The organism is Streptomyces sp. NPDC048417, assembly GCF_040651615.1.
Taxonomy (GTDB): domain Bacteria; phylum Actinomycetota; class Actinomycetes; order Streptomycetales; family Streptomycetaceae; genus Streptomyces.
In genome coordinates, this window is the sequence record NZ_JBEZKI010000016.1 from 1 (window position 1) to 56,871 (window position 56,871).

General features: G+C 71.3%; 49 protein-coding genes and 1 pseudogene (1 of these 50 only partly in view). 26 read left to right on the forward strand and 24 right to left on the reverse strand.

Annotated elements, in window-relative coordinates; genetic code table 11:
- Positions 1–259: 259 nt before the first annotated feature.
- The 3 genes from AB0D59_RS24750 to AB0D59_RS24760 form a co-directional block, all read right to left on the reverse strand.
- Positions 260–2,350 (reverse strand): SpoIIE family protein phosphatase, encoded by a 2,091-nt coding sequence (locus AB0D59_RS24750; RefSeq protein WP_362569167.1) that lies wholly within the window; start codon positions 2,348–2,350, stop codon positions 260–262.
- Between the two features lie 305 nt (positions 2,351–2,655).
- Complete coding sequence (locus AB0D59_RS24755; RefSeq protein ID WP_362569764.1) at positions 2,656–3,339, reverse strand: DUF402 domain-containing protein; 684 nt, start codon at positions 3,337–3,339, stop codon at positions 2,656–2,658.
- A gap of 114 nt (positions 3,340–3,453) precedes the next feature.
- Positions 3,454–4,839, reverse strand: a complete 1,386-nt coding sequence (locus AB0D59_RS24760; protein ID WP_362569170.1) for a class II fumarate hydratase — start codon at positions 4,837–4,839, stop codon at positions 3,454–3,456.
- Positions 4,840–5,055: 216 nt separating this feature from the next.
- Between AB0D59_RS24760 and AB0D59_RS24765 the strand changes: the two genes are divergently transcribed.
- Positions 5,056–5,430: a hypothetical protein gene (locus AB0D59_RS24765; RefSeq protein WP_362569173.1), complete on the forward strand. Its 375-nt coding sequence runs from the start codon at positions 5,056–5,058 to the stop codon at positions 5,428–5,430.
- A gap of 209 nt (positions 5,431–5,639) precedes the next feature.
- On the opposite strand, the gene AB0D59_RS24770 is transcribed toward AB0D59_RS24765, so the two are convergent.
- A complete protein-coding gene (locus AB0D59_RS24770; protein WP_362569176.1) occupies positions 5,640–7,310 on the reverse strand; it encodes a fumarate hydratase in 1,671 nt (556 codons plus the stop codon).
- 169 nt (positions 7,311–7,479) lie between these two features.
- Between AB0D59_RS24770 and AB0D59_RS24775 the strand changes: the two genes are divergently transcribed.
- Positions 7,480–8,181 (forward strand): DUF1707 domain-containing protein, encoded by a 702-nt coding sequence (locus AB0D59_RS24775; protein ID WP_362569179.1) that lies wholly within the window; start codon positions 7,480–7,482, stop codon positions 8,179–8,181.
- Positions 8,182–8,334: 153 nt separating this feature from the next.
- The gene (locus tag AB0D59_RS24780) at positions 8,335–8,718 is read left to right on the forward strand and encodes a WhiB family transcriptional regulator (protein WP_362569182.1); all 384 of its coding nucleotides are present in this window, start codon (positions 8,335–8,337) and stop codon (positions 8,716–8,718) included.
- A gap of 185 nt (positions 8,719–8,903) precedes the next feature.
- On the opposite strand, the gene glpX is transcribed toward AB0D59_RS24780, so the two are convergent.
- Positions 8,904–9,938, reverse strand: a complete 1,035-nt coding sequence (glpX, locus tag AB0D59_RS24785; protein WP_362569185.1) for a class II fructose-bisphosphatase — start codon at positions 9,936–9,938, stop codon at positions 8,904–8,906.
- Positions 9,939–10,063: 125 nt separating this feature from the next.
- Between glpX and AB0D59_RS24790 the strand changes: the two genes are divergently transcribed.
- On the forward strand, positions 10,064–10,591 hold the full coding sequence (locus tag AB0D59_RS24790; RefSeq protein ID WP_362569188.1) for a DUF4245 domain-containing protein: 528 nt from the start codon (positions 10,064–10,066) through the stop codon (positions 10,589–10,591).
- Between the two features lie 3 nt (positions 10,592–10,594).
- Here the strand turns inward: AB0D59_RS24790 and AB0D59_RS24795 are convergent, their stop codons facing one another.
- From AB0D59_RS24795 to xseA, 5 genes are all read right to left on the reverse strand, one after another.
- Positions 10,595–12,286: a hypothetical protein gene (locus tag AB0D59_RS24795; protein WP_362569191.1), complete on the reverse strand. Its 1,692-nt coding sequence runs from the start codon at positions 12,284–12,286 to the stop codon at positions 10,595–10,597.
- Between the two features lie 54 nt (positions 12,287–12,340).
- Complete coding sequence (locus AB0D59_RS24800) at positions 12,341–13,000, reverse strand: IS607 family transposase (protein WP_362569194.1); 660 nt, start codon at positions 12,998–13,000, stop codon at positions 12,341–12,343.
- A gap of 139 nt (positions 13,001–13,139) precedes the next feature.
- Positions 13,140–13,730 (reverse strand): malonic semialdehyde reductase, encoded by a 591-nt coding sequence (locus tag AB0D59_RS24805; RefSeq protein WP_362569197.1) that lies wholly within the window; start codon positions 13,728–13,730, stop codon positions 13,140–13,142.
- Between the two features lie 168 nt (positions 13,731–13,898).
- Complete coding sequence (locus AB0D59_RS24810) at positions 13,899–14,135, reverse strand: exodeoxyribonuclease VII small subunit (protein WP_362569200.1); 237 nt, start codon at positions 14,133–14,135, stop codon at positions 13,899–13,901.
- Between the two features lie 54 nt (positions 14,136–14,189).
- Positions 14,190–15,398, reverse strand: a complete 1,209-nt coding sequence (gene xseA, locus AB0D59_RS24815) for an exodeoxyribonuclease VII large subunit (RefSeq protein ID WP_362569203.1) — start codon at positions 15,396–15,398, stop codon at positions 14,190–14,192.
- Positions 15,399–15,695: 297 nt separating this feature from the next.
- Here xseA and AB0D59_RS24820 point away from each other — a divergent pair, with 297 nt between their 5' ends.
- Together AB0D59_RS24820 and ppgK are read left to right on the forward strand one after the other, a co-directional pair.
- Positions 15,696–16,709, forward strand: a complete 1,014-nt coding sequence (locus AB0D59_RS24820) for a 4-hydroxy-3-methylbut-2-enyl diphosphate reductase (protein ID WP_362569206.1) — start codon at positions 15,696–15,698, stop codon at positions 16,707–16,709.
- 75 nt (positions 16,710–16,784) lie between these two features.
- Positions 16,785–17,534, forward strand: coding sequence for a polyphosphate--glucose phosphotransferase (gene ppgK / locus AB0D59_RS24825; protein WP_362569209.1), 750 nt, complete (start codon positions 16,785–16,787; stop codon positions 17,532–17,534).
- A 188-nt stretch (positions 17,535–17,722) separates the two neighbouring features.
- Here ppgK and AB0D59_RS24830 read toward each other — a convergent pair whose 3' ends face one another.
- Entirely contained in the window at positions 17,723–18,256 is a 534-nt protein-coding gene (locus AB0D59_RS24830; RefSeq protein ID WP_362569212.1) for a DUF6542 domain-containing protein, read from the reverse strand.
- A gap of 196 nt (positions 18,257–18,452) precedes the next feature.
- Between AB0D59_RS24830 and ychF the strand changes: the two genes are divergently transcribed.
- Positions 18,453–19,541, forward strand: a complete 1,089-nt coding sequence (gene ychF, locus AB0D59_RS24835; protein WP_362569215.1) for a redox-regulated ATPase YchF — start codon at positions 18,453–18,455, stop codon at positions 19,539–19,541.
- Positions 19,542–19,716: 175 nt separating this feature from the next.
- Here ychF and AB0D59_RS24840 read toward each other — a convergent pair whose 3' ends face one another.
- Positions 19,717–20,109: a PIN domain-containing protein gene (locus AB0D59_RS24840; RefSeq protein WP_362569218.1), complete on the reverse strand. Its 393-nt coding sequence runs from the start codon at positions 20,107–20,109 to the stop codon at positions 19,717–19,719.
- A complete protein-coding gene (locus AB0D59_RS24845; RefSeq protein WP_152370712.1) occupies positions 20,106–20,372 on the reverse strand; it encodes a hypothetical protein in 267 nt (88 codons plus the stop codon). Before AB0D59_RS24845 ends, AB0D59_RS24840 begins: the two co-directional genes overlap by 4 nt.
- Before the next feature lie 290 nt (positions 20,373–20,662).
- Between AB0D59_RS24845 and AB0D59_RS24850 the strand changes: the two are divergent.
- Positions 20,663–20,914: pseudogene (locus tag AB0D59_RS24850) on the forward strand (ATP-binding protein); the annotation flags it as partial.
- A 121-nt stretch (positions 20,915–21,035) separates the two neighbouring features.
- On the opposite strand, the gene AB0D59_RS24855 reads toward AB0D59_RS24850, so the two are convergent.
- From AB0D59_RS24855 to AB0D59_RS24865, 3 genes are all read right to left on the reverse strand, one after another.
- On the reverse strand, positions 21,036–22,565 hold the full coding sequence (locus tag AB0D59_RS24855) for a CoA transferase (RefSeq protein WP_362569222.1): 1,530 nt from the start codon (positions 22,563–22,565) through the stop codon (positions 21,036–21,038).
- Positions 22,566–22,621: 56 nt separating this feature from the next.
- Positions 22,622–23,575 (reverse strand): 3-hydroxyacyl-CoA dehydrogenase NAD-binding domain-containing protein, encoded by a 954-nt coding sequence (locus AB0D59_RS24860; protein ID WP_362569225.1) that lies wholly within the window; start codon positions 23,573–23,575, stop codon positions 22,622–22,624.
- A 70-nt stretch (positions 23,576–23,645) separates the two neighbouring features.
- Positions 23,646–24,380, reverse strand: coding sequence for an acetoacetate decarboxylase (locus AB0D59_RS24865; RefSeq protein WP_362569228.1), 735 nt, complete (start codon positions 24,378–24,380; stop codon positions 23,646–23,648).
- 240 nt (positions 24,381–24,620) lie between these two features.
- On the opposite strand from AB0D59_RS24865, the gene AB0D59_RS24870 reads away from it, so the two are divergent.
- The gene (locus AB0D59_RS24870) at positions 24,621–25,073 is read left to right on the forward strand and encodes a MarR family winged helix-turn-helix transcriptional regulator (protein WP_362569231.1); all 453 of its coding nucleotides are present in this window, start codon (positions 24,621–24,623) and stop codon (positions 25,071–25,073) included.
- 316 nt (positions 25,074–25,389) lie between these two features.
- Here AB0D59_RS24870 and AB0D59_RS24875 read toward each other — a convergent pair whose 3' ends face one another.
- Complete coding sequence (locus tag AB0D59_RS24875) at positions 25,390–26,745, reverse strand: M14 family zinc carboxypeptidase (RefSeq protein ID WP_362569767.1); 1,356 nt, start codon at positions 26,743–26,745, stop codon at positions 25,390–25,392.
- A gap of 221 nt (positions 26,746–26,966) precedes the next feature.
- On the opposite strand from AB0D59_RS24875, the gene AB0D59_RS24880 reads away from it, so the two are divergent.
- The 3 genes from AB0D59_RS24880 to AB0D59_RS24890 all read left to right on the forward strand — a co-directional run bounded on the left by AB0D59_RS24880 (position 26,967) and on the right by AB0D59_RS24890 (position 30,315).
- Positions 26,967–28,187, forward strand: coding sequence for a ThiF family adenylyltransferase (locus AB0D59_RS24880; protein WP_362569770.1), 1,221 nt, complete (start codon positions 26,967–26,969; stop codon positions 28,185–28,187).
- Complete coding sequence (locus tag AB0D59_RS24885) at positions 28,184–29,419, forward strand: hypothetical protein (protein WP_362569234.1); 1,236 nt, start codon at positions 28,184–28,186, stop codon at positions 29,417–29,419. The genes AB0D59_RS24880 and AB0D59_RS24885 overlap by 4 nt, the downstream gene beginning before the upstream one ends.
- Before the next feature lie 461 nt (positions 29,420–29,880).
- Positions 29,881–30,315, forward strand: coding sequence for a hypothetical protein (locus AB0D59_RS24890; RefSeq protein ID WP_362569237.1), 435 nt, complete (start codon positions 29,881–29,883; stop codon positions 30,313–30,315).
- Between the two features lie 5 nt (positions 30,316–30,320).
- Here AB0D59_RS24890 and AB0D59_RS24895 read toward each other — a convergent pair whose 3' ends face one another.
- Positions 30,321–31,322 carry a LacI family DNA-binding transcriptional regulator gene (locus AB0D59_RS24895; RefSeq protein ID WP_362569240.1) on the reverse strand — a complete coding sequence of 334 codons (1,002 nt, stop codon included), beginning with the start codon at positions 31,320–31,322 and terminating at the stop codon, positions 30,321–30,323.
- A 248-nt stretch (positions 31,323–31,570) separates the two neighbouring features.
- On the opposite strand from AB0D59_RS24895, the gene AB0D59_RS24900 reads away from it, so the two are divergent.
- From AB0D59_RS24900 to AB0D59_RS24925, 6 genes are all read left to right on the forward strand, one after another.
- The gene (locus AB0D59_RS24900) at positions 31,571–32,905 is read left to right on the forward strand and encodes an ABC transporter substrate-binding protein (RefSeq protein WP_362569242.1); all 1,335 of its coding nucleotides are present in this window, start codon (positions 31,571–31,573) and stop codon (positions 32,903–32,905) included.
- Between the two features lie 7 nt (positions 32,906–32,912).
- Complete coding sequence (locus AB0D59_RS24905) at positions 32,913–33,863, forward strand: sugar ABC transporter permease (RefSeq protein ID WP_362569244.1); 951 nt, start codon at positions 32,913–32,915, stop codon at positions 33,861–33,863.
- A gap of 59 nt (positions 33,864–33,922) precedes the next feature.
- Complete coding sequence (locus tag AB0D59_RS24910) at positions 33,923–34,729, forward strand: carbohydrate ABC transporter permease (protein ID WP_362569773.1); 807 nt, start codon at positions 33,923–33,925, stop codon at positions 34,727–34,729.
- A gap of 26 nt (positions 34,730–34,755) precedes the next feature.
- On the forward strand, positions 34,756–37,479 hold the full coding sequence (locus AB0D59_RS24915; RefSeq protein ID WP_362569246.1) for an alpha-mannosidase: 2,724 nt from the start codon (positions 34,756–34,758) through the stop codon (positions 37,477–37,479).
- A gap of 38 nt (positions 37,480–37,517) precedes the next feature.
- On the forward strand, positions 37,518–40,502 hold the full coding sequence (locus AB0D59_RS24920; RefSeq protein ID WP_362569248.1) for a glycoside hydrolase family 2 TIM barrel-domain containing protein: 2,985 nt from the start codon (positions 37,518–37,520) through the stop codon (positions 40,500–40,502).
- A 92-nt stretch (positions 40,503–40,594) separates the two neighbouring features.
- The gene (locus tag AB0D59_RS24925; protein ID WP_362569250.1) at positions 40,595–41,422 is read left to right on the forward strand and encodes an oxidoreductase; all 828 of its coding nucleotides are present in this window, start codon (positions 40,595–40,597) and stop codon (positions 41,420–41,422) included.
- A 124-nt stretch (positions 41,423–41,546) separates the two neighbouring features.
- On the opposite strand, the gene AB0D59_RS24930 is transcribed toward AB0D59_RS24925, so the two are convergent.
- Both AB0D59_RS24930 and AB0D59_RS24935 read right to left on the reverse strand, forming a co-directional pair.
- Entirely contained in the window at positions 41,547–42,719 is a 1,173-nt protein-coding gene (locus AB0D59_RS24930; RefSeq protein ID WP_362569253.1) for a serpin family protein, read from the reverse strand.
- Positions 42,716–42,850: a hypothetical protein gene (locus AB0D59_RS24935; RefSeq protein ID WP_362569256.1), complete on the reverse strand. Its 135-nt coding sequence runs from the start codon at positions 42,848–42,850 to the stop codon at positions 42,716–42,718. Before AB0D59_RS24935 ends, AB0D59_RS24930 begins: the two co-directional genes overlap by 4 nt.
- A 120-nt stretch (positions 42,851–42,970) precedes the next feature.
- Between AB0D59_RS24935 and AB0D59_RS24940 the strand changes: the two genes are divergently transcribed.
- The 6 genes from AB0D59_RS24940 to AB0D59_RS24965 all read left to right on the forward strand — a co-directional run bounded on the left by AB0D59_RS24940 (position 42,971) and on the right by AB0D59_RS24965 (position 49,539).
- The gene (locus AB0D59_RS24940) at positions 42,971–44,188 is read left to right on the forward strand and encodes a DUF4190 domain-containing protein (RefSeq protein ID WP_362569259.1); all 1,218 of its coding nucleotides are present in this window, start codon (positions 42,971–42,973) and stop codon (positions 44,186–44,188) included.
- A 147-nt stretch (positions 44,189–44,335) separates the two neighbouring features.
- Positions 44,336–45,088 carry a GntR family transcriptional regulator gene (locus AB0D59_RS24945; RefSeq protein ID WP_362569262.1) on the forward strand — a complete coding sequence of 251 codons (753 nt, stop codon included), beginning with the start codon at positions 44,336–44,338 and terminating at the stop codon, positions 45,086–45,088.
- A gap of 302 nt (positions 45,089–45,390) precedes the next feature.
- The gene (locus AB0D59_RS24950) at positions 45,391–45,585 is read left to right on the forward strand and encodes an SPOR domain-containing protein (protein WP_362569265.1); all 195 of its coding nucleotides are present in this window, start codon (positions 45,391–45,393) and stop codon (positions 45,583–45,585) included.
- Between the two features lie 30 nt (positions 45,586–45,615).
- Positions 45,616–46,065 (forward strand): (deoxy)nucleoside triphosphate pyrophosphohydrolase, encoded by a 450-nt coding sequence (locus AB0D59_RS24955; protein ID WP_362569268.1) that lies wholly within the window; start codon positions 45,616–45,618, stop codon positions 46,063–46,065.
- Between the two features lie 218 nt (positions 46,066–46,283).
- Positions 46,284–46,700, forward strand: a complete 417-nt coding sequence (locus AB0D59_RS24960) for an ATP-binding protein (RefSeq protein ID WP_362569272.1) — start codon at positions 46,284–46,286, stop codon at positions 46,698–46,700.
- Positions 46,701–46,950: 250 nt separating this feature from the next.
- Positions 46,951–49,539, forward strand: coding sequence for a SpoIIE family protein phosphatase (locus AB0D59_RS24965; protein ID WP_362569275.1), 2,589 nt, complete (start codon positions 46,951–46,953; stop codon positions 49,537–49,539).
- 231 nt (positions 49,540–49,770) lie between these two features.
- Here AB0D59_RS24965 and AB0D59_RS24970 read toward each other — a convergent pair whose 3' ends face one another.
- Complete coding sequence (locus tag AB0D59_RS24970) at positions 49,771–51,249, reverse strand: hypothetical protein (protein ID WP_362569278.1); 1,479 nt, start codon at positions 51,247–51,249, stop codon at positions 49,771–49,773.
- A gap of 82 nt (positions 51,250–51,331) precedes the next feature.
- Between AB0D59_RS24970 and AB0D59_RS24975 the strand changes: the two genes are divergently transcribed.
- On the forward strand, positions 51,332–52,426 hold the full coding sequence (locus tag AB0D59_RS24975; protein WP_362569281.1) for a glycosyl hydrolase family 18 protein: 1,095 nt from the start codon (positions 51,332–51,334) through the stop codon (positions 52,424–52,426).
- Positions 52,423–53,412, forward strand: coding sequence for an aminoglycoside phosphotransferase family protein (locus AB0D59_RS24980; RefSeq protein WP_362569284.1), 990 nt, complete (start codon positions 52,423–52,425; stop codon positions 53,410–53,412). Before AB0D59_RS24975 ends, AB0D59_RS24980 begins: the two co-directional genes overlap by 4 nt.
- On the opposite strand, the gene AB0D59_RS24985 is transcribed toward AB0D59_RS24980, so the two are convergent.
- The 3 genes in view from AB0D59_RS24985 to AB0D59_RS24995 are tightly spaced (at most 21 nt apart) and all read right to left on the reverse strand, a layout consistent with a single transcriptional unit that may run on beyond the window.
- Entirely contained in the window at positions 53,387–54,163 is a 777-nt protein-coding gene (locus AB0D59_RS24985) for a succinate dehydrogenase/fumarate reductase iron-sulfur subunit (protein ID WP_362569287.1), read from the reverse strand. The two genes, AB0D59_RS24980 and AB0D59_RS24985, sit on opposite strands and share 26 nt — an antisense overlap.
- Positions 54,160–56,091: a fumarate reductase/succinate dehydrogenase flavoprotein subunit gene (locus tag AB0D59_RS24990; protein ID WP_362569290.1), complete on the reverse strand. Its 1,932-nt coding sequence runs from the start codon at positions 56,089–56,091 to the stop codon at positions 54,160–54,162. Before AB0D59_RS24990 ends, AB0D59_RS24985 begins: the two co-directional genes overlap by 4 nt.
- Positions 56,092–56,112: 21 nt before the next feature.
- A protein-coding gene (locus tag AB0D59_RS24995; protein ID WP_362569293.1) for a hypothetical protein crosses the window boundary here: on the reverse strand, positions 56,113–56,871 show its 3' portion. 63 nt of this gene lie beyond the right edge of the window; 759 of the gene's 822 nt are visible here — the last part of the coding sequence; the start codon falls outside the window, past its right edge; its stop codon occupies positions 56,113–56,115.

The following is a 56,871-nucleotide window of genomic DNA, read 5'->3' on the forward strand; positions in this document are numbered from 1 at the left end:
GGCGGCAGTGCCCTGTGAGGGGCGCGGGGCTTTGTCTGACATGGGGCTCCGCCGTGTGGGCGTGACCGGCTCGGGCGGCAGTGCCCTGTGAGGGGCGCGGGGCTTTGTCTGACATGGGGCTCCGCCGTGTGGGCGTGACCGGCTCGGGCGGCAGTGCCCTGTGAGGGGTGTGGGGCGGTGTCTGGCGTGTGGCTCCGCCGGGTGGGCGTGAGCAGCCCCCACCGGCCCGCGGTTCCCCGTCGGCCTTCGGCCTGCGGGGCTATCGGTTGAGCTCGAACCAGACGACCTTTCCGGTGCTCAGCCGGGTCGCTCCCCACCGTCTGGCCAGTCTGTTGACGAGGTACAGACCCCGGCCGCCCTCGTCCGTCGCCCGGGCCTGCCGCAGCCGCGGCAACTGCGGCACGTCGTCGCCGACTTCGCAGCGCAGCACATCGGTCCGCAGCAACCGCAACGTCACCGGCCGCGTCGCGTACCGCACCGCGTTGGTCACGACCTCGCTGACCAGCAGCTCGACGGAGTCGGACAGTTCCTCCAGGCCCCAGCGCGCCAGCGCCCGCCGGGCCAGCCGCCGGGCCCGCCCCGGCGCCGCGTCCTCCGGCTCCAGGAACCAGTACGCCACATCGCTCGGCGCGATCCCGTCGAACCGGGCCGCGAGCAGCGCGATGTCGTCGTCCCGGTCACCGGGGCCGAGCATGTCGAGCACCTCGTCGCACAGCGCTTCGAGGGGCGGCGGATGATCCGGCCCGGTCAGCTGCGCGGTCGCGGCGAGCTTCTCCCGCAGCTGCTCTATCCCGGTCCACACGTCCCGCAGCCGGGACTCCACCAGCCCGTCGGTGTACAGCAGCAGGGTCGCCCCGGCGGGCGCGTCCAGCTCGACCGCCTCGAAGTCGACCCCGCCGACCCCGATCGGCGCCCCCGCCGGCACCCGCAGCACCTCGGCCCGCCCGCCCAGATGCAGCAGCACCGGCGGCGGATGGCCCGCGTTGGCGATGGTGATGCGGTGCGACACCGGGTCGTAGACCGCGTACAGGCAGGTCGCCATCCGGTCGGTGCCCAGCCGCTGGGCCTGCTCGTCGAGATGGTGCAGGACCTCCTGCGGCGGCAGGTCCAGCCCCGCCAGCGTCTGCGCGGTGGTCCGCAGCTGCCCCATGATGGCGGCCGAGGTCATCGAGTGCCCCATGACATCGCCCACGACCAGCGCCACCCGGCTGCCCGGCAGCGGAATCGCGTCGTACCAGTCACCGCCCACCCGCGCGGTCTCCGCGGCCGGCAGATAGCGCGAGGCCAGCCGCACGCCCGTGGCGCTCGGCAGGTGCTCCGGCAGCATGGTCCGCTGCAACTCGTCGGCGATGTAGGCCTCCCGGCCGTACAGCACCGCCTTGTCGATGCCGAGCGCGCTGTGCGTGGCCAACTGGGCGGCGACCAGCAGGTCGTCCGTCTCGAAGGCGAGCCGCTCCGGGCGGCGCAGGAACAGGGCCGCGCCGATCACCCGGCGCCGGCCGCGCAGCGGGGCGAGGATCGCGTGCTGTCCGCCGGGTACGAGGGAATCGGCGCCCTCGCCGAGGAGTTCGGGCAGCGCGGCGCGCGCGGCGGGGGAGTCGGCGAAAACCGGTCGTACGCCCCGCAGCACCTCGTTGAGGGCACCGCCCGGCCGTACCTCGCACAGCTCCGCGGTCAGCGCGGCCAGGCCGATGTCGGCCGGTTCCGGTTCCGGGACGGGCAGCGGCGGGAAACCGTCGGTGTCCCGCTCCTCCGGGATCCGGTCGGTGCGGCGCAGCCGCAGCACCACCGGGCCGACGGGCCGCTCGTCACCGACCGGCAGCGGGTCGCGCAGATAGACCAGGATCGCGTCCGAGAAGGTCGGCACGGTCGCCCGGCACAGCCCCATCACGATCTCGTCCAGGTCGATGCCCCGGGCGATCCGCCGGGTCGCGGCGCCCACGAAGCGCAGCCGGTCGCCGTCCCGCCGCATCGGCATCGGCCGGCCGGGCGGCAGCCCGCGTCCGGTACGGCGCTCCTGGGCGCCCGCGCCCGCCACCCGCTCCTGCTCGGCGCCGGGCTGCGGCGGAATGCCCTCCGGGGTGGGGCGAGGCCGGTGTGGATCGGGCTCAGCGCTGGTGGGCTGGGCGTGCTCGGGGCCGTTGACGGCATGCTCCTTGGACGTGCTGGTACCAGGGCCGGAGGGCGTCTCGCCCGCGCGGGCCTGTGCCGATAAGGCGGTGGCGCCGAGCGGACGGGGCGGTGCCTGCGGCTGCGGCTGCGGTTGCGGGGTACGCAGGAGCGCCCCGCGGGTCTGCGCGGGGTCGGCGCCTGGCTGTGGGCGCTCGTAGGAGGTGGGGTGCTCCGTCACGCGTGTCGAATCCGTCCGTCCGGGGCTGCGCGCCGGGCGCGCAGGTGGTCCCGCCGAAACTCCGATACCCGGATTACGTGTCCCAGGAACGGAATTCCGGCGTGGCTGGAGGCTGTTCCTGTGTCACCGGCGAACGATCTACGGCCCGCGCCCCGTTCGCCGGTGCTGCCCTCGTACCCCTCGCTCACGTCCTGCCGCCCCTCGGTGACGTTCGGTCAAGCCCGGATCGCGCTCCGGGAGTTGTGCTCAGCGCGCCCTTGCGGAGGACGATCCTACGGTTGTGCACCGGGGGCGCATCAAGGGTCTCATGTGGACACGTGCGCGGGCGTACGGTCCCAGTCGTCCGGCAGCGACGGTACCGCCCAGGACGGGTCCGGGCGCCAGTGCTGCCAGCCGTCCGAGAACGGCGCCTCCCAGGCCCGTACGGCGGTCACCGCGGCCAGACCCGCCGCCCGCACCCGTTCGGCCGTCTCCGCGCCCATCAGGCCGTCCCGCTGCGCCTGGGCGAACTCGTCCTCGTCCAGCCAGCGCCAACTCCGGTCCGGATGAACGGAGATGTCCAGGAAGTGATCCTCCGAGTCCACTCCGCCGTCCCAACGGACCAGCGGCTGCTCAAGATTGACGTACCAGTTCTTGAACTGCCAGCCCGGCTCCCAGAACAGCCACACCGACCACGGCTGACCGGGCCGGGCCAGCTTCAGCACCCCGGTGCCGAACCAGTGGCCCCGCCGCACGGTCCGCGGCTTGGTGTACCGGGACTCCAGCGGCTCCTCGCCGACCGACGTGCCGTCGGCGAACACGGGCCTGACGCACTCGGTGCCGGGGGCCAGCCAGACGGCCAGCAACTCCTCGTCGTCCCGGACGACGGTGACGGGACGCGCGATGTGGAAACCGTCCCCGGCGTTCTCCCGGTACCGCCACAGGATCTGGCTCCCCGGAGCCCAGAACCCGGCTTGATGACCGGTCGCACCGCCCGTTTCCCCGCGCATCACGCGTCTCACCGCTCCACCGTCTGCCATGCACAGATATTAGGTGCCATAGGCATACGACGCTGCGGCGGACGTCACGGTTCTGGCCGGGCGGCGCGAAACGTTCGCACGCGGTTACGGTCGTGTCATCCGCAGGACATCCAGCGCCTCGTCCAGCTGCTCGACGGTCAGATCACCCTTCTCGACATACCCGCCCTCGATGACGACCTGGCGGATCGTCTTACGTTCCGCCAGCGCCTTCTTGGCCACCTTGGCGGCCTCCTCGTACCCGATGTACTTGTTGAGCGGCGTCACCACGGAGGGCGACGACTCGGCGTACTCCCGGGCCCGCTCCCGGTGCGCGGTGATCCCGTCCACGGTCCGGTCGGCGAGCAGCCGCGAGACGTTGGCGAGCAGCCGGACGGACTCGAGCACGTTCTTGCCGATGACCGGAAGCATCACGTTCAGCTCGAAGTTCCCGGCCGCACCGGCCACGGCGATCGCCTGGTCGTTCCCGATGACCTGCGCGGACACCATCAGCACGGCCTCCGGGACCACCGGGTTGACCTTCCCCGGCATGATCGAGGACCCCGGCTGCAGATCCGGCAGCGCGATCTCGGCCAGCCCGGTCCGCGGCCCCGAGGCCATCCAGCGCAGATCGTTGGCGATCTTCGTCAGGCCGACCGCGACGGTCCGCAGCTGTCCGCTGGTCTCCACGATCCCGTCCCGCGCGCCCTGCGCCTCGAAGTGGTTGCGCGCCTCGGTGAACGGCAGCCCGGTGACCCGCGCGACCTCCTCGATCACCGCGGCCGAGAACCCGGGCGGGGTGTTGATCCCGGTACCCACCGCCGTCCCCCCGAGCGGCAGTTCGGCCAGCCGGGGCAGCGAGGCCCGCAGCCGCTCCACGCCGTACCGCACCTGCGCCGCGTACCCGCCGAACTCCTGCCCCAGGGTCACCGGAGTGGCGTCCATCAGATGCGTCCGCCCGGACTTCACCACATCGGCGAACTCGTCGGACTTGCGCTCCAGCGACGCCGCGAGATGCTCGAGGGCCGGGATGAGGTCCCGCGTGACGGCGGCGGTGGCGGCGATGTGGATGGACGACGGAAACACGTCGTTCGACGACTGCGAGGCGTTCACGTGGTCGTTCGGATGCACTTCCCGCCCGAGCCGCTCGGTCGCCAGCGTCGCGATGACCTCGTTGGTGTTCATGTTCGACGAGGTCCCCGACCCCGTCTGGAACACGTCCACCGGGAACTGGTCGTCCCACTTCCCGTCGGCGACCTCCCCGGCGGCCTCCTGGATCGCCTGGGCCATGTCCTTGTCGACCACCCCCAGCTCGGCGTTCACCCTGGCCGCCGCGCCCTTGATCCGGGCCAGCGCCTCGATGTGCGCGCGCTCGATCCGCTGCCCGGAGACCGGGAAGTTCTCGACGGCCCGCTGCGTCTGGGCCCGCCACTTGGCGTGGACGGGGACGCGGACCTCGCCCATGGAGTCGTGTTCGATGCGGTAGTCGCTCATGCCGTTATCAGCGATCGGGGCGCCGCGGTTGTTCCGGACCGCGGGCCGCACGGGGCACGGGGAGACCTCGGCCTGCTGCATTGGCACCACCGACGTCACCGGGTCGGGGGACTGCGTCCGCTGCCGCCAGGACGGACATCACGGATAAATGTGACTATCTGCCCAAGGTGACAGGCGATTCCCCGCCCTCACCACGGCTGGCAGGAGGACCGATCGATGAACTTCACTCCCAAGGGTCTGCTCGGCGCCATCGCGGCGGTGTCCATAGGCGCGGCGACCCTGCTGGGCACGGGAGCCGGCACCGCGGACGCGTCCGGCCGCGCCCACCGCGCCCACTGCGACCGCGCCGAACGGCCGGTCTGGAGTGGCGATCCCAGCCGCAACGTGTCCGGCCGCGGCTGCAGCGTGCCGTCCGGCGATCAACGCTGGTACCGCGTCGAGGTCGACACCCTCGTGGAGCCCCACCACAAGACGGAGTATCTGAACGGACCGGTCGAGCGGACCGAGACGGAGCACGACACGACCATCAGGTGCATGGGCTACACCAAGGACGGCGACCGGCTGAACTGGTTCGGCTGCATGCCCCACTGACCCGTCCGGCCGAGGCGCCAGGTCCTGAGAGAAGTCGTTCGACTTGTGCGTCGGGCGGTACCACGCAGCCCGTCCGGCGTCTGAGGACGAGCCCTGCGGGCCGATCGGGTCTGGGGCGGAGCCCCAACGGGGGCGAAGGGGCGGAGCCCCCGGGGAGGGGACGGGCAGGGGCGGCGGGGGTGAGAAGCGCCCCCGCCGCAGTCGAGGAACTACGCCAGGCCGGGTCCCCGCACCGGGATCGACGTGAACGTCAAAGCCGGCGCCGGGTCCTGGAAGAAGTCGTTGCCCTTGTCGTCGACGACGACGAACGCCGGGAAGTCCTCGACCTCGATCTTCCAGACGGCCTCCATGCCGAGCTCCTCGTACTCGACGACCTCGACCTTCTTGATGCAGTCCTGGGCGAGCCGCGCGGCCGGGCCGCCGATGGAGCCGAGGTAGAAGCCGCCGTGCGCGTCGCACGCGTCGGTGACCTGTTTGCTGCGGTTGCCCTTGGCGAGCATCACCTTGGAGCCGCCGGCGGCCTGGAACTGCTCCACGTAGGAGTCCATGCGACCGGCCGTCGTAGGACCGAAGGAACCGGAGGCGTACCCCTCGGGGGTCTTCGCCGGACCGGCGTAGTACACCGGGTGGTCCTTCAGGTACTGCGGCATCTCCTCGCCCGCGTCGAGCCGCTCCTTGATCTTCGCGTGCGCGATGTCACGGGCGACGACCAGCGGACCGGTGAGGGAGAGCCGCGTCTTGACCGGGTACCTGGTCAGCTCGGCGAGGATCGTGTCCATCGGCTGGTTCAGGTCGATCCTCACCACGTCGGACGACTCGTCCAGGTGCTCGTCCGTCGTCTCCGGGAGGAACCGTGCCGGGTCCGTCTCCAGCTGCTCCAGGAAGACGCCCTCGGCGGTGATCTTCGCGACGGCCTGCCGGTCCGCGGAGCAGGAGACCGCGATGGCGACCGGGCAGGAGGCGCCGTGCCGGGGCAGCCGGACCACGCGCACGTCGTGGCAGAAGTACTTGCCGCCGAACTGCGCGCCGATCCCGATCTTCTGCGTCAGCTCGAAGACCTTCTGCTCCAGGTCCTTGTCCCGGAAGCCGTGGCCGAGCTCGGAGCCCTCCGCCGGGATCTCGTCCAGGTAGTGCGCGGAGGCGTACTTCGCGGTCTTCAGCGCGTACTCGGCGCTCGTGCCGCCGACGACGATCGCCAGGTGGTACGGCGGGCAGGCGGCCGTACCGAGCGAGCGGATCTTCTCCTCCAGGAACTTCATCATGGAGGCCTCGTTGAGGACCGCCTTCGTCTCCTGGTAGAGGAACGACTTGTTGGCCGAGCCGCCGCCCTTGGCCATGAAGAGGAACTTGTAGGCGCCGCCGTCGGTCGCGTACAGCTCGACCTGGGCGGGGAGGTTGGAGCCGGTGTTCTTCTCCTCCCACATGGTGAGCGGAGCCATCTGCGAGTACCGCAGGTTCAGGTTCAGGTACGCGTCGTAGATGCCGCGGCTCAGCGCCGCCTCGTCGCCGCCCTCGGTCAGCACGTTCTGTCCGCGCTTGCCCATGACGATCGCCGTGCCGGTGTCCTGGCACATGGGCAGCACGCCGGCCGCCGCGATGTTCGCGTTCTTCAGCAGGTCGAGCGCGACGAACTTGTCGTTGGCCGACGCCTCCGGGTCGTCGATGATCCGCCGGAGCTGGGCGAGGTGGGCGGGCCGCAGGTAGTGCTGGATGTCGTGGATCGCCTCTTCGGCCAGCTTGCGCAGCGCCTCCGGCTCCACCTTGAGGAACGTCCGCCCGTCCGGCCCCTCGACGGTGGACACGCCCTCCGAGGTCACCAGCCGGTACGGGGTGGTGTCCTCGCCCTGGGGGAGCAGATCGGTATACGCGAACTCAGGCATCTCAGCCCATTCCTCACTCTGGCGGACGGCCGCCCGCCGACGCCGGCGAGCGCTCTCCAGCGTAGAACCTGGCTCTGACGCGGGGCTTGTGAGGTAAGGCTCAGTTCGACACGCCCGAGGTTGTCCACACCCCTAGTCGCGATCTATCGCGTTTCGGTACTCTGCTGCCGTGGACCTTCAGAAGCAGACCCCTCAGGAGCGCGCCGGCACGCCGGTCGCCGAGCTGCGCGCCTCGGACGCCGACCGTGACCGCATCGCCGACATCCTGCGGGAGGCCCTCGCGGAGGGGCGCCTGACCGCCGACGAGCACGCCGAGCGCGTGGAAGGCGTGCTGAGCGCCAAGACGGTGGGCGAGCTGGAGGTCTTCATACGGGACCTGCCGGCGGCCCACGCCGGCCCGGCCGCGTCGGCCTACACACCGGTCCCGCCCCGGCCGACGCCCGGCGCGATCCCCGTCGAGCCGGACAGCAACGTCGTGGCCGTCTTCAGCAGTGCCCGCCGCCGGGGCCGCTGGCGGGCGGGCCGCCGACTGCACGCGTACGCGGTCTTCGGCTCCATCGAGCTCGACCTCACCGAGGCGATCTTCGAGTACCAGCAGGTCGTCATCAAGGCGTTCTCGATCTTCGGCGACGTCCAGATCCGTGTCCCGGAGAACGTGTCGCTGCGTGGCACCGGCGGCGGTGTGCTGGGCAACTTCGAGGCGGACACGCTGGATTCGGTCGACTCGGACGCGCCGGTCGTCTACGTCGAGGGGTGGGCCGTGCTCGGCAATGTGGAGGCGCGGCCGAAGCGCGGGAAGTTCATCGAGGACATCCTGGACCGGGTTCAGGACAAGGTCGACAGGAAGTTGCGCAAACACCTGGACCGTTGACGGACGCGAATCACTCCTCGACGAGCGGCGCCCGGAGTCGTGAACAGGCCGCCGTGCCACGGCTGTTGAGGACGCTGTGCATAGGCCCGCGCACAGCGGGTAGGCCTTGCTGCATCGTCTCTCGCTCGCGAAGCCGTCGTCAGGAGTAGACCCGTGCTGCAACCGCCGCATTCGTCCCTGCAGGTAGCTGCCGTTCCGGCCCAGCGGGTGCCAGTGCAGGACAGGGACCAAGACGCACCCTGGCACACCGAGGCGGTGTGCCGGCGCGACGAAGCAGGCCTGTTCTTCGCACCCTCCAAGGAACCAACCGCCGCCCGGCTGTCCCGGGAGGAGGCGGCCAAACGGGTCTGCGCCCGCTGTCCGGTGATGGTCGAGTGCCGCGAACACGCGCTGCTCCAGCCCGAGCCGTACGGCGTCTGGGGCGGTCTCACCGCAGCGGAACGCCGCGTGGTCCTGGCCAGGCGCAGGCGCCGCGACATGGAACTGAAGAAGGCGGCACGAGCGGCGGCGACGAACCGGATAGCACAGGCGGGCTAGAGAAAAGGCGCCCTCTCCGCACAGAGGGCGCCTTTCGAACTGCCCGGGGCGCTTCGCAACGCCCCGGAGGTCAGCACCGGTCAGGGGCGCGGGGCCGTATCGATGCCCGGCTGTCGCCGCGTGGGCGCGACAAGCCACCACGCACCCGCGGCCGCCGACGCACCCACGGCCCCTCCCGGTGGGCGTTACTTGGCCCGGTCGAAATCGACCGCGCTGTACGCCCGCAGCTTGCGCAGCCGATGCTCGGAGTCGATCCGCCGCACCGTCCCCGACTTCGACCGCATCACGATGGACTCGGTCAGCGCGGTCTCCGACCGGTACCGCACGCCGCGCAGCAGCTCACCGTCGGTGATCCCGGTGGCGACGAAGAACACGTTCTCCCCGGTCACCAGGTCCTCGGTCGTCAGCACCCGGTCCAGATCGTGCCCGGCGGCGATGGCCCGCTGCCGCTCCTCGTCGTCCTTGGGCCACAGCTTGCCCTGGATGGTCCCGCCCAGGCACTTCACGGCGCACGCGGAGATGATGCCCTCGGGCGTACCGCCGATGCCGAGCAGCATGTCGACGCCCGTGCCCTCGCGCAGCGCGTAGATCGAGCCGGCGACGTCACCGTCGGAGATCAGCTTGATGCGGGCGCCGGCCTCGCGGATCTCCTTGATGATCCCTTCGTGCCGCGGCCGGTCGAGGATGACGACGGTCACGTCCTCCGGCGTGGCCCGCTTCGCCTTGGCGACCCGCCGGATGTTGACCGCGACCGGCGCGTTGATGTCGACGAAGTCCGCCGCATCCGGGCCGGTGACCAGTTTGTCCATGTAGAAGACGGCGGACGGGTCGAACATGGCGCCGCGCTCGGCCGCGGCCAGCACGGCGATCGCGTTGGGCATGCCCTTCGCGGTCAGTGTGGTCCCGTCGATCGGGTCGACGGCGATGTCGACCTCGGGACCGGTCCCGTCACCGATGCGTTCCCCGTTGAAGAGCATCGGGGCCTCGTCCTTCTCGCCCTCCCCGATGACGACCACGCCGTTCATCGAGACGGTGGAGACGAGGGTGCGCATCGCGCGTACCGCGGCGCCGTCGGCGCCGTTCTTGTCGCCGCGGCCCACCCAGCGACCGGCGGCCATCGCGGCGGCTTCGGTCACCCGGACGAGTTCCAGGGCGAGGTTGCGGTCGGGGGCCTCGGAGGGGACATCGAGTTCGGACGGCAAGTGATGATGCTCGGTCATCGGAGCGCACCTTTCTGATACGACGACGGCCGGATGAGGGTTCCCGTCGACTCTATCGCCAGGCTGACAAAATGAGCAGGGGACCCCACGGATGAGCGCAGCGGGCACCTGCGACGATAGGGGACGTGGCAGGCACGAACGGCAAGCAGAAGACGGTCCGGGACATGATCCTCTCCCTGGCCCTGATCGGCCTCGCGGCGGGCTTCATCTACCTGCTCGTCCCCCACGACGATCACCCTCCCGACATCCAGCGGGTCGACTACCGGGTCGAGCTGCTGACGGCTCGGCGCGCGGCGACCTACCCGGTGGCCGCGCCGGAGGGCCTGCCCAGCGCCTGGAAGGCCACCTCGGTCCGCTTCCAGGGCGAGGCCGGCGACCGCTGGCACCTCGGCTACCAGACCCCCGACGGTCAGTACGTCCAGATCGAGCAGTCGACTCAGAAGCCCGTCGCGGACTTCCTCACCGACGCGAGCCAGGGCGCGACGGCCACGAAGACGACCGAGAAGATCGGCGACCGCACCTGGACGCACTACACCGGCGGCCGCTACGACGCGCTGGTGCTGGAGAACACCCCCGGCTCCACGACGGTGGTGGCCGGCACGGCCTCGTTCACCCGGCTGACGGAGATGGCCGCGGCACTGAAGATGTCCTGACCGTTACTCGCGGAGTTGGCCAGTGTTGGCCGGACTACCGTAAACCGGATCGGTGATCCGGTGACCCTCCAAACGGTCTTGAGGGTCGGGGAACAGCGTGAGCTGGTCACTTCGGTTCCGCCAGGTCTTGTCCCCTCCGTTTGGGGTGCCTGTGGTCCTGGGTGGGCTCGCGGTCCCGCGTGGCCTGGGAATGGATACGGTCTGGCCGGTAGCTCTCCGCGCGCTCATCCTCTGGTGAGCGGTGGTCACACCTGGCCGACGCCGGATCCTGTGTCCCAGGCCTCGCCTGCCGATCGCCACGGCGGCACCGTGATGCCGGGTGACGGAAGTTGTTCTGGTCTGTTGCAGGAGGGGCTTTTGCCAGTGCTGGGCGCCCCAGCGGGAGGTGTAGGCGGGATCGACCGCGATCACGACGAGTCCGGTGTGGAAGGCCATGCCGCGCAGCCGTTCGCGGAAGCGGGCGGTGGGGATGCCGGTGCGCCGGAACGTGTTTCCGCGTTTGCCGCGGCCCATGGTCTCGCGGCCGGTGGCGCGTGCGTCGTCGAAGCCGAGGTTCTCGATCATGATCGCGGCGCAGTTGTGCTGTTTCGCGATGGCGAGGAGTTCGCTGATCGCTGCGCGCAGGCGTCCGTCCCGCCGGGAAGCGGTCCCGGTCAGGTCCAGGGCGATGGTGATCGGCTGCCCGGCCGGGTTGCCGTGCGGGTCCAGGACGTACGCGGCGAGATGATCGGCGTTCAGATCGACGCCGAGCGTCTTCTCACCGAGGGCGCGGATTTCTTCCGGGGTGGGAAGGGCGGCGGTGTCGGTGGACCAGGACGCATCCAGGTACCAGCGGCCGCGGGCCGGATCGTAAGCGATGTCGTAGCGCACGGCCCGGTGCGCGGACACCCGGTCGTGCCATTCCTCACGGCGGTGGGAGAAGGCGACGGCGCAGGCCGGCTTGTACCGGCCGCGGGGAGCGTTGGCCAGATGCCGCAGAGGTTCGGGCAGGACGAGCGTGACCGATCCGTCATCGGGGTCGACGGTGATGGTGTAGTTCCCGCCCGGGGCGCCGCTCTCGCCGTCGGCGGTCAGGAACATGCGCTGCGCATCCCACCGCCGATGCCACTCGTGCTCGGTGAGCTGCCCTTCAGCGAGGTTGTGCCGGGCCCTGGCGAGGCGACGTCCGCCGGCCGAGATGCTCGGGCGGCCATCCCCGATCCGCTGCTCGACGACGGCGAGCCGGGCCGTGAGGCCCTGCATCCGGCGCTGCTTCTGGAAACGCTCGGCCCGCGTCGGGTAGCCGCGCACCCCGCCCACGCGTTCGCCGCATGCGACGGCGAGGCGCGCGGTGATGCTGCGGACAGCGCGGCGCAGGCTGGCCCGCTCGTCATACAGGGCCCGCTTGGCAAGCTGGTATTGGTCCTCGGACGCGCGGGTGATCGCGCCCGCCCACCGTGACGACGACACCGCCGTCAGCGCCCGCTTACGCCCGGCGCGCTGGTTGTCCCTCGTCTTCACGTCGCCCAGGCGTACACGCGTGGCGAGATCCGTGCGGGCGTGATGCCCGAGATGCCGGCCGACCAGATGCAGGACTTCCGCATCAGCAGCGGGCAGGCGCAGGCGGTCCCGGATACGCGCGCCCGTGGGCGCGGCGACGGTGAACGGGGCGGCCAGGGTGCGTAACTCGCGCTTCCCTGTTCGCTTGCGCGCCACCGGCCGACCTCCCTCCAACTCGTCACCATGACACTACACATGACCGATAGTGGCCTACAAATCGGCTTCCCCGACAGTGGACTTGACCGCCTTGGTGAGTGCCCGTGCCCGCACCGAGCGGGCCCCGTACAACCGGCCGGAGAACGAGGTGACCACCGCCAGCATGTCCCGCACCAGATCACCATCCCCGGCGCCGTCCAACTCCTCATCCCCGCCCGCGATCTCCAGGGAACACCCCCACGATGGAAGCACCACCTCCGCCAGCAGCGACGTCCCGAAACGCGCCAGTCGCTCCTCATGCGACACCAGCAACACCGTCACCGCATCGCCCTGACACGCCCGCAGCGCTCGGCGCAGACCCTTGCGCTTGTCCGACAGCCCCGAGGCCACATCCGTAAACTCCCCGACCACGGTCCGCCCTCCGGCTGCCTCCCGCAGCGTGGTCATCTGCCGGTCCAAGTCCCCTTCGGCCCGCTGCCGGTGCGAGGACACGCGCCCGTAGAGCACCACACCCCCCGCCGGCACCAGCACCGGCTGCCCCCGCTTCCGGGACAACGCATCCAGATCGCCTACACGGAAGACCCGACGCCCACCAGGCGAACGGCGGTCCTCCAACACCCCCTCAAGGGTGTAACGGCGCAGGGTCCGAGTCGAAACCCCCAACCGCCTGGCCGCCCTACCCGCAGAGATCCAATCGTCAGGCTTCTCACTCATATGGGGGACCCTATGGCCGACTGTGACCTACAACCGAAGCAACAGCCGTCAACCCGTACGGCACCGACCGTCCCGACCCGCCCGTTCTGACACGTGAGAGGCCCCCGTTGCCGGGGGCCTCTCACGTGTGCGGGGTGGCTCAGACGGTCGTGACGACGTCGTCGTACGCCAGGCGCGGGGAGCGCGGGAACCAGGCGTCCTGGCCCGGCTTGCCGATGTTGACGACCATCACCGGGGTGTGGTCGTCGTCCAGGAACTCCTTCTGGACGCCCGCGGCGTCGTAACCGCCCATCGGGCCGGCGGCGAGGCCGGCGGCGCGGACGCCGATGATGAAGTACGCGGCCTGGAGGGCGGCGTTCAGGGCGGCGCTGCCCTCGCGCACCGCGCGGTCGCCGAAGACGGCGTCCTTGGCCTGCGGGAAGTGCGGGAAGAGCTGCGGCAGCTCCTCGTGGAACTCGTTGTCCGCGGCGAGGATCGCGACCAGCGGGGCGGCGGCGGTCTTCTTCTGGTTGCCCTCGGCCATGTGCTGCACCAGGCGCTCGCGGGCCTCGGGGGAGCGGACCAGGACCACCCGGAGGGGCGACTGGTTCATGGAGGTCGGGCCGTACTTGACCAGGTCGTAGATGGCCTGGACCTGCTCGTCGGACACCGGCTCGTCGGTGAAGGTGTTGGCGGTGCGGGCCTCGCGGAACAGCAGGTCCTGGGCGGTGGGGTCAAGAACAAGAGACATGGTTTCGAACTTCCTGGAGATCGCGATCCGTCGAATCCGGACCGCGGTCCGGATAGGCTGACGGCACGACCATACGCCGAGAAGGTTCAACCTTCAACAAGGCCGGGGCCGAGTGATCCGCCTCACAGACGCCGCCCCGCTCACGCCGCCCCGCTCACACCGCCCCGCTCACTCCCCCTCCGCGTCCCCCTGGGCGCCCTCTTCCTCCTCGGCCAGCGCCGCGTCCAGCCGGGCCCGCGCCCCCTCCAGCCATCGCCGGCACACCCGGGCCAGCTCCTCGCCGCGCTCCCAGAGCGCGAGGGACTCCTCAAGGCTCGTCCCGCCTGCCTCCAGCCGCCGTACGACCTCGATCAACTCGTCGCGCGCCTGCTCGTAGGAGAGCGTCTCTTCCGTCTTGCCGCTCATGCGTTCACCTTCCCCATCGACTTCCCCAGCGACTCGTACGACCCGTGCGGCACCTCAGCCGTCCACCCGCACCGTGAACTCCCCCTCGGCGACCCGCGCCCGCAGCGCCTCGCCCCGCTCGACCTCCGCGCTGCCCCGCACCACATGGCCGTCGTCCTTCTGCAGCACGGCGTAACCGCGCTTCAGCGTGGCGGCGGGGGAGAGCGCCACCACGCGCGCGTGCGTGTGCGTCAGCTCGGAGTCGGCACGGTCGAGCAGATGCCCGAGGGTCCGCCGCGACCGGTCCACCAGCGAGCCGACATGATCGGCCCGCTCGTCGACCATCCGGTGCGGATCCTCCATGACGGGCCGCGCCAGGGCATGCGCCAGCCCCCGCTCCTCCCGCCCCACCAGCCCGTCGACACACCGCCGGGCCCGGTCCCGCAGCATCCGCACCCGCTCCAGCTCCTCGCCGACGTCCGGTACGACCTTCTTGGCGGCGTCGGTGGGGGTGGAGGCGCGCAGGTCGGCGACGAAGTCGAGCAGCGGGTTGTCGGGCTCGTGCCCGATCGCGGACACGACGGGCGTACGGCACCCGGCGACGGCCCGCACCAACTGCTCGTCGGAGAACGGCAGCAGATCCTCCACGCTGCCACCACCGCGAGCCACGATGATCACGTCGACGTCCTGGAGCGCGTCGAGCTCCTTCACGGCCTGCACGACCTGCGGCACGGCGTGCACGCCCTGCACCGGCACGTTCCGCACCTCGAACCGCACCGCCGGCCACCGGTGCCGGGCGTTCTCCAGGACATCCCGCTCGGCGGCCGAGGCCCGCCCGCACACCAGCCCGATCAGCTGCGGCAGGAACGGCAGCGGCTTCTTCCGTTCGGCGGCGAACAGCCCCTCGGCGGCCAGCGCCTTCTTGAGCGCCTCCAGCCGCGCCAGCAGCTCCCCGACCCCGACCGGCCTTATCTCGGCCGCCCGCAACGACAGCTGCCCACGCGGCGCGTACCACTCCGGCTTCGCGTGGACCACGACCCGGGCGCCCTCACCGACGACATCGGCGACGGCGTCGAACACCTGCCGGTAGCAGGTGACGCCGATCGAGATGTCGTACGACGGATCCCGCAGCGTCAGAAACACCACCCCCGCTCCCGGCCGCCGGGAGAGCTGGGTGATCTGCCCCTCGACCCACACGGCACCGAGCCGGTCGATCCACCCACCGATCAACCGGGAGACCTCGCCGACAGGCACAGGCGCTTCGACAGACGTGTTCAAAGCCATGCGCCGAGAGTAACGGCGCCCACCGACAAGTCTTCGTCACGCGGCCCGCCGCTGCGCGACCCCCACCATCACCCCACGATCATTCCCACCGCCAACCACACCGCCAACCACACCGCCCCCACCACCTGCGCCGCAACCGGTGCCGTTCGTCCGCCTCAGGCGGGGGCGCCGTCGTCGTGCCGGTCTCGGACGTCGGTGCCTCCCGCGGGTGTGTGTCGCACCCGGCTTGGGTTCCCGTCGGTCTCCCCGGGATCGTCACCGGGACGCGATCTTCGGCCCCCCGAACGCGGCCTTACGATGGGTGCCATGACTGCTTCGCCTGGCCGCCGTGTCCTGCTCGCCGCCCCCCGTGGCTACTGCGCGGGTGTGGACCGCGCCGTGATCGCCGTCGAGAAGGCCCTGGAACAGTACGGGGCCCCGATCTATGTCCGGCACGAGATCGTCCACAACAAGTACGTCGTGCAGACCCTGGAGAAGAAGGGCGCGATCTTCGTCGAGCGGACCGAGGAGGTCCCGCCGGGGAACATCGTGATGTTCTCCGCGCACGGCGTCGCCCCCGTCGTCCACGAGGAGGCCGAGCGCGGCCGCCTGGCCTCCATCGACGCGACCTGCCCGCTCGTCACCAAGGTGCACAAGGAAGCCGTCCGCTTCGCAGGCGACGACTACGACATCCTCCTGATCGGCCACGAGGGCCACGAGGAGGTCATCGGCACCTCCGGCGAGGCCCCCGACCACATCCAGCTCGTCGACGGCCCGGCGGACGTGGCGAAGGTCGAGGTCCGCGACGAGTCCAAGGTCGTCTGGCTCTCCCAGACCACGCTCTCCGTCGACGAGACCATGGAGACGGTCGACGCGCTGAAGGAGAAGTTCCCGCAGCTGATCTCCCCGCCGAGCGACGACATCTGCTACGCCACCCAGAACCGTCAGCTCGCCGTGAAGCAGATGGGCGCCGAGGCCGAACTGGTCATCGTGGTCGGCTCCCGCAACTCCTCCAACTCCAAGCGGCTCGTGGAGGTCGCCAAGCTGGCCGGCTCCCGCGCGGCCTACCTGGTCGACTTCGCCGCCGAGATCGACGAGGCCTGGCTGGACGGGGTGACCACGGTCGGCGTCACCTCCGGCGCCTCCGTCCCGGAGGTGCTGGTCGAGGAGGTCCTGGCGTGGCTCGCCGAACGCGGCTACGGCGATGTGGAGATCGTCAAGGCGGCCGAGGAGTCCATCACCTTCTCGCTGCCCAAGGAACTCCGCCGTGACCTGCGCGAAGAGGCGGCCGCCCTGGTCGCCGAGCGCGGCGGCAGCGGCACCGGGGCCTGAACGGCGCTCGTACGACGGTGTGACCGGCGGCCGTCCGGCGTCGTGACTGTCAGTCGTACGACGTAACGTGGAGCCATGCAGATCTTCGGTGTGGACATCGGTGGTTCAGGGATCAAGGGCGCTCCTGTGGACCTGGACAAGGGCGACCTGGCCCAGGAGCGCTGCAAGGTGCTCACCCCGCATCCGGCGACGCCCGACAGCGTCGCCGACGGGGTCAAGCAGGTCATCGACCACTTCGGGTGGACCGGCCCGGTCGGGCTCACCTTCCCCGGAGTGATCAGCGACGGCACACATATCCGTACCGCGGCGAACGTCGACAAGAGCTGGATCGACACCGACGCGCGCACGCTGTTCAGCGAGCGGCTCGGCGGCCTGCCGGTGACCGTGGTCAACGACGCGGACGCGGCGGGCGTGGCCGAGATGCAGTTCGGCGCCGGCCGGGACCGCAAGGGCGTGGTCATCCTGCTCACCTTCGGCACCGGCATCGGCAGCGCCCTGTTCATCGACGGCGAGCTGGTCCCCAACACCGAGCTGGGCCACCTGGAGCTGGACGGCCACGACGCCGAGAAGAAGGCCTCCAGCAAGGCCAAGGAGGACAACGACCTCAGCTGGGAGCACTGGGCGCACCGGGTCACCAAGTACCTCGCCCATGTCGAGATGCTGTTCACTCCGGAGCTGTTCGTCATCGGCGGCGGGGTGAGCCGCAAGGCCGACAAGTTCCTGCCCCTCATCAAGGGCATCAAGGCCGAGATCGTGCCGGCACAGCTGCAGAACAACGCGGGGATCGTGGGCGCGGCGATGCGTGCGGCGCACCACGCCAAGTAGCCGCGGGCAGCCGGAGACAGGCGGGGACAGCCGGACACAGCCGGGTACAGCCGGACACAACCGGGGACAGCCGGAGACAGGCGGGGACAGCCGGACACAACCGGGGACAGCCGGAGACAGGCGGGGACAGCCGGACACAACCGGGGACAGCCGGAGACAGGCGGGGACAGCCGGACACAGCCGGGGGGTCAGCCTCCGAGCCGGCTCCGGATCAGCCGGATCCGGCGGACGATGACGATCACCCCGGCGACCAGCGTGCCGCCGTAGAGCCAGCCGGCCTGCGTGGACAGGGCCGTCACCAGGCCCATCACACCGCCCAGGAACCCGCCGCCGCCGTCGTCGGCGACGGTCAGCAGGCCGGCGGCGAAGGCGATCGGGACGATGACGGGGGCGGTCAGCAGATCGCTCCCGCGCACCCACAGCGCGGTCAGCGCGCACACCGGCAGGGACAGTACGCCGTACACCGTCAGGGACGCCCCGAACAGCTGGGCGTCCAGGAAGCCCAGCAGGAACATCGCGGCCCCGCAGAACAGGCCGCCGCCGAGTCCGGTGAGCCGTGGGCCCGGCGGTCGCCCGGGGCCGGCCGCCGCCGTACCGGACCTTCCCGGGGCCGGCCGGCGCTCGGCCGTCGCCGGCCGCCGTCCGGCCTGCGGCGGCAGGGGTGGGCGGGGGGCGCCACGGCGCTGTCCGTGCTGTCGGGGACGGGTCCTGTGATGCTCCACCGGACCAACTTAGGTCGGTTAATGTGCCAAGTCGCAGCCCAGACACGCCGAAACCAAGCCGAAGAGCGGAGCTTGTCCAGGTGTTCGACGCGGCCACCGGCCAGGGGCTCCGAACCCCGTAAACTGGTGGATCGGCCGGCCCGCCGGCACTGGCAGCCTCCGGCTCACTCACCCACTCACTACGGGAAGTCGCAACGTGTCGCTCACGATCGGAATCGTCGGCCTGCCCAATGTCGGCAAGTCGACCCTGTTCAACGCCCTGACCAAGAACGACGTGCTGGCGGCCAACTACCCGTTCGCCACGATCGAGCCCAACGTGGGTGTGGTCGGCGTCCCCGACGCCCGGCTGGCCAAGCTGTCCGAGATCTTCTCCTCGCAGCGGATCCTCCCGGCGACCGTCGACTTCGTCGACATCGCGGGCATCGTGAAGGGCGCCTCCGAGGGCGAGGGCCTGGGCAACAAGTTCCTCGCGAACATCCGTGAGTCCGACGCGATCTGCCAGGTCATCCGTGCCTTCAAGGACGAGAACGTCGTGCATGTCGACGGCAAGGTCTCGCCGAAGGACGACATCGAGACGATCAACACCGAGCTGATCCTCGCCGACCTCCAGACGATCGAGAAGGTCCTGCCGCGCCTCCAGAAGGAGTCGCGGATCAAGAAGGACGTGGCGCCCAAGGTCAAGGCCGTCGAGGAGGCCAAGGAGATCCTGGAGAAGGGCGACACGCTGTTCTCCCAGGGCATCGTCCAGGGCTCGGACCGCGCCGAGCTCCTCCACGACCTGCACCTCCTCACCGCCAAGCCCTTCCTCTACGTCTTCAACGTCGACGAGGACGAGCTGACCGACGACACCTTCAAGGCCGAGCAGCGCGCCCTGGTCGCCCCGGCCGAGGCGATCTTCCTCAACGCCAAGCTGGAGCAGGACCTCGCCGAGCTCGACGAGGAGGACGCCCTGGAGCTGCTGGAGTCGGTCGGCGCCGAGGAGCCCGGCCTCGCCACCCTGGCCCGCGTCGGCTTCAACACCCTCGGCCTGCAGACCTACCTCACGGCCGGCCCCAAGGAGTCCCGCGCCTGGACGATCAAGAAGGGCGCGACGGCCCCCGAGGCGGCCGGCGTGATCCACACCGACTTCCAGAAGGGCTTCATCAAGGCCGAGGTCATCTCCTTCACCGACCTGGTCGAAACCGGCTCGGTGGCCGAGGCCCGCGCGAAGGGCAAGGCCCGCATGGAGGGCAAGGACTACGTCATGCGGGACGGGGACGTCGTCGAGTTCCGGTTCAATGTTTAATTGAAATTAAAATTCTTTCTGGGATATCGGAAAGTGCAGGTCAGAAGGGGTCCACCTGAGGGTGGGCCCCTTCCTGGCGCTGCCCGTCCACCCTTACGCGATCAGGTAGCCGCGTCTATCTCCACACCTGCGACAGCTGGGCCCGCAGGGGCTGGCCGCCGGAGATCATCGATGGTCAGACGGTGCGGATGACAGGGGCAGGTTTGATGTCCTGGGCGTCGATGAGGGCGCGGATGTCGTCAGGGTCCGAGGTCCAGATGATGGCGCCGAGGCTGGCTGCCATGGTCACGACGGTGGCGTCGACGATGTCGGAGGTGCCGGCCTTGCCGCAGAGGATGCCTGCGGTTTTGGCGGTTTCGAGGCCGACGGGTACGACGTGGCACCCGGCGAGGAACTTGCCGAGTCTGACCTGGCGGCGGGAGTCCCGCCATGCCTGGCTGACGGCGACGGACGGGATGTGGATGTCGCGTCCGTCGTCCAGCGCCAGGCTGTGGCGGGCCCACATGCGTCGGTCGTCGTTGTCGATGGCGATGAGTACCCCGGCGTCGTACAGGTAGGGGATGTTCACGCGGCCGAGGCTCCCGGGCTGCTGAGGTACTCGGCGTCGGCGGCGGCCAGGTCCGCGCGGGCGGCGGCGAGCTCTTCTGGGGTGAAGGCGCCGTGTTCTGCCTGCCACTCCTGGATGACGGCGCGGCCGGCCCGCAGGCGCAGCTCGCGTTCGGCTGCTCCGGCGACGAGGCGGGAGAGTGGGATGCCTTCTTCCTCGGCGGCTCCGGCCAGGGCTTCGACCAGGGATTCGTCGAGAGTGATAGTCACCTTCTTGGTAGCCATACATCAACCATAGCGTGGTATGGCCCTTCGATGCTGATGTGCGGATCACGTGCCGACGAGCGCGGAGTGCGTGAGCGCATCCAGTGAGGAGGACCTTGCCGACTCGATGTGTAGCGAGGGGTTCGACTCTTTGAGGTCGGGCCCCTGGTTCTTTTCCGTGCTCCGGGGCGAGAGCGCCGACCGCCTCCTCGATCCATCTGGACAACGAAAGCGTTGATCGCGATCGCGAGCGGTGGCTGGGCGCATGCCATTACTAACGTCTGTGTTAGTAACGTCGTTGTTAGTGTCCCAACGACGTCGAGATCGACATCGTCGGGGCGGACCGTGCCCCCATTGCCAAGGAGCTGCTCTTCGCAGGCTCCGTCAAGTGGCTGGAACGGTCGCCCTTCGACCGGCACGACCTGGCAGCTCTCCATCGACACCGGGCCGCCCTCACCGACGAACCTGTTCCGGTGGTGGCGGTCTCGCGCGGCGGGGTCGACTGTCCGGGGCTCGATGCCGCGTACGGCCCCGGCGATCTGCTGACCGCGTGGCCGGCGTGACGGGTGCGGACCCGGCCTGCGCCGCTGACCGCTCTCACCACCGGCGGGGTGCCGGTGTTCCACGTTGACAGGGGTGACCCCTCCGCGGTGGTCGCTGCTCGTGGGCGAGGGTGCTGCGTGTTCAGCTGTGCTGGGGGAGCCACAGGGGGGCGCTGCTGCCGCGGGGGAGGAGGATGTCGCGGAAGTGGCCGGGGGTGCGGGTCATGACGATCTGGTCGGTGACGCCCTGGTAGTGGCCGCAGGGGGTGTCGGCACTGAAGGTCTCGGGGTCGAGGTAGGCGTGCGGGGATCCGGGGGCGGGGTCGAGGGCGGTCGCGTGGGCGTAGGCGCGGTCGAAGACGCCGAGGCTGAGGATCCAGGTGGCGATGCGGGTGAGGTTGAGGGTGACGCGGTAGCTGCCGCCGTCGGTGGCACGGCGCATCAGCGCGGCGAGCACGCCGGTGGTGGCCAGCCAGGAGAGAACGTAGTCGTTGACGACGCTGATGTACGGCAGGGCCGGTGTGCTGGTCGGACGGGCCGCGATGCCGTCCTCGCCCTCCATGAGCATGATGCCGCTGAGCGCGCCGGCGGTCTGGTCGAAGCCGACGCGGTGGGCCCAGGGGCCGGTCTCACCGGCGAGGGTGATGCCGACGTGGATGATGCCGGGCCGGACGGCCGCGGCCTCCTCGGCGCCGAGGCCGATCTTCTCCAGGTAGCCGGGGCGGCGGTTGGCGTAGAAGACGTCGGCTCCGCTCAGGAGTTCGCGGATCCTGGCCTGTCCCTCGGCGCCGTAGGGGTCGATGGTGGTCGAACGGACGCCGACGTTGGCGGTGTTGTAGGTGGAGTCGTGCTCCAACTCGTTCGGCCGCCAGATGTTCAGCACGTCGGCACCGTGCTGGGCCAGGTCCCGGCCGACTCCGGCGCCGGCGATGATGTGGCCCATGCCCAGAGCGCGCACGCCGGAGAGCGGCTGGGCGGCCGCGGCGGACAGGGGTTCGGGCTCGCTGTCGGCGATCTTCTCGATCTTGATCAGCGGCTGCTGCGCGATGTACTCGTAGGCGGGCTCGCGGAGAAACTCCTCGGTGGTGCGCAGCATGGGCATCACCACGCCGATCTCGTCGCCCGCCTGCTCCAGGTCGGCGGCGTTCCACTTGGAGACGGCGTCCGCGACGGCCTGCTTCTCCGGCCAGGTGCGGAGCAGCTTGTAGACGGCGTTCTTGATCTTCGGGTAGGGGTTGAGCGGCATGACCCAGCGGTCGTCGCGCGTCTGGTAGAAGTCGAAACCGAGCGGGTTGGCCGGGTCCGAGGGCGTGCCGCCGGGGTAGCCGTTGAGCAGCTCCCACTTCTTGTCGTAGAAGGGGCACAACCGGTGCGGGGCCTTGCGCAGGTCCATGGTGATGTCCTGGCCCTCGCCGGTGCGCCGGCGCCACAGGGCCGCCAGGGCGACGGACTTGGCGGTCATGCCCAGGGCGGGGACGGCGCCCAGGCGCATGATGCTGGGCACGATGGGGTCGGCACCGATGAAGGTGATCTCTCCGCCGCTGTCCTCGGGGTGGAGGCCGACCGAGGCGAGGACCTCGCGCAGGGCCTGGTGGATGTCGAAGCCGTCGTCCGTGGTGGACGGGTTGGCGAGGGTCTGCTGGATGCGGTCGGTGAGTTCTTCGGCGCTCATGGGTTCTGCGGTCTCCGTGGTGTGGGGGGATGCCCGGCGGTGAGGGCGGGTGCGGCTCAGGCGTCGAAGGTCTCGCCCAGGGCCCGCAGCAGGACGATCTGCCGGCGGTCGCGCTCGGCGGCGAGTTCGTCGACGGTGCCGCCGAAGTCCTTGACCTGCTCGGTCAGCAGCTGCCTGGTGGGCTCGTCGAAGGCCACCTTCTCCTGGACCATGTCGGCCCAGCGCCGCTCCATGCCGATGCCCAGATGGTCCATGAAGTGGGTCAGTCCGCCCTCCCCGCCGGCCAGGTGGAAGGAGCGGAAGGGCCCGGCGACGGCCCAGCGCTGGCCGATGGACGAGGTGACGATGTCGTCGAGTTCCTGCATGGTGACGACGCCCTCGCTCACCAGATGCACGCACTCGCGGAAGATCGCCGACTGCAGCCGGTTGGCGACGAAGCCGGGCACCTCCTTGCGCAGGACCTGCGGCTGCTTGCCGAGGCCGCGGTAGAAGGCGCGGGCGCGTTCGACCGTCTCCGCCGAGGTCCGCTCGCCGGGAACGACCTCCACCAGCGGCACCAGATGCGGCGGGTTGAAGGGGTGCCCGACGACGAGCCGGGCCGGGTCCCTGAGCGCGGTGGCGATCTCGGTGGCGGGGATGCCCGAGGTGGAGGTGGCGAACAGGGCGCCGGCCGGTGCGTTGCTCTCGATGGTGTGCCACATCTCGTGCTTGACCTCCAGCCGCTCCGGGCCGTTCTCCTGCACCAGGTCCGCCTCGCGGACGGCGGTGGCCAGGTCCGGCTCGAAGGACAGCCGCGCGGTGAGCGCCGAGGTGTCCAGCCCGAGCGCCTTCAACGCGGGTGTGGCCTGCGCGACGTACGTGCGCACGGCCTCGTCGACGCCGGGCTGCGGGTCGCTGACGGTGACGGACAGGCCGCGGGCCAGGAACAGCGCCGCCCAGGAGGCACCGATGACGCCTCCCCCGACCACGGTGACCTTGTGGATTCCGGCGATGCTGTCGTTCTCGGACATGCGGAACACCTGCTCTTCTTCGACTCGGCGTGGGGGATGCGGGGGGATGTGGGGGGAGAGGGGGAGACCGTCAGGCCAGGTAGTCGTGGACGACCCGGGCGCGGCCCAGGGTCAGGTCGGTGAGGATGTGCGAGGCGGAGACGACCTCCAGGACCGGCAGGTCGGCGAGCGGGGCCAGCGCGTGGGCCAGCAGCTGCAGCCGGGCGGGCCCGCTCCAGGCGCCCTTGACCGTGAGGTCGCCGATCTGGGTCCGGACGAGTTCGCAGATGCGCGGCGAACCGTCGTAGTGCGGAAGCTTCTTGAGCATGAACGTCGGCAGCGTCAGCTCCTCGCGGGCCTTCTCGGTGGCCAGCGACCGGTGCTTGTAGCCCATCGTCGCGCGGGCTACGGGCAGCGAGCCGTAGTCCAGGGTGCCGACGAGAGTGTCCTGGTCGACGAAGAGCCGGGGCCGGCCGAGCTTCTTCGGGAAGGCGCCGATCTCCCGGCCGCTCGCGATCGCGGGGAAGTTGTCCACGTACATCGACAGGCTGTACTCGCCTGTCTCGCCCTCGTACTCGACGACGGCGAGCTGGCCCGACTCCGTGTAGTCGCCCAGCCCGGTGACGTTCGGCATCCGCATGACCTCGAAGCGCACCAGCGGCTCCGTCACCCGCAGCGGCTCCGGCACGACCCGCTTCAGGGCCCCGGGATCCGTCCGGTAGGTGATGTTCAGATACTCGCGGTCGGTGAACCGGTACGGACCCGCCGGGAAGGCCGGGGCGTCCAGCGGTGTGCTCGGTGCGTGGACGACGTCCTCGACTCGCATGGCTCTCGCTGCCTCTCACGTCCCCGTGTCTGACATAACGACACTAAAGGGACGAAACGGTGTCCACCTGTCCTCGGTCGCGTGTCCCGGGATGCCCCGGAGTGCTCGGCTGGACCTGCATGGTGGCTGTCATGTCGATCTAAGTTGCATAATGCAACACAGCCACTGTAGATCCGCCCACCGTCTGTTGCAAAATGAAACTCCGAGGCGGGAGCCCGGGCCGAGGGAAGGGACGCGCACGTGGCCGACGACGACACAGAGCTCCGGGGACTGGTCCGTGAGCTGGTGACCCTCTCCCGGCGCTTCCGGGGCAACGCCGAACGGCTCCACCCGGAACTGAGCTTCGTCGACTACTCCCTGCTGTCCGAGATGGACGCGCGCGACGGGGCCCGCGCGGCGGACCTGGTCGGCCTCTACGGCCTCAACAAGTCCACGATCAGCCGCCAGGTCGCCGCGCTGCAACGCGCCGGCCTGGTGGTACGCGAGGCCGACCCGCACGACCACCGAGCCCAGCTGCTGCGCCCCAGCGACCACGGCCGGGAACTCCTCGCCCGCGCCGACGCCCTGATGTACCGGGAGGTCGACACCCGCACCGGGGGCTGGGCCCCGGAAGAGGTCCAGGCCCTGCGCGGCCTCCTCGCCCGCTACAACACCGCCGCGTCCGCCGTCGCCGGAGACGCCGCCGACCGCTGAAGGACAGTCGGTCCGGGGAGGATCGGGCGCCGATCGTCGTGGCCGGAGCCGCCGGAGCCGCCGGAGCCGCCGGAGCCGCCGGAGCCGCCGGGGCCACCAGGGCAGCTGGGGCGGCTGGGGCGGCGGCCGGGGCAGCTGCCGAACGTGCCGCCGACGTGGCGCATCCGAGCGGTACCGGTCGGTCGGAGGGCGGCGAGCAGGGTGATGTGGACGGCGGTGCCGAGGCCCGCCCCCTGGGGCCCTCGCTGCGGCCGCGCCCGCCTGGCGGGCGGTCGCCCCTGAGTTCCTCCCGTGCCGATCTCGGCCGGGGACCTTCTCATCGGAGGGTGGTCAGTGCGCTCTCGGCGGCTGCCAGGATCGTACGTGTCTGGTGGGCGACCTGTCGGCGCACGGGTACCCGGCGCAGGCGCAGGGTCTTCTCGAAGTCCGCGCACCAGGTGGTGAAGAGGTCGTCCAGATCGCGGTGCAGGCCCGGCGCGGCGGGGTCGTCCGCCGCCTCCAGCAGTCGTAGCAGCAGGCCCGCGGCGCGCAGCGGTTGGCGGCGGGCCACGACGTCCAGGGCACAGACCTGGGCCGTCGTCAGCCCCGGCGGTCCGTCGGCCGCCTGCCGGGCGAGCGGTTCCCAGGAGTCGGCGACCAGGTCGTAGAGGCCGTCGGCCATCCACTCCAGGACGCGTCTGGGCGCGTTGTCCCGGGCCGGTGGCAGGAAGGGGCGGGCCTTGTCGAGGACGGCGGTCACCTGGCGTCCGCCGTCCCGTACCAGCCCGGCCAGGTCACGCAGTACGGCACCGGCGTCCGGGCGCGGGGACGGGTCGTCGGCCAGGTCGGTCGCCCACAGGGGCACCTCGATGATCGCCGTGACCCCGCCGTACCGCGCGGGTGCGCACCACGTGGACAACCCGATGTTCTCGGACCCGGCCGCCAGGCGGGCCGCGCTCTCCGGCGGCGGCAGGACGTAGACGCCGGGGCCCGGGTTCTCCCAGTACAGGGCGTCGAACGTGCCGTACTGGACCGGGATGGCCAGCTCGGCGGCGGACTTCCGGAACGGCGCGGCGAACCGGGGGAGGTCGTGGGTCAACTGGACCCAGGTGCCGCCCGCGTCGACGTTGTGCAGGGAGCACTGGAGGACCGGCCGCAGTTCGTCGATGACGTCGAACAGCGCCTGGCTCTCCGGGAGCTGCCGGGATTCGATGGGCGCCCACTCCGGCTGTTCCGCCGCGACCGGGCGGTAGGCGGCACGGTAGTAGTCGGCCAGGGTGTGGCAGGAACTGGCCGTCGCCTCTTCGATGCCCTGGCTGAGCGCGGCGCCGTCCGGGTCAAGGCACAGGACGATGTCCCAGGTGACGAGGGACGGATCGGTCGCCGTGGACGGACCGGTAGCGGCAGACGGATCGGTCGCCGTCGACGGGTGGTGGCCGTGCGCCACCCGCTGCGCCAGGGTGCTCGCGACCCGCTCCGCCAGGGCGATCGCGGTGGTGCCGCCGACCGGCTCGTCGGGGTGCGGCCGGGCGACCACCAGGACGTGGTGCGGCCCGTGTCCCACGGACAGCATCAGGATCGGGCGGCCGGCCCGGGACGTGCCGATCCGGCGCAGTCGGCCGGTCCCGGGGAACCGGGAGACCAACCGCCGTGCCGAGTCGGTGACTTCCGCGACCGTGAGGTATCGGTCCAGCATCGGCACCTGGTCAGCTGCCGCCGTTGCCACCGCTCTCGCCGGTGGTCTCCTTCTTGTCCAGCGGCCGGATCTCGATCTTGTTCGGCATGCCATGTCCTCCCGGTGGTGGCTGTGACGTGTCATGGTTGTCGTGCTCTTGCCAGGGTTGGCCGAACCGGTGAATCTTGTCAACGTCCTTTGTCGACCGGCAAGTTGACGCTCACGAGATTGGCGTGAAGATGACGGTGCCCGCGATGCGGCGGCCTCGGATCAAGCCGGAACACCGGGCCTACCGGACCGTCGACGGCCATGTGCGGATCGGGAGCGTCGTGCACGGCATCGGTGCCGAGGTCACGGATCCCGACGGCTGGGTGTGGACGCTGGTTCAGGCCATGGACGGCACCCAGAGCGCCGCGGACATCGTCGCCGAGGTGTCCCGCCGTCACCCGGGGCTGGTGCTGCCGGACCCGGACATCGCCCAGGCGATCACGGACCTGACCATGGCCGGGTACGTGGAGGACGCCGGTGTCGCCCCGCCGGCGGAGCTGTCCGAGCGGGAACGCGAGCGGTACGGCAGGGGCATGACCCTGCTGCGCTGGATGGACCTCCGGCCCCGGGAGAGCGCCTGGGAGCCGCAGCTGCGGCTGCGCCGGGCCCGGGTGCTGCTGGTCGGCGTCGGCGGTACCGGCGGGGCCGCCGCGCGGGACCTGGTGGCCTCCGGGGTGGGACGGCTGCACTGTGTCGAACCGGACGTCGTCGAACTGTCCAACCTCAACCGGCAGACGCTCTTCGGCGAGCGCGACCTCGGTACGCCGAAGATCGACGCGGCGCTGACGGCGCTGCACGCCCTGAACTCGGACACGACGGTCACGGGCGAACGCCGTGAGGTGCGCGGGCCGGCGGACCTCGAAGACCTGCTGGCCGGTGACACCGGGGGTGCCGGCGGCTCCGGCGGCGGCGCGGGGTACGACGTGTTCCTCCTGGCCGCCGACCGGCCCGCCGTGATCCGCAGATGGGCCAACCAGGTCTGTCTGGCCACCGGCACCGCATGGGCCGAAGCCGGATACCGCGGTCCGCTGGTGAGCGTCGGGGTGTTCAGGCCCGGCCGGGGTGCGTGCTGGGAGTGTCTGCGCAGCGCCGAGATCGAGCGGCGCGATCTGCGGCTCGCGCCCGGCCAGGACGAGGAGGTCGCCTCACCCCGTATGCCGTGGAACCCGGTCAACGCCGTGACCGCGGGCCTGTCCGGCAGCCTGTTGGCCCATGCCGCGCTGATGCTGCTGTGCGGGATCCCGCCGGTCGACCCCGGATGCCGGTTCGGCCTCAACCTCATGGTGCCCGGCGACCCCGTGATGCAACGCTCGGAGCGCCGCCCCGACTGCCCCGCCTGCGGCGCCGCCTGCGCTGACCGGACGGCCGGGGAGCTGACCTCCGGGGAGCTGACCACCGGGGACCTGACGTGACGGACACCGCGGCGACGGACCGGCCCCGGATCGAGCCGTCGACCCGGGTCCTGCTGCACGACCTCGGGATACGGCGGGACCGGGACGAGTGGATCGTGGGCCGTATGGCCACCCGGACCTTCGTCGCCCTGCCCGCGGCCGGGGCCCGTGCGGTGGAACTCCTCGGCCGGGGGCTGAGCGTGGCCCGCACGGCGGAACTGCTGCGCGAGGAGACCGGCGAGGAACTCGACATCACGGACTTCGTCAGGGACCTGGCCGCCCTGGGGTTCGTGGCGCGGATCGGCGACTGCCCGGTTCCGGACGCCACACCACCGCGCGCGTCCCTGCCGTGGCTGCGGCCCCGCGCCGTCCGGTTCGCCCTGCACCCGGCGCCGGCGGTGCTCGTCGGAGTACTGCTGGCGGCCGCCGTCGCCGTGCTGATCCACCGCCCCGACCTGGTCCCGGGCTACCGCGACCTGCTGTGGAGCCCGCACGGCAGCCTGGTCCTGCTCACCGGGGCGGCGGCCGGGTGGGCGCTGCTGTTCGCCCATGAGCTGGCACATCTGGTCACCGCCCGGGCCGCGGGCGTGCCGGGGAGGATGCGGCTGGGCACCCGGCTGCAGTTCCTCGTCATGCAGACCGACATCAGCGGCATCGAACTCGCGCCCCGCCGCCACCGGCTGACGGCCTACCTGGCCGGTATCGCCCTCAACCTGTCCGTCGCCTCGGCCCTGGTACTGGTCCTCGCCGTGACGGACACCGGGACGACGGCCCACCGGGTGCTGGCCGCGGGCCTGCTGCTGGCTCTGCTGCCCCTGCCCTTCCAGTGCATGGTGTTCACGCGCACGGACCTCTACTTCGTCCTCCAGGACGTCACCGGCTGCCGGAACCTGTACGGCGACGGCCGGGCCTATGTCCGCTACCGGTTCCGACGGCTGCTGCGCGCCCCCCGCCCCGCCGGAGCCGGTGACCCGAGCGTCCGGCTGCCCCCGCACGAGCGCCGGGCCGTCCGCCTCTACAGCGTCGTCCTCGTGGCCGGCACGGTGGCCTGCCTGGCGTTCATGGCCGCCGTCACCCTTCCCGCCGACCTCACCCTGCTGGTCCGCGCGGTCCGGGGACTGGGCCCGGACCAGAGCCTCGCGCGCACCGCCGACTCGGCGGCCGTGCTGGTCACCCTCGGCGGGGTCAACGTCCTGTGGCTGGTGACCCGCTGGCGCAACCGCCGTTCACGCAGGTCCGCCGGAGTGACCTGACCGCGGTGCGTTCAACGGCAGGGTCCTCCCGCTCGCAGCGGCCGGGCCGGGCTCTTCGGCGCTTGCGTCGGACGCGAGCGTGCCGGGTACGCGTACAGCACATCGCCGCATCGCCGGCGTGCTGTGCCGATGACTTGTCAAGCTCCGTGCCACGTTCCATGGGGGAGGTTCGGTTGGGCGGTACTCAGTCGCAGTCTGCGGACTACGAACGCGTACTCGACGTGGTGACGGCCCCGGTAACCGATGCCTGTGACGCTCAGCGGGTTCAGTCGGGTTTCAACGCGCGGTCGGTCGCCGACACCTACGAGCCGTTCCTCAAGAAGCTCCAGCCCAGAGGCCCCGGTATTCCGATTTGACAGCGCGTGTCGGACGCCGACCTGGCCCGCCGGACCCGTCGAGGGGGAGCAGGCGCGCCTGGCATGACGGACGGGCACCACATCGAGAGAGCGGATGTGTGACACATGACCGTGGTCCACGCGCTGATCCATCTTCACGACTTCGACGACGGAAGTGCCGACTTCAAACTGATCGGGGTCTTCTCGTCGCGGGACAGGGCGGCGCAAGCCCAGGCTGTCACCGCGGAACTCCCCGGGTTCAGGGACTTTCCGGGCGGTTTCCAGGTCGTCCCGTTCGAGGTGGACCACGGGCGGGCGGGGGAGCGGGCAGGGGAAAGCCTGCCCGCGGATGTGTACCTGCTCTTCCGGATCCTGGAAGATCCGGACCGCGGTGAAGAGGTCCTGATCCTCGGGGCGTTCCTTTCGGAGGAGCAGGGCCACGCGGCGGCCCGGGCGTATCGGGAAGGCCCACCGGAGGCCGAGCTGGAGGTCTCTCCGGTGAGCCTGGACGAGAGAACGTGGGGTGACGGCTTCGTCACCGTCGAGCCCGACGAGCAGTGAGCCGCCTACGCCGACTCGCGCAGCCGCAGTTCCGCCCCCACCGTCAGTTCGTCGGGGCGCAGCGGGCCGGCTCCGGTCAGGAGTCTGGCCGTCTGTTCGACGGCTAGTGCGCCGAGGCGGCGGGTGTCCAGGGCCACCGTGGTCAGCGCCGGCTCGACGAGGGTGCCGAGGCCCAGGCCGTCGAAGCCCAGTACGGCGAGATCCCCGGGGACCTGGCGGCCGAGCCGGCGGGCGGCGCGCAGCGCTCCGAAGGCGATGATGTCGTTGAACGTGAACACGGCGGTCAGGTGCGGGTGCCGGGCCAGGAGTTCCTGGAGCGCGCGCTCCCCGCCCTCCACGCTCTGGTCGGCGCGGGCCACCGAACCGGAGTCCAGCGCGCACGCGGACATCGCGGTGTCGAACCACTCGTGCCGGACGCTCGGCTCGGAGCGTTCCGCGTGGTCCAGCATGCCGATGTGCCGGTGCCCGGCCCCTATCAGGTGCTGTATCGCCGCGTGCACGCCGGCCTCGCCGTCGATCCGGATCGAACTGAACCGCTCGGTGGGGCGCTTCCGGTCGATGAGGACGACAGGCAGCCCCCGGGTGAGCCGCGCGATCTCGTCCTCCGGCAGGCTCAGATAGCCCACCACGGCGTCCACCTGCGCGGCGATCACCTCCAGGGTGCCCTGCTCCTCCTCGACGCGGTCGCCGGTGTCGTACACCACGACGTGCCAGCCGCGGCCCCGGGCCGCGTCCAGCGCGGCGGCGGCGACCTCGGTGAAGAACGGGTTGAGCAGATCGGGGATCACCAGTCCGACGCTGATCGTGTCCTGCCGGACCAGCCCCCGGGCGAACCGGCTCGGCCGGTAGCCCAGCGCGAGGGCGGCGTCCAGGACGCGCTGCTTGGTGGAGACGCCGATCTCGCCCTTGTCGTTGAGCGCGCGTGACACGGTCTGCCGGGACACTCCCGCGGCCTCGGCCACATCGTCGATCGTCACCCTGCGGGGTCCGGTCCCCGACGGCGCCATCACTCACCTCCGTGCAGTTGCCGACGCGACCGCGTCGCAGGGACACCGAGTATGCCGGGTCCGATGTCTTGAGCCTTGACACTCCGGCGGACCGGAGCCCACACTCCCAATCAACTTCCCGTTACCGCTCCCGTGAGCGCTCACGTTACCGCTCACGGAACCTGATTCCAACCAGAAGGCATCCGCCTCCAGGTGTCAACGTCGACCCGCCTGCCGACCCTCGCCAGGCGTTCTCTGGAACGGAAGATATGAGCAGCACAGTCACACGCACCCGCCTCGCCGCCGCGGCCGCCACAGCGGGCATCGTCGTACTCGCCGGATGCTCCTCGTCCGGTTCGTCGGACAAGGCGTCCGCCTCGTCCTGCGCGCCCGCGAAGGGCAAGGTCACCCTCCAGTACTGGAACACCGTCCCGGGCATGGACAAGGTCGTCGCCCTGTGGAACAAGCAGCACCCGGACGTCCAGGTGCAGATGAAGAACATCTCCAACGACCAGTACGGCCTCATCGGCAACGCCCTCAAGGCGGGCAAGGCGCCGGACCTCGCCCAGGTCGGCTACGACGAGCTTCCCAACCTGCGCACCCAGAGCGCCTTCGTGGACGCCTCCGCCTGCAAGGCGGCCACCGCGGCCGAGTCGAAGTTCGTGCCGTGGACCTGGTCGCAGGCCAGCTTCGGCGGCACCGGTGTGTTCGCCATCCCGCAGGACACCGGCCCGATGGCCCTGTTCGTCCGCACCGACCTCTTCAAGAAGTACAACGTCGCCGTCCCCACGACGTGGGACGAGTACGCGACGGCCGCCGCGAAGCTGCACAAGGCGGACCCGAACCTCGACATGACGTTCTTCGACCCGAACAACGCCGAGTGGTTCAACGGGCTCCTCTGGCAGAACGACGCCAAGATGTACGGCTACTCCGGCGACAAGTGGCAGGTCACCGTCGAGTCGCAGCAGAGCAAGCAGGTCGCCGACTACTGGCAGAAGCTGATCTCCGAGAAGGTCGTGCGCACCGACCTCGCCAACGGGTCGACGCAGATGTACGCGGCGTACCAGAAGGACCAGATCGCCAGCTATGTCGGTGCCGCCTGGGGGTACAGCGGGTTCCGCGACAACCTGCCCAAGCAGGCCGGGAAGTGGTCGATCGTCCCGATGCCGACCTGGGGCACGAGCGGCGGCTCCGGTGACTGGGGCGGTTCGACCGTCGCGTTCATGAAGGGCAGCAAGCACCTGTACGAGTCGGTCGAGTTCAACACCTGGCTGAACTCCGACCCGGCCGCGCTGGCGCTGGAGAACAAGCTGGGCGGCCTCTACCCGGCGGCCAACGCCGGCCTGGACCTTCCCGCGCTGAAGCAGGGCGTGCCGTACTACAACAACGAGAAGATCTTCGACGTCTTCGCCGCCTCGTCCAAGAAGATCGACACCAGTTTCGCCTGGGGCCCCACGCAGAAGACGGTGAACCTGGCGCTCCAGGACGCGATGGCCAAGGCCGCGGCCGGGAAGGGCACGCTCAGCGACGCGCTCGCGGCCGCCCAGGCCGCCGCGCTGAAGTCGATGAAGGACCAGGCGATCCCGGCGACGGCGGGTAAGTGACCGCGGTATGACCGATCTTGCGAACCGCGCGTCCGGCGCGGTGACCACGCCCGGGGGCCGTCGCCGCCGCCTCAACGGCGGCGGCCCCCGGGCGGGCACCATCGCCGCCTTCGTCACCCCGTTCTTCCTGCCGTTCCTGCTGTTCTACCTGGTGCCGGTCGGCTACGCGCTCTGGCAGAGCGTCCGCGTCGTGCGCCGCAGCGGAGGGCAGTACGGGACGTCGTACACGACCTTCGGCGGCTTCGAGCAGTACGTGAAGGTGTTCCAGAACACCGAGTTCTGGTCCAGCATCGGCCGCATCGGGCTGTTCGGCATCGTGCAGGTGCCCGTCATGCTCTTCGTCGCCCTGACCATCGCGCTGCTTCTCGACACGCCTCTGCTGAAGGCCAAGGGGTTCTTCCGCATCACCGCGTTCATGCCGTACGCGGTGCCCGGTGTCATCGCCGCGATCATGTGGTCGTACCTCTACTCGCCCCAGCTCAGCCCCGTCGTCGACCTGCTGAACGGCGTCGGACTGCACCCCGACTTCCTCGGCCCCGGTGCCGTCCTGTGGTCGACCGCGAACGTCTCCACCTGGCTGTGGACCGGCTACAACATGCTGATCATGTTCTCGGCGCTCCAGTCGATCCCGCAGGAGCTGTACGAGGCCGCGAAGATCGACGGCGCGAGCAACTGGATCATCGCCTGGCGGGTCAAGGTGCCGATCATCGCCCCGTCGATCGTCCTGACCACGGTGTTCTCGATCATCGGCACACTCCAGCTGTACGCCGAGCCGGCCGTGCTGCGGCAGATCTCCTCGAACATCTCCAGCACGTTCACCCCGAACATGCTCGCCTACACGGTGGCCTCCGGGAACAACTACCAGCAGGCCGCGGCCATCTCCGTCGTCATCGCCGTCATCACCTTCGTCTTGAGCTTCGGGTTCATGCGACTGACCTCGAAGAAGGCGGGACTGTGAGCAACAGCGACAACACCCCCTCCCTGATCCGTGAGAGCCGCGTCAGCCGTACGGCCGCCATGGCCCTGATGCTGCTGCTGACCATCTACTTCCTGCTGCCGGTCTACTTCCTGATCGTCGCGTCGACCAAGCCGCAGGGCGACCTCGCCTCCACCAACGGGCTGGCGTTCTCGCACTTCAACCTCTTCGACAACCTGCATGTCCTGTTCACCCGCAGCGACGGCATCTTCGGCCGCTGGATCCTCAACACCGTGATCTACGCGGTGCTGGGCGCGGCCGTGGGCACCCTGATCTCCGCGCTGTGCGGCTACGCCCTCGCCAAGTTCCGGTTCCGCGGCCGGGAGTTCCTGTTCTCCGTCATCCTCGGCGGCGTCCTGGTCCCCACCACCGCGCTCGCCCTGCCGCTGTTCCTGCTGTTCTCGGCGACCGGCCTGGTCAACACCTATCTCGCGGTCTTCCTGCCCAGCATCGTCAGCCCGTTCGGCGTCTATCTCGCGCGCATCTTCGCGAACGCGTCCGTGCCGCAGGAGCTGATCGAGTCGGCGCGGCTGGACGGCGCGGGCGAGTTCCGTACCTTCTTCTCGGTGGGGTTCCGGCTGATGACACCGGCCCTGGTGACCATCTTCCTGTTCCAGTTCGTGGCCATCTGGAACAACTTCTTCCTGCCGATGGTGATGCTCCAGAAGGAGTCCCTCTTCCCGATCACGCTCGGCCTGTACGAGTGGAACGGCCAGACCGCCCGGGCTCCCCTGCTGCAGCAGTCCATCATCACCGGCTCGCTGGTGTCGATCGTGCCCGTGATCGTCGTGTTCATCCTGCTCCAGCGCTTCTGGCGGACCGGCCTCGCCGCCGGCTCCCTCAAGTGACCCCCACACAGAAGGTGTTCCGCGTTATGACCGACTCGGCTGTCTTCGTGCCCCACTTCCACTGGGACCGGGAGTGGTACGAGCCGTTCCAGGTCTTCCGGCACCGCCTCGTCACCGCCCTCGACACCGTGCTGGCGACCGCCGACGCGGACCCGGACTTCCGGTTCACCGTCGACGGGCAGATGGCCGCGGTCGAGGACTACCTGGAGATGCGCCCGGAGAACCGCGACCGGGTCGCCGCTCTGGTCCGCGAGGGCCGGCTGGCCGTCGGGCCCTGGCTGATCCTGCTCGACGAGTTCCTCTGCTCCGGCGAGACCATCGTCCGCAACCTCCAGATGGGGTGGGCGGCGGCGGAGCGCCTCGGCGGGGCGATGCCCGTCGGCTATCTGCCGGACATGTTCGGCCACGTCGCGCAGATGCCGCAGATCCTGGCCCGCGCCGGCATCGAGCACGCCGCCCTGTGGCGCGGGGTGCCCGGCTCGGTCGACGGCCACGCCTTCCGCTGGCGCGCCCCCGACGGCTCCGAGGTCCGCACCGAGTTCCTCTTCGACGGGTACGACAACGGACTCGACGTCCTGCTGGTACCGGACCGGATCCGGCAGGCGCTCGCCGAGTACGCCGAGCTGACCGCCGGGCGCTGGGGCGGCGACCCGCTCCTGGCCATGGCCGGCACCGACCACAACGCGCCCGACCCGAAGCTGGCGGACTGGCTGCGGAAGGCCTCCGGCGAGGAGCGGCCGATCACCGTCGCGACCCTCGACGAGTACCTCCGCAAGCAGGTACGCGACGAGGTGACCGCCGTCGTCACCGGTGAACTGCGCAGCCATGTCCGGGGCAACATCCTGCCGGGCGTGCTGTCCGTGCGGCTCGGGCTCAAGCAGCGGATGGCCCTCGCCGAGCGGACCGTCGACCACGCCGAACGCATGAACGCCCTGTGGTCGCGGCGCGACGACTCGAACTTCCTCGCCCTCGCCTGGCACAAGATCATCGAGTCGACCGCCCATGACTCGGTGGTCGGCTCCGGCACCGACGAGACCTGCGACCAGGTCGCCGCCCGCCTCGCCGAGGCCGCACAGACCGCCCGGGCCGTCCGGGACGCGGCCCTCGCCGAGCCCGCCGCCCTGGTCCCGAGCGACGGCCACCTGGTCGCCAACCCGCTGCCCGCACCCCGTACCGCACTGGTCGAGGTGGACGTCGTGGCCGCACCGGAGGGGAGCGCGCTGGTCGCGACCACCGCCGACGGCTCGGCCCACCCTGTCCAGCTGGTCTCCGAGGCCCCGACCGTCCTCAGCGACGAGCGGCTCGACGCCTCGCAGCTCGAACGCGTGCTGCGCCGGATCCACCGCCGCGAGCTGTTCGGCCTGCTCATCGACCGCTACGAACTCACCCCGAACTCCCTGGTCTTCCACCTCGCCGAGGCACCGGCCGGGCCCTTCGACCTGATGACCCTGCGCGGCGAGGTCGCCGCCGCCGCGGCCGCGCACCCGGGGGAGTGGCGGGTGCGGACCCTGGCCCAGGCCCGGGCCACCGCGCTGGTGGCCGTGCCGGTCTCCGCCGGCGGACTGGCCGCCTTCCGGGTCGAGCCGGCCGACCGGCCCGCCGCCCCGGCGACGCACCCGGTCACGGCGACGCCCGACCGGCTCTCCAACGGCCTGGTCGAGGTCACGGTGGCCGCCGACGGCACCCTCGAGGTGACCGGGCCGGACGGCACCGTCCTGTCCGGAGTCGGCCGCCTCGTCGACGGCGGCGACCGGGGCGACAGCTACAACTACGCCCCTCCGGCGCACGACACCCTCGTCTCCGAGCCGGCCCGGGTCGGCGTCGAACTTCTCGACCAGGGCCCGCTGCGGGCCCGGCTGCGCGTCACCCGTGTCTACGACTGGCTGGCCGCGCTCGCCGCGGACGACCGGGACCGGCGGGACGGCCGTACCGTCCCGACCCCCGTGGACATGGTGGTGGAGGTCCGCGCGGGCGAGCCGTTCGTCCGGATCGCCACCGCGTTCCTCAACCAGAGCGCCGACCACCGGCTGCGCTTCCACGTGCCGCTGCCCGCACCCGTCACCGCCTCCGCGTCGGCCGGGCAGTTCGCCGTCACCGAGCGCGGGCTGACCGCCGAGGGCGGCTGGGGCGAGTACCCCCTGCCGACCTTCCCCGCGAGCTCCTTCGTGTCGGCGGGCCCGGCCACCGTCCTGCTCGACCACTCCGCCGAGTACGAACTCGTCGACGACGGCTCCGCCCTCGCCCTCACCCTGCTCCGCGCCATCGGCTCGATCAGCGTCAACCTCCACCCTCTGCGCGACGAACCCGCGGCGAGCGAGATCCCCGTCCCGGGCGCACAGGACCTGGGCATGCGCATCGAGAACCGGTTCGCCGTGCTGCCCTGGGCGAGCGGCTGGCAGGGCGCGAACGCGGTCGCGCTCGCCGAGGAGTTCCGGGCCGACGTCCTGGTGGCCCGCGGGACCGCGCCCGGCGGCGGCCCGCTGCCCCCGGACGCGACCGGTGTGCGGGTCGACGGCCGGGACGTCCAGGTGTCCAGCATCCGCCGGGTCACCGACGGGCACGGGCCCGGCACCGAGGTCCGGCTGGCCGCGCTGTGGGACACCGCGTCGACCGTCAGGGTGACCGGCGCCTTCACCGCGGCCACGACCGTCGACCTGCTCGGCCGGCCGATCGCCGCGGAGCCGGTGACAGGGGACGGGCTCGAACTCGTCCTAGGTCCCTGGGAGATCCGCACCGTCGTCCTCCGCTAGCCGCCAACACACCCCGATACCAAGAAAGTTGTGAACTCTTGCCCTCCGAGCACTCCGCGTACGTATCGGACACCGCCCCCTGGCGTGGCGCCCTGCGCCCGGCCCGCTCGTGGCTGCACTCCGACGCCCCCGCCCTCTCGCTGAACGGAAACTGGCGCTTTCGGCTGTCGCCGACGGCGGCCGTGGCCGAGGAGTTCGCGGCCGAGGACTTCGACGACCACGGCTGGGACGGCATCCCGGTGCCCGCGCACTGGGTACTGGAGGGCGACGGCGCCTACGGCCGGCCGATCTACACGAACATCCAGTTCCCGTTCCCGATCGACCCGCCGCACGTCCCCGACGAGAACCCCACCGGCGACTACCGCCGCCACTTCGGCCTCCCCGACGGCTGGTCGGACGCCGAGCGGGTGCTGCTGCGCTTCGACGGGGTGGAGTCGCTGTTCAAGGTGTGGGTGAACGGCGTCGAGATCGGCAGCGCGAGCGGCAGCCGGCTGGCCCACGAGTTCGACGTGACGTCCGCGGTCCGCCCCGGCGACAACGTCGTCGCCGTCCGGGTGCACCAGTGGTCGGCGGCCAGCTACCTGGAGGACCAGGACCAGTGGTGGCTGCCGGGCATCTTCCGGGACGTCACCCTGCTCGCCCGCCCGGCCGGCGGGGTCGAGGACGTCTGGCTGCGCACCGGCTACGACGACGGGCACGGCCGGATCGACCCCGAGATCACCGCCGACCCGACGGCCTTCCCCGTCACCCTGCGCATCCCCGAACTGGGCGTCGAGCGGGTCTGGGAGACGGCGGCCGACGTGACGCCCCTCGACGTCCCGGGCGTGCAGCCGTGGTCGGCCGAGGAGCCCCGGCTGTACGACGTCACCGTGTCGTCGGCCGCCGAGAGCATCGCCCTGCGGGTGGGCTTCCGCACTGTCGAGATACGCGGTGACCGCTTCCTGGTCAACGGCCGCCGGGTCGTCTTCCACGGCATGAACCGGCATGAGGCCCACCCCGAGCGCGGCCGGGTCTTCGACGAGGCGCACGCCCGCGAGGACCTGGCCCGGATGAAGCGGTTCAACGTGAACGCCATCCGCACCAGCCACTACCCGCCGCACCCCCGGCTGCTCGACCTCGCCGACGAACTCGGCTTCTGGGTGGTTCTCGAGTGCGACCTGGAGACCCACGGCTTCGACAACGTCGGCTGGACCGGCAACCCGACCGACGACCCGGCCTGGCGCGCGGCCTGCCTGGACCGCATCGAGCGCACCGTCGAACGCGACAAGAACCACCCCGGCGTCGTGCTGTGGTCGCTCGGCAACGAGGCCGGGACCGGCGCCAACCTCGCCGCCATGTCGGCGTGGGTGCACGCCCGCGACCCCGAGCGTCCCGTGCACTACGAGGGCGACTACACCGGCGACTACACCGACGTCTACTCGCGCATGTACGCGACCGTGACGGAGACCGAGCAGATCGGCACGGACGGGTCCCGCGCACCGCTGCTGGGCTGCACCCCCGCCCAGGGCGCCCGGCAGCGCACCAGGCCGTTCCTGCTGTGCGAGTACGCCCACGCGATGGGCAACGGACCCGGCGCCCTCGACCAGTACGAGGAACTGGTCCACCGTCACCCCCGGCTGCACGGCGGCTTCGTCTGGGAGTGGCGCGACCACGGCATCCTGGCCAGGACCCCGGAGGGAACGCCGTACTACGCCTACGGCGGCGACTTCGGCGAGGTCGTGCACGACGGCAACTTCGTCATGGACGGCATGGTGCTGAGCGACGACGTGCCGACGCCCGGCCTCCACGAGTTCAAGGCCGTGGTGCAGCCGATCCGCTTCGCCTTCGACGACGACCAGCTCGCGATCACCAACCTGAGGCACTCCGCCGACACCTCCGACCTGCGCTTTCGCTGGCGTGTCGAGCACGACGGCACCCTCGTGGCGTCCGGGGACCTGAAGGTCCCGGCGGTGGCCGCGGGCGAGTCGGGGCGGGTGCCGCTGCCGGCGGTCCCGGTCGCCCCGGACGCCGAGACCTGGCTGACGGTCGAGGCGGTGCTGGCCGCGGAGACCCCCTGGGCGCCCGCCGGACACGAGGTCGCCACCGCCCAGCTGGACCGCTCGGTACGGCGGCCGGTGCCCGCCGTCCGGCGCCGGACCGGCTGGCGGCCGGACGAGGGCACGCTCGCCCTCGGCATCGCCGAGTTCACCGGCGGCTCCCTCACCCGCCTCGCCGGCCGCGCCGTGACCGGTCCGCGACTGGAGCTGTTCCGGGCGCCCACCGACAACGACGAGGGCACGTCCGACCGGCTGGAGGGCAGCGACGCCAGTACCGCCGAGGTGTCCAGCGCCGACCTGTGGCGCCGGGACGGACTCGACCGCCTCACCACACGGCGGGTCACCGTGGAAGAGACCACGGACGCCCTGCGCACCGTCGACCGGGTCTCCGCCGCGCACTCCGCGCTGTCGGTGACGGTCGAGACCGTGTGGTCTGTCGAGGACGGCGAGCTGGAACTGCGCGTGGACATCGAGCCCTCGCGCGGCTGGACGACGGTGTGGCCGCGGATCGGGGTGCGCTTCGAACTGCCCGACGGGAGCGCCCCGGTGGACGGCGCCGACTGGTTCGGCCTGGGCCCGCACGAGTCCTACCCGGACAGCCTCCGCGCGGCCCGCACCGGCCGCTTCTCCGCCGCCGTCGCGGACCTCGCGGCCGGCTACGCACGCCCCCAGGAGACCGGCCACCGCTCCCGGCTCCGCCGCCTCACGCTGACCAGCGCCGACACCGAGGTACTCCAGTTCACGGCGCTCCCCGACACCCAGGGACGGCGCCCCGGCTTCACCCTGGCCCGGCACACCCCCCAGCAGCTCGCCCGGGCCGCCCACCCCTACGAACTCCCGGAGTCCACCACCAGCCACCTCATTGTCGACGCGGCCCAGCACGGACTCGGCTCCCGGGCCTGCGGACCGGACGTGTGGCCCGAGTTCGCGCTGCGCCCCGAGGCCCGCACCATCAGGCTGCGCGTCACCCGGGGCGTACGCCGGTGAGGTGAACCCGCCCCGAAAACCCGTTGGACGCGAACTCCCTTCCGGGTGAGGGTGGTCGGCTGGACCGACCGCGGACAGCAGGGAGACGGGACATGACCAGGATCTGGCTCATCACCGGGGCGAGCAGCGGCTTCGGCCGGGCACTCACCGAGGCCGCGCTCGCCGCGGGTGACACCGTCGTGGGGGCGGCCCGGCGCCCCGAGGCACTGGACGACCTGGCCGCCGCCCACCCCGGGCGGCTGGACCCGGTACGTCTGGACGTCACGGACATCGCCGCGATCGAGCCCGCGGTACGGGACGTCGTGGCCCGGCACGGACGGATCGACGTCCTCGTCAACAACGCCGGCCGCACCCATGTCGGCGCCTTCGAGGAGACCACCGACGCCGAACTGCGCGACCTGTTCGACCTGCATGTCCTCGGCCCGGCCGCGCTGGTCCGGGCGGCCCTGCCGCAGCTGCGGAAACAGCGCTCGGGCGCGATCGTGCAGATGAGCAGCATGGGCGGCCAGATGTCCTTCGCGGGCTTCTCGGCCTACAGCGGCACGAAGTTCGCGCTGGAGGGCATGTCCGAGGGGCTCGCCGACGAGGTGCGGGAGTTCGGGATCAAGGTGCTGATCGTGGAGCCGGGCGCCTTCCGCACCGCCCTTTTCGACACCGGCCGGGCCGGGGCCAGCCCCGACACCGGCGTGTACCCGAAGGTCGCCGAGACCCGTGACGCCGTCGAGGGCGGTCACGGCAGCCAGCCCGGCGACCCGGCCAAGGCGGCCGCCCTGATCCTGGCCGCCCTGGCCGCCGAGGAGACCCCGCTGCGCCTGCCCCTGGGCGACGACGCGGTGACCGCCGTACTGGCCCAACTGGACGCCGTCCGAGGGGACATCGCCGCCTGGGAGAAGCGCACCCGGGCGACCGACTTCGACTGAGCGCTTCGCTGTGAAGGGCCATGACGGGCCGTCGTTCGGCTGCGGCACCGCCGTGGCTCGTCGCGCCCACGCGGCGGCAGCCGCAAGTTCAATACAGCCCCGCGCCCCTTCGGGGGCGCGCCGCTCAGCCCGCCACCGCCGGCTCCGTGACCCAGCCGGCCGCCAATACCAGGCGGGTGTCGCGGTGTACGGCCAGGAAGCCGAACGGGCGGTCGAAGGTGGCCCGGACGACGGTCGACTCGTGCCGGTACTGCGGCGGGCCGCCGCCCGGTGCTGCCAGCACGGCCGTCACCGCGGCGGCCCGGAAGCCCAGCGGCCCGAACTCCGCGACCGCCGACTGCCCGGCGGCCCCGATGGCCAGCGGCGCGGCGCTGATCCCGGGGAAGTGCCCCTCGCGGGCGTCGGCCGCAGTGGAGAGCCCGAACAGACCGTGCAGTTGGAGCAGATCGTGGTCCGCGCGCACCTCGAAGCCCACGGTCGTCACATCCAGCTGTACGGGGTCCGGGGTGGCCGACGGCAGCCGCTCCACGGCCACCCCAGGACCCGCCTGCCCGTAGGGGAGCTGGCCGCCGGTGGTCACCGGCAGGGCGCGCTCCAGGACGCCGATGCCGGTGTGCAGCACCTGCCCGGGCGCCATCCCCTCCTCGCCGAGCAGCAGATGCACGTCGAGGGCGTTGCCGCCCAGGATCTTCAGCGTGGTGACGTACCCGTCCGGGCCCGCGGTCACCCCGATCCGGTCCGTGCGGACACTGCTGCGGTGCAGACCGGCCAGGGTACGGCCCTGCCACGGCCCGGAGCCGGGCCGCAGCACGGTCTCCCGGAACGGCTGCCGCCACTGCGTGTGCAGGGCCAGCGCGGTCGCGAGCACCATCCGGGCGCCCTCGGTCAGCTTGACCGGCATCCGCTCGACCAGCCCCTCGGTGCGCTTGGCCGCCCACGCGTCCAGTGCCTCCTGGGAGGCCGCGGGGTCGGCGCCGAGCACCCCGAGCGCGTCGGCGGGCAGCCCGGCCGCCCACTGCTCGCGCAGCTCCAGCGCATGGTCGGTCCACAGTCCCAGGGCCGCCCCGACACCGTGCATCGAGGCGAGCCCGCCGAGTAACTCCCGTGCACCGGCAGCCGCTTGGTCCGCTTGCAACCCCACGGCCCGGGTCAGTTCGTCCCGGGCGGGGCCCGCGGCGCCGTCGGCGAGGAAGGCCAGCAGCGGCCAGACCCCGGCGGCCGAGAAGACCGTGCCCTGTCTGGTCCGCTGCGCCCAGCGTGCGGTGAGCGCGTTGACGGCGCTGACGGTGTCGTTCATTGGTCGTCCTCCCAGGAGTGCTCGGGGAAGGGCAGGGGATCCCTGGCCCGGTCCGCCGCGCGGGCGAGCCGGGAGTGCCGGTGCGGGGCGTGGAAGCCGGGGCGTCCGCCCAGCGCGGTCACCGCGCGCACGACCGCTCTCCCCACCCTCATTCCGCCCCCGTTCACGGCGCGCTTACGATGCGCGCAGTCGTACGTCAGTTCAGCCGTCCGTTTCACGCGGCCAGACGCCCCCTCAGGAGCACGGTACCGGTGTCCATACCTCCGCCTCCCGGCCCCCAGCAGCCACAAGGGCCCTACCAGCCGCCCCAGACGGGCCTGCCGCAGTACCCGCAGTACCCGCAGGGACCGTACGGACCGCAGCCGCCGTACCCCTCGCCGTACCAGCCCTGGGGCCAGGGCTACAGCCCCTACGCGCTCCCGGCGCCCGTGAACGGCCTCGCCATCGCCTCCCTCGTGCTCGGCCTGCTGTGCTGTCTGCCGGGGGTGGGGCTGGTGCTGGGACTGGTCGCGCTGAGCCAGATCCGCAAGCGCGGTGAGCGCGGCACGGCGATGGCGGTCATCGGGTCGGTGCTCTCCGGGATCGGGCTGGCCCTGTGGGTGCTGCTGCTCGCCACCGGCGGCGCGGCCAGCTTCTGGGAGGGCGTCAAGGAGGGCGCGAGCGACCGCTCCAGCCTCTCGCTGTCCACCGGTGACTGCTTCGACACCCCGGACCACGCGCTCGACGACGACCTGGTCACCGACGTCACGCATGTCGCCTGCGACGGTGGGCATGACGGCGAGGTCTTCGGCACCTACGACCTCAAGGGCACCGACTACCCGGGCGACGGCGCGGTCGGCGACTCGGCGGACCAACGCTGCTACGTCCTGGAGGAGACCTACGCCTTCGACGTCTGGGAGGTCCCCGACGACGTCGCCGTGTACTACTTCACGCCCAGCGAGGACAGTTGGGCCGCCGGGGACCGCAGTGTCGTCTGTGCCTTCGGCAGCGCCACGGAGGGCGGCAGGCTCACCAGCTCGTACCACAAGGACGCCGACTCCTACGCCTCCGAACAGGTTGCCTACCTCAAGGCCGCGCACGTCCTGAACGCCGCCCTGGACACCGCGCCGGACTCCGACTACATCGAGGACGACCTGCCCGGGAACAGGGCGTGGGCGGGCCGGGTGGCCACGGCGCTCGGCGAGCAGTCGGCGACGCTGCGCTCGTACGAGTGGACCGCGGACACGAAGCAGCCGGTCCTCGCCCTCGTCGACGACCTCGACAAGGCGCGCGCCGAGTGGGCGAAGGCCGCGAAGGCCGCGGACGTCGATACCTTCTACGCGCATTACGACAAGGGGTCCAAGCTGATCGACCCGCACCGCACGGTGACGGTACGCAAAGCTCTGGGCCTCACCACCGTCCCGCCCGCGCACGGCGACGGCGGCGGCGACTCGGGCAGCGGAGGAAGTGGCTCCGGTATGCAGGTGTGACCGCGGCTACAGCGGGGAGAAAGTGCCTGCGCAAAGCCTTCCCCAGCCACATGTCATCACATCGAGTGATTCTCTGGCCTTTGCTTGCATGGCACAACCCACGGTTGCCAGGCTGTTGCTGTCTGTACAACCTGATGGGAGTGGCCAGTGACTTTCGGTGAGCAGCCGGCGTATCTGCGTGTCGCGGGTGATCTCCGCAAGAAGATCGTCGACGGTTCGCTGCCCCCTCACACCCGGCTCCCGTCCCAGGCCCGCATCCGAGAGGAGTACGGCGTCTCCGACACCGTCGCGCTGGAGGCCCGCAAGGTGCTGATGGCCGAGGGGCTGGTCGAGGGCCGCTCCGGCTCCGGGACCTATGTGCGCGAGCGGCCCGTGCCCCGGCGGGTGGCCCGCTCCGGGTTCCGCCCGGTCGGCGGCGCCACCCCGTTCCGGCAGGAGCAGACCGACGCGACCGCGCGCGGCACCTGGGAGTCGCGCAGCGAGCAGGCCGAGGCCGGTGCCGTGATCGCCGACCGGCTGGGCATCCAGGTCGGCGACCGTGTGATGCGCACCCGGTACCTGTTCCGCGACGCGGGCGAGCCGATGATGCTCTCCACCTCCTGGGAGCCCCTCGCGGTCACCGGCCGCACCCCCGTGATGCTGCCCGAGGAGGGCCCCCTCGGCGGCATGGGCGTGGTCGAGCGGATGCGGGCCATCGACGTCATCGTGGACAACGTCACCGAGGAGGTCGGCGCCCGCCCCGGCCTGGCCGAGGAACTGCTCACCCTGGGTGGCGTCCCCGGTCATGTCGTCCTGGTGATCCAGCGGACGTACTACGCCTCCGGTCGCCCGGTGGAGACCGCGGACGTCGTCATCCCCGCCGACCGGTACCGCGCCGCGTACCACCTGCCCGTGAAGTAGCGCACACCCTTGTGAGGGTTGACGTCTTCACGGTCTCTGTCAGGGCCTGGACCCGGCCGCTGCAATCCGGCCGTTCTCGCAGGTGGTCCCGGCTGTCCGCGGTATGCCTGTGACCCGAAGTGCCGGGTGTCTGAACGGCGCGTTCGTCATCGTGCGCCCCCACCGTTCTGGCTGGTTGCGTACCTCTTTGTGAAAAGGCGTATTCGCTGCGTAAAGGTTAGGCGTACGCTCGGGCATATGCGGAGTGCGGTTTCCTTAGCGGGGCGGGGATGGGCGGGAGCCGGGAGAAACGGAGGGGCGCGATGACGGAAGGCACGGTCTCTCTCCCCTGGCTCGTCATACGGCAGGACGACAACGGCAATCGCTACCGCGTCGGCCGGTACGCGACCCGGGCCGAGGCGCAGAAGATCGCCGACAGTCTCGACGACCGCGGACACAAGCAGCTCTACTGGGTCGAACGCATCGGCCTCGGCGGCGGGGACGGCATGCGCAACTGACCCCGCACCGCCTCCCGTAGGCTCCGGGCCATGAGCGAACGGATCGTGGTGGTCGGAGCCGCCCTGCTCGACGCCGGCCGCCTGCTCGCGGCCCGCCGCAGCGCACCCCCGGAACTGGCCGGCCGCTGGGAACTGCCCGGCGGCAAGGTCGAGCCCGACGAGACCCCCGAACAGGCCCTGGTGCGCGAACTGCGCGAGGAACTGGGCGTGGAGACGGAAACGGTGGCGCGGGTACCGGGGGAGTGGCCGGTGCGGGAGCCGTACGTCCTCCAGGTGTGGACCGCCCGCCTCCGGCCCGGCTCGACCGCCCCCAAGCCCCTCCAGGACCACGACGAGCTGAGGTGGCTGACCCCGGACCAGCTCTGGGACGTGAACTGGCTGGACCAGGATGTACCGGCGGTGCGTGAGGTCGCCGCGAAGGCGGCTTGGTGGGAACAGGGGCGAAGCTCGACCCCCGCCAGGGGCGCGGGGCTGCATTGACATGCGGCTACCGCCGCGCGGGCGCGACAAGCCCCGACGGCGCCGCACCCGCCTGACGACCTCACCCCCGGCTCGTAGGCGCACAGGCCTTACTCCTACGCCGTTCGAGCCACAGTGCGCCGTCCCGTGCGGTACTGCATCCCGGTATTCGGGTATGTGCCCATTAACCCCACGAAACCGGACATGGGTGGGCCCGCGGCCAGCGATGGGACTGGGAAGTGATCGGTGTGATCGACACCGAAGGGGACACCGCCGAGTGGACCTTTCCGGCGGAACCGGGCGCCGTGCGCACCGCCCGGACCGCGGTCCGTGACCAACTGACAGGCTGGGGTCTCGACGGCCTCGCCGACATCGCCGCACTGCTGGTCAGCGAGCTGGTCACCAACTCGCTCCGGCACGCCACCGGCCCCATCGGCGTCCGTCTGGTCCGCCCCGCCGGCCTCGGCGACACCCTCCGGGTGGAGGTCTCCGACCCGCTCCCGGACCCGCCGCGCGAGCGTGCCGCCAGCCCCGACGACGAGAGCGGCCGCGGTCTCCAGCTGGTCGCCGGCTCCTCGCGCAGTTGGGGTACCCGGCCCGGTGACACCGGGAAGACGGTCTGGTTCGAGCTGGCGGTACCCGGCCGGACGGGGTGAACGGGGTGTACACGCAGCGCTACGACGTCCACTCGCGCGAGTGGCCGGGGAATGGGTGCCGGAGTGCGTGATTCGACGGCGTGTTCCCTGGTTAGAAGACTGGAAGTGTTGTCACGGTCCGGTCCGGAAATCGTCGGGACCGTGCTGTGATCGTGAACACCGTGTCAGGCGGCGCCGTAGTGCTGGATACTGCGGGCAGCCGCCCCCGGTGACCGGTGCCGGGCGCGGTGAGCTGGAGGGGACGGTTCGCGTGAGCGAGATACCAGCTAAGGCCACGGAGTCCGAGGACCCGTCGGACGGTGCGAGGGCGGGGACCGCGGAGGCAGCCGCGGCCCCCGGCGACGCCATGTGGCAGAGCAGTCCACCCGGCTCGATCTACGACTACATCAAGGTCGCCTCGTTCTCCATCGGCGCCGGCGGCCTGGTCGACCAGTGGAGCCTGCGCGCCGAGCAGATCTTCGGCATCCCCGCGGAGCGCGCCGTCGGCATGGATCCGATCGAGGCGTTCATAGACCCGGACCTGCGCGAGCGCGGCCAGCGGAAGATGGCCGAGATCCTGGACGGGCGGGAGTGGACCGGTGTGGTCCCGTTCCGGATGCCCGACACGGCGGACGGCGAGCGCGGCGAGGAGGGCCTCGCCGAGGTCTACGTCATGCCCACCCGCACCGCCGAGGGCGAGAACGCGGCCGTGTGCATAGTGGTCGACGTCCGCACCCTACGCAGCATCGAGACCGACCTCGCCGCCTCGCAGTCGATATTCGGTCAATCTCCGTTCGGCTTCCTGCTGATCGATCCCGACCTGCGGATCCGCCGTGCCAACGTGCGGTTCTCCTCCATCTTCGGCGGCAGCCCCGACGACCACCGCGGCAAGGGCGTCCACGACTATCTGCCGCGTTCCGAGGCCGAGCGGGTCGCGGCCACCCTGCGCCGGGTCCTGGACACCGGCAACTCCATCACGGACATGCACGTCACGGGGTTCGTGCCGGGCTCCGAGGAGCGCCGGCACTGGTCCATCAACCTTTACCGGGTGCACAGCGGCACCGGCCGCCCCATTGGCATCGCCTGGCTCGGCCTGGACATCACCGCCCGCCGCGCCGCCGCCCGCGAGGCCGCCGCGGCCCGGCGGAATCTCGCCCTCCTCAACGAGGCGGGCGCCCGCATCGGCAACTCCCTCGACCTGGAGACCACCGCCCGCGAACTCCTCGACGTGGTCGTGCCCGGCTTCTGCGACATCGCCACCGTCGACCTCTACCAGGGCCTGCTGGCGGGCGACGAGAGGCCGCCCGGACTCTCCGACGGCAGCGCGGAGCTGCGCCGGGTCGCCTTCGCCAGCGCGGTCTCCGACGCGCCCTTCGTGGGCGGCGGCTCCCCGGTCGCCGTCGGCGCGGTCCACCACTACCCCTTCAACTCGCCCTGTGCGGACGCCCTGCGCACGGCTCGCCCGCAGCATGTGCCGGCCGAGGAGGGCGGCCTCGTCCAGTCCACCCTCGCCGTCCCGATGGTCGCCCACGACACGGTCGTCGGCCTCGCCCAGTTCGCCCGCACCAAGGGCAGCGAGCCGTTCGGCGACCGCGACCGCGAGCTGGCCGTCGAACTGGCCGCCCGCGCCGCCGTCTGCATCGACAACGCGCGCCTCTACCGCCGTGAGCACGAACGCGCGTTGATACTGCAACGGTCCCTGCTCCCGCCCGGCGACCCGGAGGCGTCCGGCCTGGACATCGCGTGCCGTTACCTGCCCGGCAACGCGGCGACCGAGGTCGGCGGCGACTGGTTCGACGTCATCGAACTCCCCGGCCACCGCACGGCGCTGGTGGTCGGCGACGTGATGGGCCGAGGCCTGCGCGCGGCGGTCGCGATGGGCGAACTCCGCACGGCGGTCCGTACGCTGGCCCTTCTCGATCTCGAACCCGCCGAGGTGCTCTCGGCGCTGGACGAGATCGCGCGCGGCCTCGGCACCCCCGGCGGGGTCCAGCAGGCCACCCGCACGGCCCGCCAGCCCCGCGACGCCGACCTCTCCGAGGTCTACCTCGCGACCTGCGTGTACGCCGTCTACGACTCGGTCACCAGGCGCTGTACGTTCGCCAACGCCGGCCATCTGCCGCCGGTGCTCGTCGAGCCCGGCGAGGACGCGCTGATGCTCGACGTGCCCCCCGGCATGCCGCTCGGCGTCGGCGGCGAGCCCTTCGAGGAGGTCGAGGTCGAACTCCCCGAGGGCGCGCTGCTCGCCCTCTACACGGACGGCCTGGTCGAATCCCGGGACCATCCCCTCGACGAGGGGCTCCAGGCCTTCGTGGGGGCGCTCACGGATCCCTCCCAGCCCCTGGAGGACGTCTGCGACCACGTCCTGAGCACCCTCGACACACACCACGGCGAGGACGACATCGCGTTGCTGATGGCACGTGTACAAGGGCTGCCGGCCGAGTCGGTCGGCGACTGGACGCTGCCGCGCGAGCCGCGCAGTGTGGGTCGCGCCCGTGAGTACGCGCGCGCCCAACTGGTCAGCTGGGACCTGGAGCCGCTGGTCGACACGACGGAGCTGCTGGTCAGCGAGCTGGTCACCAACGCGCTGCGGTACGGCGAGGGGGAGATCCGGCTACGGCTGCTGCTCGACCGGACGCTGGTGTGCGAGGTGTGGGACTCCGGCCTGGTCCAGCCGAGGCGCCGGCGCGCCCGCGACACCGACGAGGGCGGCCGGGGGCTCCAACTGGTCGGGCTGCTGAGCGCGGCGTGGGGCTCGCGCCGGACGCCACGCGGGAAGACCGTGTGGTTCGAACTCCCCCTGCCGGACGGCGAAACAGGCCTGACGGACCCCGCGGAGGCTTTGCTCAGCCTGTTCTGAGAGGGACGACACCGACACCCGCACGAACGCGGCGCCGTCGCGACGGCCCACGCCCCTTGCGGGGTTGCGGCCGGTGCGCCTGTGCGGCGCCGCGGGGGTTGGTCGCGCGGTTCCCCGCGCCCGTTTCAGGGGCGCTGCGCCTGACGGCCCTTAAGGGGCGCGGGGAACTGCGCGAGCAGCCCCCACGTGCCGGCGGACGCCCGGCGACCGGTCTCGGCACCCCCGTGGGCGTCAGCCCAACCGTGTCCGTGTCTCGGGCCCCCCGAACGCCACCACCGGCCCTCCGTCCCCCTCTTCGCCCAACAACACGCCCCCCAGCACCGCGCCCGCGAGCCCGCTCTCGTGGGCTGCCGCCCCGGCGTACGGGTTGCCATGGGTGCGCACGTCCCGTCCGGCCAGCTCCCGGGCCCGCCGCGCCAGCCGGTCGGCGTCCGCGGGAGCGGCCCGCCGTGCCTCTGCCAGCAGCGCCCGCGCCTCCGTCCCCACCGCCCCCCGATGCACCCCCACGAAGTCGTCCGCCGCCTCCAGCGCGCCCCGCGCCACCAGGTCCGCCCCGGCGGCGATCACCCCGGACCGCCCGCCCCCGGCCCCCTCCACCGCCCGTACGACCCGGCGCAGGGCGTCCAGCGGGTCGTAGGGCCCACCGGTCAGCTCCTCACGCACGGCGGCCAGCACGATGTCGGCGTGGGCCAGGCGCGACGGTGCGGCGGCCGCCCGGACGCCCGCCAGCTCCGCCTCCGCGCCCGTGAGCGCGGCCGGCAGCAGGCCCGCCGCCGTCCGCAGTTCCGCCGCGAGCCGGGCCACCCCGTCCAGCAGCACCCCGGCCTGCGCCACCGCCCCCTCCGCGGCGCGCAGGCCGCGCCGGAACCCGTCAGCGTCGCCCGAATCGGCGTCCTGGCGGGCCTGATTGAGTCGTCCGGTCGCGAACACCAGCCGGTCCTTGGCCTGTTCGACGTACCCCACCACGGCGGCGACGGCCCCGCTCCCGTACCGCTCGCCCGCCTCCGTCAGCGCACTCGCCACCCCGCCCGTGCGCGCGGCCAGTTCCCGGAACCGCCCTTCGGCCACCGCCAGCGCGTCCCCCGCACCCCACGCGGCGTCGAACCCCTCCGCCGCCGCGTCCAGTTGCCGCCCCGCCTCCGCGCACCGCCCCACCACCCCCACCAGCGCCTGCCGCCGACCGGTGGCGTCCCCGGGTATCCCCTCCTCGTACCGCCGCCATATCGCGAACGCGGCCGACAGCTCGGTCTCGGCCGCCCGCATCGCCGCCGCGGTGGAGTCGCCGCCGTCGACGTACCCGAGCGCCTCCCGGCCGGTGCGGACGCAGTCGTCGGCCAGGACCAGCGCGGCCCGCGCCTGCCGTTCGACATCGACCGCCGACGGCTTCGGCGGGGCGGCGGAGACGATCCCGGGGGTGGTCCGCGAGCGGGAGCGCCGGACGCGCCGCACGTACCCGTAGCCGCCCAGCGCCCCGGCGGCCGCCACCGCGACCAGCGGCATGACGTAGTCGGCGGTCGACGCCCCGTCCGCCCGGGCCGCGGCGACCGGCTCGCGCGCCGCCGCGGGAACCGGATCTTCAGCGGTGGTCGTCATCACCGGCAATACCAGCCAGACCGCTCCGGCCACCCCGCCCAGCACGGCATGCCCCACCCGCACGCCTATGTGCCCGGTGGCGTGCCTCGGACGGCCCCGGATCAAGGATGACGTCACATTTCGGAGCGTATGGGCAGCCTGTCGGCTTCGCGACCGGGGCGGGGACGGGCGGGGGACGACGAGAACAGGGGGACCACCGATGGCAACGGAATCAGAGTCGGAGGGCGTGGGGACCGGGGAGGGAACGGGGGAGGGGGAGGGCGCGCCGGAGGTGCCCGGCGTCCGGAAGAGAGCCCCCTGGGTCCGCTGGACCCGGCGGGTCGGGCTCGCCGCGGTCCTGCTCCTGGTCCTTCCGCTCCTCACCGCCGAGACCGCCCTCCGCGTCAACTTCACCGGCGACCCGAGGCCCGGCACCCACACCCGGGACAAGGACGTCCTCTGGCTCGGGCACGCCTGGGTCGACGGCCGTAAGAGCGACGCCGACGTCACCGCCCTCGCCGCCCGGCTCGCGGACACCGGCATACGCGACCTCTACGTCCATGCCGGACCACTGGAACACAACGGCACGCTGCCCAGAACGGACTATCCCAAGGCCCGTTGGCTGATAACGGCCGTGCATCGAAAACTTCCCGGCGTGCGCGTCCAGGCCTGGCTCGGGGACGAGATCGCGCCCGAGAAGCCGTACGCCATGCATCTGGAGAAGGCGCGGACACGTGCCGCCGTCGTCGCGTCGACCCGGCAGGTGATCGCGGCCGGCTTCGACGGGGTCCACTTCGACCTGGAGCCCCTGCACTCCGGCGACCGGAACTACCTGGCTCTCCTCGATGCGCTGCGGCCGGTGACCCCACTGCTGTCGGTCGCCGCACACCAGATCGACCCGCTCCCCGCCTTTCACTCCTTCTGGGGTACCGTCACCGGCCATCCCAAATGGTGGTCACAGGAGTATTTCGGGCAAGTCGCCCGCCGGGTGGACCAGATCGCGGTGATGTCGTACGACACCATGCAGCCCCTGCAGAGCCTGTACGGCGGGTACGTCGCGCAGCAGACCAGCCTCGCGCTGGAGGTCACCCCGGCAGACACCGACCTCCTCATGGGGCTGCCCTTCTACCACGAGAACCGCTTCGGCCACTGGGCGCACGCGGAGACCGTACCGGCGGCCGTGCGAGGGGTTCGGCTGGGACTGTCACGCACGGACGCGGATCGCGCTAACTTCGGCGTCGCCCTGTACGTCGACTTCGCCGCCACCGAGGATGACTGGACCTCTTATCGGAAGGACTGGGTCCGTACGTCATGACAACCGCTCGTGCCCACCTCACCCGTGACGACCTCGCACCGCTCGCCCGCGAGGCCCTCGGCCGTGCCCCCGCCACCGTCACCCGGCTGCGCGGTGGCTCCAAGAAAGGCGTCTACCGGCTTGCCCTCGACAACGGCAGGTCGGCGATCGCCTACGTCTGGTCCCCGGAGGAGGACTACTGGGGCCCCGCCGACGCCGACATCCGCGACCCCTTCGCACACGCCTCCGGGCTCGGCCTCTTCCTGTCGGCCCACGACCGGCTGACCGAACTCGGGGTGCGCACCCCGCGGCTGCTGTTCGCCGACGAGGAGGCCGAGTACCTGCCCTCGTACGCGGCGGTCGTCGAGGACGTCCGCGGCGGCAGCCTGGAGGTGCTGCTGCGCAGCGACCCCGGCGCGGCCCGGGTGCCGCTGGCCCGGCTGGCCGGGACGCTCGGCGCGCTCCGGGAGTGCGTGGCCTCCGGGTACGGCAAGGCCGCCCTGGTGGAGGAGGGCGGCAAGCCCATCGGCAGCTCCTGCGAGCAGGTCGTCGCGGACCGGGCCCTGCACGACATCGCGGAGGTGGCCGAGCGGGACCCCCGGGTGCGGGAGGCCCGCCAGGCGCTGTCGGAGCGGGTCCGGGAGCTGTACGACGTGATCGAGCCGCGTGACCACGCCTCCCTGGTGCACGGCGAACTCGGCCCGGACCACGTCCTGGTGACCGAGGAGGGCGATCCCGCGCTCATCGACATCGAAGGCCTGATGTACTTCGACGCCGAATGGGAGCACGTCTTCCTCCAGCTCCGCTTCGGGCCCGCCTACGACGTGCTGCGCACCGCCGACCTCGACGAGGACCGCATGGAGCTGTACCGGCTCGCGATGCACCTCAACCTCGTCGCCGGGCCGCTCAGGCTGCTGGACGGCGACTTCCCGGAGCGCGAACCGATGCGGGACATCGCCGAGTCCAACCTCCGGCAGGCGCTCAGCCTCCTGCGGGGCGCCTCCTGATCTTCGAGCCGAGCCACACCAGCGGGTCGTACTTGCGGTCCACGGCCCGCTCCTTCAGGGGGATCAGCGCGTTGTCGGTGATGTGGATGCCCTCGGGGCACACCTCCGTGCAGCACTTGGTGATGTTGCAGTAGCCGAGACCGTGTTCGTCCTGGGCCGTGCGCTTGCGGTCCAGGCCGGACTTCTCGGCCGCGTCCAGCGGGTGCATGTCCAGCTCCGCGACCCGCATCAGGAAACGCGGCCCGGCGAACGCCGACTTGTTCTCCTCGTGGTCGCGCACGACATGGCAGGTGTCCTGGCACAGGAAGCACTCGATGCACTTGCGGAACTCCTGCGACCGGTCCACGTCCTCCTGGAACATCCGGTACTCGCCGGGGCCCACTCCGGCCGGCGGTACGAACGCCGGAACCTCCCTGGCCTTCTGGTAGTTGAAGCCGACGTCCGTGACCAGGTCGCGGATCACCGGGAAGGCCCGCAGCGGGGTGACCGTGAGGGTCTCGTCCCGTTCGAAGACGGACATCCGGGTCATGCACATCAGGCGCGGACGGCCGTTGATCTCCGCCGAGCACGAACCGCACTTGCCCGCCTTGCAGTTCCAGCGGACGGCCAGGTCGGGGGCCTGGGTGGCCTGGATGCGGTGGATGATGTCCAGGACCACCTCGCCCTCGTTCACCTCGACCTTGAAGTCCTCCAGGCCGCCGCCCTCGACGTCGCCTCGCCACACCCTGAAGTGGGCCGTGTAGCCGCTCATTCGTACAGCTCCTCTTCGGCGAGGTACTTGACCAGCTCCTCCTTCTCGAAGAGGGCGAGCAGGTCGGCGCGGATGGGGTCGGTGGTCTCGCGGGTGAGGGTGATCTGGCCGCGCACCGGGTCGGTGGCCGCCAGCCCGCCCGTGGGGTCGGCCAGTTGACAGAGCAGGTTGATCCGGCGCCAGTCGCGGTCCATCGTCGGATGGTCCTCACGGGTGTGGCCGCCGCGCGACTCGGTGCGCTCCAGGGCCGCCCGGGCCACGCACTCGCTGACCAGCAGCATGTTCCGCAGGTCCAGGGAGAGATGCCAGCCCGGGTTGAACTGGCGGTGCCCCTCCACGCCGGCCCGGCGGGCCCGCACCCGCAGCGCGGCGAGCCGCTCCAGGGCCTGCTCCATCTCGCCCTCCCGGCGGATGATGCCGACCAGGTCGTTCATCGCCTGCTGGAGCTCCTGGTGCAGGGTGTACGGGTTCTCCGGCGGGCCCGCCTCGGGCTGCTCGCTCTCGGCGGAGAACGGCCGCAGCGCCTCCGCGGCCGCCGAGTCGACCTGGATGTCGTCCACCGCCGGCCGGATGTCGAGGTCCGCCGCGTGGTCGGCCGCGTGCCAGCCCGCCCGGCGCCCGAACACCAGCAGGTCGGACAGGGAGTTGCCGCCGAGCCGGTTGGAGCCGTGCATACCGCCGGCCACCTCACCGGCCGCGAACAGCCCGGGCACCCCGCGCGCCGCCGCCGTGTCGGAGTCCACCGCGACCCCGCCCATCACGTAGTGGCAGGTCGGGCCGACCTCCATCGCCTCCGCCGTGATGTCGACGTCCGCCAGCTCCTTGAACTGGTGGTACATGGAGGGCAGCCGGCGCCGGATCACCTCGGCCGGCATCCGCGTCGACACGTCCAGGAAGACCCCGCCGTGCGGGGAGCCGCGGCCCGCCTTCACCTCGGAGTTGATGGCCCGGGCCACCTCGTCGCGGGGGAGCAGCTCGGGCGGCCGCCGGTTGTGGTCCGGGTCCTCGTACCAGCGGTCGCCCTCCTCCTCGGACTCGGCGTACTTCTCCTTGAAGACGTCCGGGATGTAGTCGAACATGAACCGCTTGCCCTCGGAGTTGCGCAGCACCCCTCCGTCGCCGCGCACCGACTCCGTGACCAGGATCCCCTTCACCGACGGCGGCCAGACCATGCCCGTTGGGTGGAACTGCACGAACTCCATGTTGAGCAGGGGCGCCCCGGCCAGCAGGGCGAGCGCGTGCCCGTCGCCGGTGTACTCCCACGAGTTCGACGTCACCTTGAAGGACTTGCCGATGCCCCCGGTCGCGACCACCACGGCGGGCGCTTCGAGGACGAAGAAACGGCCGCTCTCCCGCTCGTACGCGAAGACCCCCGACACCCGGCTGCCGTCCTTCAGAATCCGGGTGACCGTGCACTCCTGGAAGACCTTCAGCCGGGACTCGTAGTCGCCGGTCTCCTTCTTGTCCTCCTGCTGGAGCGCGACGATCTTCTGTTGCAGGGTCCGGATCAGCTCCAGGCCGGTGCGGTCGCCGACATGGGCGAGGCGCGGGTACTCGTGGCCGCCGAAGTTGCGCTGGGAGATCTTCCCGTCCTTCGTACGGTCGAACAGGGCGCCCCAGGTCTCCAGTTCCCAGACCCGGTCCGGGGCCTCCGTGGCGTGCAGCTCGGCCATCCGCCACTGGTTGAGGAACTTGCCGCCGCGCAGGGTGTCGCGGAAGTGGACGTGCCAGTTGTCGTGCTCGTTGACGTTGGCCATGGCCGCCGCGATGCCGCCCTCGGCCATCACCGTGTGCGCCTTGCCGAACAGCGACTTGCAGATCACCGCCGTACGGGCACCCCGCTCGCGTGCCTCGATCGCGGCGCGCAGCCCGGCGCCGCCGGCACCGACCACGACGACGTCCCACTCCTGGCGGTCCACCACGGGCATCAGAAGCACCTTTTCATTTGCTTAGAAGATGGTCGGATCGTCGAAGACACCGGACGCGAGCAGATAGACGTAGAAGTCGGCGAGCGCCACGCTCACCAATGACGCCCAGGCGAGCTGCATGTGCCGGGCGTTGAGCCGGCCGACGAACTGCCACGCCTTGTAGCGCACGGGGTGTTTGGAGAAGTGCTTGAGCTTGCCGCCGACGATGTGCCGACAGGAGTGGCAGGACAGGGTGTACGCCCAGATCAGCACGATGTTGACCAGGAAGACCAGGGTGCCGAGGCCCATGTGGCCCCAGTGCTCGTCCGTGTCCCGGAAGGACAGCACCGTGTCGTAGGTCAGCACGCAGGCGACCAGCAGGGCGAAGTAGAAGAAGTACCGGTGGACGTTCTGCAGGATCAGCGGGAAGCGGGTCTCACCGGTGTACTTCGCGTGCGGCTCGGCCACCGCGCAGGCCGGTGGGGACGCCCAGAAGCTGCGGTAGTACGCCTTGCGGTAGTAGTAGCAGGTCAGGCGGAAGCCCAGCGGGAAGATCAGGACGATGATCGCCGGGGAGATCGCCCACCAGCTGCCGAAGAGGTCGGCGTTCGGGCCGGACGGCATGTTCTTGCAGTTCTCGGCCAGACAGGGTGAGTAGAACGGCGAGACGTACGGCGCCGAGTAGTAGTCCGCGTTGGCGAAGGCACGCCAGGTCGAGTACACGACGAACGCGAACAGACCGGCCGCGGTGACGGCGGGTGCCAGCCACCAGCGGTCGGTCCGCAGGTGCGGGGCGGAGAT

What these genes read in the sequence shown, in the direction of transcription:
- AB0D59_RS24755 (WP_362569764.1), bottom strand. Translation starts at nt 3,339, where the DNA reads ATGCGCGGGGAAACGGGCGGTGCGACCGGTCATCAAGCCGGGTTCTGG.
- AB0D59_RS24760 (WP_362569170.1), bottom strand. Translation starts at nt 4,839, where the DNA reads ATGAGCGACTACCGCATCGAACACGACTCCATGGGCGAGGTCCGCGTC.
- AB0D59_RS24765 (WP_362569173.1), top strand. Translation starts at nt 5,056, where the DNA reads ATGAACTTCACTCCCAAGGGTCTGCTCGGCGCCATCGCGGCGGTGTCC.
- AB0D59_RS24770 (WP_362569176.1), bottom strand. Translation starts at nt 7,310, where the DNA reads ATGCCTGAGTTCGCGTATACCGATCTGCTCCCCCAGGGCGAGGACACC.
- glpX (WP_362569185.1), bottom strand. Translation starts at nt 9,938, where the DNA reads ATGACCGAGCATCATCACTTGCCGTCCGAACTCGATGTCCCCTCCGAG.
- AB0D59_RS24800 (WP_362569194.1), bottom strand. Translation starts at nt 13,000, where the DNA reads ATGAGTGAGAAGCCTGACGATTGGATCTCTGCGGGTAGGGCGGCCAGG.
- AB0D59_RS24805 (WP_362569197.1), bottom strand. Translation starts at nt 13,730, where the DNA reads ATGTCTCTTGTTCTTGACCCCACCGCCCAGGACCTGCTGTTCCGCGAG.
- AB0D59_RS24810 (WP_362569200.1), bottom strand. Translation starts at nt 14,135, where the DNA reads ATGAGCGGCAAGACGGAAGAGACGCTCTCCTACGAGCAGGCGCGCGAC.
- xseA (WP_362569203.1), bottom strand. Translation starts at nt 15,398, where the DNA reads ATGGCTTTGAACACGTCTGTCGAAGCGCCTGTGCCTGTCGGCGAGGTC.
- AB0D59_RS24820 (WP_362569206.1), top strand. Translation starts at nt 15,696, where the DNA reads ATGGGTGCCATGACTGCTTCGCCTGGCCGCCGTGTCCTGCTCGCCGCC.
- ppgK (WP_362569209.1), top strand. Translation starts at nt 16,785, where the DNA reads ATGCAGATCTTCGGTGTGGACATCGGTGGTTCAGGGATCAAGGGCGCT.
- AB0D59_RS24845 (WP_152370712.1), bottom strand. Translation starts at nt 20,372, where the DNA reads ATGGCTACCAAGAAGGTGACTATCACTCTCGACGAATCCCTGGTCGAA.
- AB0D59_RS24855 (WP_362569222.1), bottom strand. Translation starts at nt 22,565, where the DNA reads ATGAGCGCCGAAGAACTCACCGACCGCATCCAGCAGACCCTCGCCAAC.
- AB0D59_RS24860 (WP_362569225.1), bottom strand. Translation starts at nt 23,575, where the DNA reads ATGTCCGAGAACGACAGCATCGCCGGAATCCACAAGGTCACCGTGGTC.
- AB0D59_RS24865 (WP_362569228.1), bottom strand. Translation starts at nt 24,380, where the DNA reads ATGCGAGTCGAGGACGTCGTCCACGCACCGAGCACACCGCTGGACGCC.
- AB0D59_RS24880 (WP_362569770.1), top strand. Translation starts at nt 26,967, where the DNA reads ATGACGGTGCCCGCGATGCGGCGGCCTCGGATCAAGCCGGAACACCGG.
- AB0D59_RS24890 (WP_362569237.1), top strand. Translation starts at nt 29,881, where the DNA reads ATGACCGTGGTCCACGCGCTGATCCATCTTCACGACTTCGACGACGGA.
- AB0D59_RS24895 (WP_362569240.1), bottom strand. Translation starts at nt 31,322, where the DNA reads ATGGCGCCGTCGGGGACCGGACCCCGCAGGGTGACGATCGACGATGTG.
- AB0D59_RS24900 (WP_362569242.1), top strand. Translation starts at nt 31,571, where the DNA reads ATGAGCAGCACAGTCACACGCACCCGCCTCGCCGCCGCGGCCGCCACA.
- AB0D59_RS24905 (WP_362569244.1), top strand. Translation starts at nt 32,913, where the DNA reads ATGACCGATCTTGCGAACCGCGCGTCCGGCGCGGTGACCACGCCCGGG.
- AB0D59_RS24910 (WP_362569773.1), top strand. Translation starts at nt 33,923, where the DNA reads ATGGCCCTGATGCTGCTGCTGACCATCTACTTCCTGCTGCCGGTCTAC.
- AB0D59_RS24915 (WP_362569246.1), top strand. Translation starts at nt 34,756, where the DNA reads ATGACCGACTCGGCTGTCTTCGTGCCCCACTTCCACTGGGACCGGGAG.
- AB0D59_RS24925 (WP_362569250.1), top strand. Translation starts at nt 40,595, where the DNA reads ATGACCAGGATCTGGCTCATCACCGGGGCGAGCAGCGGCTTCGGCCGG.
- AB0D59_RS24930 (WP_362569253.1), bottom strand. Translation starts at nt 42,719, where the DNA reads ATGAACGACACCGTCAGCGCCGTCAACGCGCTCACCGCACGCTGGGCG.
- AB0D59_RS24950 (WP_362569265.1), top strand. Translation starts at nt 45,391, where the DNA reads ATGACGGAAGGCACGGTCTCTCTCCCCTGGCTCGTCATACGGCAGGAC.
- AB0D59_RS24955 (WP_362569268.1), top strand. Translation starts at nt 45,616, where the DNA reads ATGAGCGAACGGATCGTGGTGGTCGGAGCCGCCCTGCTCGACGCCGGC.
- AB0D59_RS24975 (WP_362569281.1), top strand. Translation starts at nt 51,332, where the DNA reads ATGGCAACGGAATCAGAGTCGGAGGGCGTGGGGACCGGGGAGGGAACG.
- AB0D59_RS24980 (WP_362569284.1), top strand. Translation starts at nt 52,423, where the DNA reads ATGACAACCGCTCGTGCCCACCTCACCCGTGACGACCTCGCACCGCTC.
- AB0D59_RS24985 (WP_362569287.1), bottom strand. Translation starts at nt 54,163, where the DNA reads ATGAGCGGCTACACGGCCCACTTCAGGGTGTGGCGAGGCGACGTCGAG.
- AB0D59_RS24990 (WP_362569290.1), bottom strand. Translation starts at nt 56,091, where the DNA reads ATGCCCGTGGTGGACCGCCAGGAGTGGGACGTCGTCGTGGTCGGTGCC.